This window comes from Pantoea osteomyelitidis, assembly GCF_044342975.1.
GTDB lineage: Bacteria > Pseudomonadota > Gammaproteobacteria > Enterobacterales > Enterobacteriaceae > Pantoea > Pantoea osteomyelitidis.
The window spans coordinates 1-57,481 of the sequence record NZ_JBGFSN010000012.1 but is presented as its reverse complement, the minus strand read 5'-3'; the positions used below and the strand labels follow the sequence as shown (position 1 = coordinate 57,481).

Annotated in this window: 52 protein-coding genes and 7 pseudogenes (1 of these 59 cut by a window edge); 32 read left to right on the top strand and 27 right to left on the bottom strand. The window is 51.1% G+C overall.

The genetic code is table 11. From position 1 onward, the window contains the following. The 7 genes from ABU178_RS19385 to ABU178_RS19355 all read left to right on the top strand — a co-directional run. Positions 1-254, top strand: the 3' end of a protein-coding gene (locus ABU178_RS19385; RefSeq protein ID WP_397217991.1) for an efflux RND transporter periplasmic adaptor subunit. 925 nt of this gene lie to the left of the window's left edge; the window shows 254 of its 1,179 coding nt (coding positions 926-1,179); its start codon lies off the left edge, out of view; it ends in the stop codon at positions 252-254. Next, positions 254-3,406, top strand: coding sequence for an efflux RND transporter permease subunit (locus ABU178_RS19380; RefSeq protein ID WP_397217989.1), 3,153 nt, complete (start codon positions 254-256; stop codon positions 3,404-3,406). Before ABU178_RS19385 ends, ABU178_RS19380 begins: the two co-directional genes overlap by 1 nt. A gap of 470 nt (positions 3,407-3,876) precedes the next feature. Further along, complete coding sequence (gene pptA / locus ABU178_RS19375; protein WP_397217987.1) at positions 3,877-4,107, top strand: tautomerase PptA; 231 nt, start codon at positions 3,877-3,879, stop codon at positions 4,105-4,107. 23 nt (positions 4,108-4,130) lie between these two features. Continuing rightward, positions 4,131-4,895: a glucose 1-dehydrogenase gene (locus ABU178_RS19370; RefSeq protein ID WP_397217985.1), complete on the top strand. Its 765-nt coding sequence runs from the start codon at positions 4,131-4,133 to the stop codon at positions 4,893-4,895. Between the two features lie 180 nt (positions 4,896-5,075). Next, on the top strand, positions 5,076-5,477 hold the full coding sequence (locus tag ABU178_RS19365; RefSeq protein WP_397217984.1) for a (R)-mandelonitrile lyase: 402 nt from the start codon (positions 5,076-5,078) through the stop codon (positions 5,475-5,477). Beyond that, positions 5,477-6,223 carry an SDR family oxidoreductase gene (locus tag ABU178_RS19360; protein WP_397217982.1) on the top strand — a complete coding sequence of 249 codons (747 nt, stop codon included), beginning with the start codon at positions 5,477-5,479 and terminating at the stop codon, positions 6,221-6,223. The genes ABU178_RS19365 and ABU178_RS19360 overlap by 1 nt, the downstream gene beginning before the upstream one ends. 127 nt (positions 6,224-6,350) lie before the next feature. Beyond that, positions 6,351-7,244: a LysR family transcriptional regulator gene (locus tag ABU178_RS19355; RefSeq protein WP_397217980.1), complete on the top strand. Its 894-nt coding sequence runs from the start codon at positions 6,351-6,353 to the stop codon at positions 7,242-7,244. A gap of 31 nt (positions 7,245-7,275) precedes the next feature. On the opposite strand, the gene ABU178_RS19350 is transcribed toward ABU178_RS19355, so the two are convergent. The 7 genes from ABU178_RS19350 to ABU178_RS19320 form a co-directional block, all read right to left on the bottom strand. Beyond that, the gene (locus ABU178_RS19350; protein WP_397217978.1) at positions 7,276-8,073 is read right to left on the bottom strand and encodes a carboxymuconolactone decarboxylase family protein; all 798 of its coding nucleotides are present in this window, start codon (positions 8,071-8,073) and stop codon (positions 7,276-7,278) included. 12 nt (positions 8,074-8,085) lie between these two features. Then, on the bottom strand, positions 8,086-8,571 hold the full coding sequence (locus tag ABU178_RS19345; protein WP_397217976.1) for a (R)-mandelonitrile lyase: 486 nt from the start codon (positions 8,569-8,571) through the stop codon (positions 8,086-8,088). A gap of 169 nt (positions 8,572-8,740) precedes the next feature. Next, the gene (locus ABU178_RS19340; RefSeq protein ID WP_397217975.1) at positions 8,741-9,409 is read right to left on the bottom strand and encodes an NADPH-dependent F420 reductase; all 669 of its coding nucleotides are present in this window, start codon (positions 9,407-9,409) and stop codon (positions 8,741-8,743) included. 20 nt (positions 9,410-9,429) lie between these two features. Further along, a complete protein-coding gene (locus tag ABU178_RS19335) occupies positions 9,430-9,780 on the bottom strand; it encodes a cyclophilin-like fold protein (protein ID WP_397217973.1) in 351 nt (116 codons plus the stop codon). Between the two features lie 505 nt (positions 9,781-10,285). Further along, on the bottom strand, positions 10,286-11,626 hold the full coding sequence (locus tag ABU178_RS19330) for a c-type cytochrome (protein ID WP_397217971.1): 1,341 nt from the start codon (positions 11,624-11,626) through the stop codon (positions 10,286-10,288). Positions 11,627-11,653: 27 nt separating this feature from the next. Beyond that, the gene (locus tag ABU178_RS19325) at positions 11,654-13,891 is read right to left on the bottom strand and encodes a xanthine dehydrogenase family protein molybdopterin-binding subunit (RefSeq protein WP_397217970.1); all 2,238 of its coding nucleotides are present in this window, start codon (positions 13,889-13,891) and stop codon (positions 11,654-11,656) included. Then, a complete protein-coding gene (locus ABU178_RS19320) occupies positions 13,888-14,361 on the bottom strand; it encodes a (2Fe-2S)-binding protein (RefSeq protein ID WP_397217968.1) in 474 nt (157 codons plus the stop codon). The genes ABU178_RS19325 and ABU178_RS19320 overlap by 4 nt, the downstream gene beginning before the upstream one ends. A 370-nt stretch (positions 14,362-14,731) precedes the next feature. Between ABU178_RS19320 and ABU178_RS19315 the strand changes: the two genes are divergently transcribed. Further along, the gene (locus ABU178_RS19315; RefSeq protein ID WP_397217966.1) at positions 14,732-15,619 is read left to right on the top strand and encodes a LysR family transcriptional regulator; all 888 of its coding nucleotides are present in this window, start codon (positions 14,732-14,734) and stop codon (positions 15,617-15,619) included. Between the two features lie 10 nt (positions 15,620-15,629). Here the strand turns inward: ABU178_RS19315 and ABU178_RS19310 are convergent, their stop codons facing one another. Beyond that, positions 15,630-16,571, bottom strand: coding sequence for an AraC family transcriptional regulator (locus tag ABU178_RS19310; protein ID WP_397217964.1), 942 nt, complete (start codon positions 16,569-16,571; stop codon positions 15,630-15,632). Positions 16,572-16,823: 252 nt separating this feature from the next. Here ABU178_RS19310 and ABU178_RS19305 point away from each other — a divergent pair, with 252 nt between their 5' ends. From ABU178_RS19305 to ABU178_RS19290, 4 genes are all read left to right on the top strand, one after another. Beyond that, complete coding sequence (locus tag ABU178_RS19305; RefSeq protein ID WP_397217962.1) at positions 16,824-17,591, top strand: glucose 1-dehydrogenase; 768 nt, start codon at positions 16,824-16,826, stop codon at positions 17,589-17,591. A 59-nt stretch (positions 17,592-17,650) separates the two neighbouring features. After that, positions 17,651-18,091 carry a VOC family protein gene (locus ABU178_RS19300; protein ID WP_397217960.1) on the top strand — a complete coding sequence of 147 codons (441 nt, stop codon included), beginning with the start codon at positions 17,651-17,653 and terminating at the stop codon, positions 18,089-18,091. Between the two features lie 229 nt (positions 18,092-18,320). Then, positions 18,321-19,421 (top strand): MBL fold metallo-hydrolase, encoded by a 1,101-nt coding sequence (locus tag ABU178_RS19295; RefSeq protein WP_397217958.1) that lies wholly within the window; start codon positions 18,321-18,323, stop codon positions 19,419-19,421. A gap of 334 nt (positions 19,422-19,755) precedes the next feature. Next, positions 19,756-20,499 carry an SDR family oxidoreductase gene (locus tag ABU178_RS19290; RefSeq protein WP_397217956.1) on the top strand — a complete coding sequence of 248 codons (744 nt, stop codon included), beginning with the start codon at positions 19,756-19,758 and terminating at the stop codon, positions 20,497-20,499. Positions 20,500-20,618: 119 nt separating this feature from the next. Here ABU178_RS19290 and ABU178_RS19285 read toward each other — a convergent pair whose 3' ends face one another. Further along, a complete protein-coding gene (locus ABU178_RS19285; protein WP_397217954.1) occupies positions 20,619-21,386 on the bottom strand; it encodes an SDR family NAD(P)-dependent oxidoreductase in 768 nt (255 codons plus the stop codon). Between the two features lie 642 nt (positions 21,387-22,028). Here ABU178_RS19285 and ABU178_RS19280 point away from each other — a divergent pair. The 6 genes from ABU178_RS19280 (at position 22,029) to ABU178_RS19255 (ending at position 29,232) form a co-directional block, all read left to right on the top strand. Further along, complete coding sequence (locus ABU178_RS19280; protein ID WP_397217952.1) at positions 22,029-23,231, top strand: MFS transporter; 1,203 nt, start codon at positions 22,029-22,031, stop codon at positions 23,229-23,231. Positions 23,232-23,371: 140 nt separating this feature from the next. Beyond that, complete coding sequence (locus ABU178_RS19275; protein ID WP_397218187.1) at positions 23,372-24,409, top strand: alpha/beta hydrolase; 1,038 nt, start codon at positions 23,372-23,374, stop codon at positions 24,407-24,409. Between the two features lie 60 nt (positions 24,410-24,469). After that, on the top strand, positions 24,470-25,738 hold the full coding sequence (locus ABU178_RS19270) for an NTP/NDP exchange transporter (RefSeq protein WP_397217951.1): 1,269 nt from the start codon (positions 24,470-24,472) through the stop codon (positions 25,736-25,738). A 3-nt stretch (positions 25,739-25,741) separates the two neighbouring features. Next, entirely contained in the window at positions 25,742-26,485 is a 744-nt protein-coding gene (locus ABU178_RS19265) for an NAD(P)H-binding protein (protein WP_397217949.1), read from the top strand. 180 nt (positions 26,486-26,665) lie between these two features. Next, positions 26,666-27,553 carry a LysR family transcriptional regulator gene (locus ABU178_RS19260; protein WP_397217947.1) on the top strand — a complete coding sequence of 296 codons (888 nt, stop codon included), beginning with the start codon at positions 26,666-26,668 and terminating at the stop codon, positions 27,551-27,553. Positions 27,554-28,533: 980 nt separating this feature from the next. Further along, complete coding sequence (locus ABU178_RS19255) at positions 28,534-29,232, top strand: RES family NAD+ phosphorylase (RefSeq protein WP_397217945.1); 699 nt, start codon at positions 28,534-28,536, stop codon at positions 29,230-29,232. Between the two features lie 41 nt (positions 29,233-29,273). Here ABU178_RS19255 and ABU178_RS19250 read toward each other — a convergent pair whose 3' ends face one another. Continuing rightward, the gene (locus tag ABU178_RS19250) at positions 29,274-29,903 is read right to left on the bottom strand and encodes a DNA-binding protein (RefSeq protein WP_397217943.1); all 630 of its coding nucleotides are present in this window, start codon (positions 29,901-29,903) and stop codon (positions 29,274-29,276) included. A 185-nt stretch (positions 29,904-30,088) separates the two neighbouring features. Here ABU178_RS19250 and ABU178_RS19245 point away from each other — a divergent pair, with 185 nt between their 5' ends. Further along, positions 30,089-30,667: a PIN domain-containing protein gene (locus ABU178_RS19245; protein WP_397218184.1), complete on the top strand. Its 579-nt coding sequence runs from the start codon at positions 30,089-30,091 to the stop codon at positions 30,665-30,667. A gap of 199 nt (positions 30,668-30,866) precedes the next feature. Here ABU178_RS19245 and ABU178_RS19240 read toward each other — a convergent pair. Continuing rightward, positions 30,867-31,064 (bottom strand): annotated as a pseudogene (locus ABU178_RS19240) (hypothetical protein); the annotation flags it as partial. A 7-nt stretch (positions 31,065-31,071) separates the two neighbouring features. On the opposite strand from ABU178_RS19240, the gene ABU178_RS19235 reads away from it, so the two are divergent. Beyond that, on the top strand, positions 31,072-31,344 hold the full coding sequence (locus ABU178_RS19235; RefSeq protein ID WP_397217941.1) for a Y-family DNA polymerase: 273 nt from the start codon (positions 31,072-31,074) through the stop codon (positions 31,342-31,344). Between the two features lie 314 nt (positions 31,345-31,658). Continuing rightward, positions 31,659-31,835, top strand: a pseudogene (locus ABU178_RS19230) (IS3 family transposase); the annotation flags it as partial. A gap of 34 nt (positions 31,836-31,869) precedes the next feature. Here the strand turns inward: ABU178_RS19230 and ABU178_RS19225 are convergent. From ABU178_RS19225 to ABU178_RS19215, 3 genes and pseudogenes are all read right to left on the bottom strand, one after another. Next, a pseudogene (locus tag ABU178_RS19225) lies at positions 31,870-32,010 on the bottom strand (DUF4145 domain-containing protein); the annotation flags it as partial. A gap of 464 nt (positions 32,011-32,474) precedes the next feature. Next, positions 32,475-33,356, bottom strand: coding sequence for a RepB family plasmid replication initiator protein (locus tag ABU178_RS19220; RefSeq protein ID WP_397217938.1), 882 nt, complete (start codon positions 33,354-33,356; stop codon positions 32,475-32,477). Between the two features lie 447 nt (positions 33,357-33,803). Next, complete coding sequence (locus ABU178_RS19215; protein WP_397217936.1) at positions 33,804-34,175, bottom strand: hypothetical protein; 372 nt, start codon at positions 34,173-34,175, stop codon at positions 33,804-33,806. 1,499 nt (positions 34,176-35,674) lie between these two features. On the opposite strand from ABU178_RS19215, the gene sopA reads away from it, so the two are divergent. Beyond that, positions 35,675-36,841, top strand: coding sequence for a plasmid-partitioning protein SopA (gene sopA, locus ABU178_RS19210; RefSeq protein ID WP_397217934.1), 1,167 nt, complete (start codon positions 35,675-35,677; stop codon positions 36,839-36,841). Then, positions 36,841-37,797 (top strand): ParB/RepB/Spo0J family plasmid partition protein, encoded by a 957-nt coding sequence (locus ABU178_RS19205; RefSeq protein ID WP_397217932.1) that lies wholly within the window; start codon positions 36,841-36,843, stop codon positions 37,795-37,797. Before sopA ends, ABU178_RS19205 begins: the two co-directional genes overlap by 1 nt. A gap of 520 nt (positions 37,798-38,317) precedes the next feature. On the opposite strand, the pseudogene ABU178_RS19200 reads toward ABU178_RS19205, so the two are convergent. Further along, positions 38,318-38,392: pseudogene (locus tag ABU178_RS19200) on the bottom strand (DUF4113 domain-containing protein); the annotation flags it as partial. A gap of 688 nt (positions 38,393-39,080) precedes the next feature. On the opposite strand from ABU178_RS19200, the pseudogene ABU178_RS19195 reads away from it, so the two are divergent. Both ABU178_RS19195 and ABU178_RS19190 read left to right on the top strand, forming a co-directional pair. After that, positions 39,081-39,421: pseudogene (locus ABU178_RS19195) on the top strand (conjugation system SOS inhibitor PsiB family protein). Continuing rightward, the gene (locus ABU178_RS19190) at positions 39,418-39,744 is read left to right on the top strand and encodes a hypothetical protein (protein WP_397217930.1); all 327 of its coding nucleotides are present in this window, start codon (positions 39,418-39,420) and stop codon (positions 39,742-39,744) included. The pseudogene ABU178_RS19195 and the gene ABU178_RS19190 overlap by 4 nt, the downstream one beginning before the upstream one ends. A gap of 570 nt (positions 39,745-40,314) precedes the next feature. Here ABU178_RS19190 and ABU178_RS19185 read toward each other — a convergent pair. Continuing rightward, positions 40,315-40,488 carry a hypothetical protein gene (locus ABU178_RS19185; protein WP_397217929.1) on the bottom strand — a complete coding sequence of 58 codons (174 nt, stop codon included), beginning with the start codon at positions 40,486-40,488 and terminating at the stop codon, positions 40,315-40,317. 12 nt (positions 40,489-40,500) lie between these two features. Next, on the bottom strand, positions 40,501-40,752 hold the full coding sequence (locus ABU178_RS19180) for a hypothetical protein (RefSeq protein WP_397217927.1): 252 nt from the start codon (positions 40,750-40,752) through the stop codon (positions 40,501-40,503). A 685-nt stretch (positions 40,753-41,437) separates the two neighbouring features. On the opposite strand from ABU178_RS19180, the pseudogene ABU178_RS19175 reads away from it, so the two are divergent. From ABU178_RS19175 to ABU178_RS19165, 3 genes and pseudogenes are all read left to right on the top strand, one after another. Then, positions 41,438-42,132: pseudogene (locus ABU178_RS19175) on the top strand (DUF3560 domain-containing protein); the annotation flags it as partial. Between the two features lie 2 nt (positions 42,133-42,134). Beyond that, positions 42,135-42,326: pseudogene (locus ABU178_RS19170) on the top strand (GNAT family N-acetyltransferase); the annotation flags it as partial. Between the two features lie 333 nt (positions 42,327-42,659). After that, a complete protein-coding gene (locus tag ABU178_RS19165) occupies positions 42,660-43,478 on the top strand; it encodes an AraC family transcriptional regulator (RefSeq protein ID WP_397218182.1) in 819 nt (272 codons plus the stop codon). On the opposite strand, the gene ABU178_RS19160 is transcribed toward ABU178_RS19165, so the two are convergent. The 8 genes from ABU178_RS19160 to ABU178_RS19125 all read right to left on the bottom strand — a co-directional run bounded on the left by ABU178_RS19160 (position 43,449) and on the right by ABU178_RS19125 (position 50,811). Then, positions 43,449-44,087 carry a LysE family transporter gene (locus ABU178_RS19160; RefSeq protein WP_397217925.1) on the bottom strand — a complete coding sequence of 213 codons (639 nt, stop codon included), beginning with the start codon at positions 44,085-44,087 and terminating at the stop codon, positions 43,449-43,451. The genes ABU178_RS19165 and ABU178_RS19160 overlap by 30 nt on opposite strands. Continuing rightward, positions 44,084-45,037 carry a hypothetical protein gene (locus ABU178_RS19155; protein WP_397217923.1) on the bottom strand — a complete coding sequence of 318 codons (954 nt, stop codon included), beginning with the start codon at positions 45,035-45,037 and terminating at the stop codon, positions 44,084-44,086. Before ABU178_RS19155 ends, ABU178_RS19160 begins: the two co-directional genes overlap by 4 nt. A gap of 247 nt (positions 45,038-45,284) precedes the next feature. Beyond that, positions 45,285-45,479: a hypothetical protein gene (locus ABU178_RS19150; RefSeq protein WP_397217921.1), complete on the bottom strand. Its 195-nt coding sequence runs from the start codon at positions 45,477-45,479 to the stop codon at positions 45,285-45,287. A gap of 102 nt (positions 45,480-45,581) precedes the next feature. After that, complete coding sequence (locus ABU178_RS19145; RefSeq protein WP_397217919.1) at positions 45,582-46,727, bottom strand: ABC transporter ATP-binding protein; 1,146 nt, start codon at positions 46,725-46,727, stop codon at positions 45,582-45,584. Between the two features lie 24 nt (positions 46,728-46,751). Then, the gene (locus tag ABU178_RS19140; protein WP_397217916.1) at positions 46,752-47,579 is read right to left on the bottom strand and encodes a carbohydrate ABC transporter permease; all 828 of its coding nucleotides are present in this window, start codon (positions 47,577-47,579) and stop codon (positions 46,752-46,754) included. After that, positions 47,572-48,432, bottom strand: coding sequence for a carbohydrate ABC transporter permease (locus ABU178_RS19135; RefSeq protein WP_397217914.1), 861 nt, complete (start codon positions 48,430-48,432; stop codon positions 47,572-47,574). Before ABU178_RS19135 ends, ABU178_RS19140 begins: the two co-directional genes overlap by 8 nt. 68 nt (positions 48,433-48,500) lie before the next feature. Further along, on the bottom strand, positions 48,501-49,769 hold the full coding sequence (locus ABU178_RS19130; protein WP_397217912.1) for an ABC transporter substrate-binding protein: 1,269 nt from the start codon (positions 49,767-49,769) through the stop codon (positions 48,501-48,503). Positions 49,770-49,797: 28 nt separating this feature from the next. After that, on the bottom strand, positions 49,798-50,811 hold the full coding sequence (locus ABU178_RS19125) for a Gfo/Idh/MocA family protein (RefSeq protein ID WP_397217910.1): 1,014 nt from the start codon (positions 50,809-50,811) through the stop codon (positions 49,798-49,800). 331 nt (positions 50,812-51,142) lie between these two features. Between ABU178_RS19125 and ABU178_RS19120 the strand changes: the two genes are divergently transcribed. Both ABU178_RS19120 and ABU178_RS19115 read left to right on the top strand, forming a co-directional pair. Then, positions 51,143-51,841, top strand: a complete 699-nt coding sequence (locus ABU178_RS19120) for an N-acetylmannosamine-6-phosphate 2-epimerase (protein WP_397217907.1) — start codon at positions 51,143-51,145, stop codon at positions 51,839-51,841. Then, positions 51,838-52,707: an N-acetylmannosamine kinase gene (locus tag ABU178_RS19115; protein ID WP_397217905.1), complete on the top strand. Its 870-nt coding sequence runs from the start codon at positions 51,838-51,840 to the stop codon at positions 52,705-52,707. Before ABU178_RS19120 ends, ABU178_RS19115 begins: the two co-directional genes overlap by 4 nt. 11 nt (positions 52,708-52,718) lie before the next feature. Here ABU178_RS19115 and ABU178_RS19110 read toward each other — a convergent pair whose 3' ends face one another. Then, on the bottom strand, positions 52,719-53,486 hold the full coding sequence (locus ABU178_RS19110; protein WP_397217903.1) for a GntR family transcriptional regulator: 768 nt from the start codon (positions 53,484-53,486) through the stop codon (positions 52,719-52,721). 253 nt (positions 53,487-53,739) lie between these two features. Beyond that, a complete protein-coding gene (locus ABU178_RS19105) occupies positions 53,740-54,567 on the bottom strand; it encodes a MurR/RpiR family transcriptional regulator (RefSeq protein ID WP_397217901.1) in 828 nt (275 codons plus the stop codon). 175 nt (positions 54,568-54,742) lie between these two features. On the opposite strand from ABU178_RS19105, the gene ABU178_RS19100 reads away from it, so the two are divergent. Then, positions 54,743-56,299: a PTS transporter subunit EIIC gene (locus ABU178_RS19100; protein ID WP_397217899.1), complete on the top strand. Its 1,557-nt coding sequence runs from the start codon at positions 54,743-54,745 to the stop codon at positions 56,297-56,299. Continuing rightward, positions 56,296-56,994, top strand: coding sequence for an N-acetylmannosamine-6-phosphate 2-epimerase (locus tag ABU178_RS19095; protein ID WP_397217897.1), 699 nt, complete (start codon positions 56,296-56,298; stop codon positions 56,992-56,994). The genes ABU178_RS19100 and ABU178_RS19095 overlap by 4 nt, the downstream gene beginning before the upstream one ends. Positions 56,995-57,481: the final 487 nt, after the last annotated feature.

Sequence of the window (57,481 nt, the reverse complement as noted above, 5' to 3'; positions counted from 1 at the left end):
CTCAACAAGCCGTCACCCGTACTCCTCAGGGAGATGCCACTGCGATGGTGGTTGGCAGCGACAATAAGGTGGAAGTACGCACCATCAGCGTTTCACAAACAGAAGGTGATAAATGGCGTGTCTCCGGCGGCCTGCAACCGGGAGAAAGAGTCATTGTTTCCGGTCTACAACGTGCTCAGCCGGGTACAACCGTTAAGCCTGTAGCAGCCAGTGCCCTCGCTCGCTCCTCTTCGTCAACAGGAACCGCTAACTGATGTCCAGATTTTTTATTGACCGGCCTATCTTTGCCTGGGTGCTGGCGATTATCGTCATGCTGGCCGGGGGAATTTCTATCCTAAAACTGCCGGTCGAGCAGTATCCTGACGTTGCACCCACCTCCGTTCAGATTAGCGCAACCTATCCGGGCGCGGATGCAACCACGTTACAAAACACCGTAACCCAAGTAATTGAACAGAACATGAGCGGTCTGGATGGCCTGATGTATATGTCATCCACCAGTGATTCTTCCGGTTCACTTCAGCTGACATTGTCATTTGAGAATGGTACTGACCCAGACATCGCTCAGGTTCAGGTACAGAACAAACTTCAGCTTGCCACGCCCCTTCTGCCGCAGGAAGTCCAGCAGCAGGGAATTACAGTGCGTAAAACCTCCGGTGTATTCTTCCTCGTACCCGGTTTCGTCGATGAAACCGGCAAAATGAGTATGGAAGATATTGCGGACTATGTTGCCGCCAATCTGAAAGATCCCATCAGCCGTATTAATGGCGTCGGTGATACAACACTATTTGGTTCGCAGTACGCGATGCGTATTTGGCTCGATCCCAATAAGCTTAACAATTATCAGCTGACGCCGGTCGATGTGATACACATGATCGAGACTCAAAATGCTCAGGTTGCGGCTGGTCAGTTAGGTGGTACGCCACCGGTTAAAGGCCAACAGCTGAATGCCTCGATTATTGCTCAAACCCGCCTCACCTCAGCAGAAGAATTCGGCAACATCCTGCTGAAAGTGAACAGTGATGGCTCACAGGTGCGTCTGCATGACGTGGCGCGCATTAAACGTGGCGGAGAAAACTACAACTTCGTCGTCAAAATTAACGGTAAACCTGCGTCAGCGCTTGGTATTCAGCTGGCGGCAGGCGCAAACGCGCTTGATACCGCCAATGCCATCCGAGCAGAAATTGAGGAGCTGAAGCCTTATTTCCCACAGGGTCTGAAGGTCGTCTATCCCTACGATACTACACCGTTTATTACCATCTCGATCCATGAAGTGGTAAAAACGCTGTTTGAAGCTATCGTGCTGGTGTTTCTGGTCATGTACCTGTTCCTACAGAGCTTCCGCGCCACGCTGATCCCGACCATCGCTGTACCGGTGGTACTGCTGGGGACATTCGGCATCCTTAATGCGTTCGGTTACTCGATCAACACATTGACTATGTTCGGTATGGTGTTAGCGATAGGCCTTTTAGTGGATGACGCTATAGTAGTTGTGGAAAACGTAGAGCGTGTCATGGCTGAAGAGGGACTGAAGCCAAAAGCCGCCACGCGTAAATCGATGGACCAGATACAGGGAGCATTGGTCGGTATTGCGCTGGTGCTGTCTGCCGTATTTGTACCGATGGCATTCTTTGGAGGCAGTACCGGTGTAATCTATCGTCAGTTTTCCATAACCATCGTTTCTGCCATGGCTTTGTCTGTATTGGTGGCGCTGATACTGACACCCGCCCTGTGCGTCACTATTCTGAAGCCGGTCAAACCGGGAATACACGGCCAGCAGCGCGGGCTGTTTGGCTGGTTTAACCGTACATTCGATCGGAGCGCGCATCACTACACGGGTTCTGTCGCGAGAATGCTCAACCGCAGTGGACGTTACCTGCTGATTTACGGCGTTATCGTTGTGGGTATGGCTGTTCTGTTCATGCGTCTGCCGACCTCGTTTCTGCCATCGGAAGACCAGGGTGTGTTTGCAACGCAGGCAATTCTGCCTGCCGGTGCTACGCAAGAACGCACTCAGGCCGTGCTGAATCAGATAAATGATTATTATCTCACTAATGAGAAACATAACGTTCAAAGTGTGCTGACGGTAAATGGATACGGTTTTGCCGGTCGCGGCCAGAACGTGGGCATTGCGTTCATCGGGCTGAAGGACTGGGCAGAACGTTCCGGTGCCGAAAATAAAGTCGATGACATCATCAGCCGGGCCTCGCAGACATTAAGTCGCATTATGGATGGCAACGTTGTGGCCTTTAACCTGCCGCCGATCATCGCGCTAGGTAATGCTACCGGCTTTGACTTTGAGTTAATTGATCGGGGCAATCTCGGCCATGAGAAGTTAACTGAAGCACGTAACAAGCTGTTGGCGCTGGCGCGCCAACACTCTGATACGCTGGTCGCGGTACGCCCGAACGGCATGGAGGACAGTCCTCAATATAAGATTAATATCGATCAGGAGAAAGCCACGGCACTGGGGGTGGATCTTTCCGACATTAATACCACCCTGAGCAGCGCCTGGGGCGGTAATTATGTGAATGACTTTATTGATCACGGCAGGGTAAAGAAAGTTTATATCATGAGCGATGCGCCTTACCGTATGATGCCGAAGGATCTTAACAATTGGTACGTGCGCGCCAATAATGGCAAGATGGTCCCCTTCGCCAGCTTCTCGACCGCTGAATGGGTGTACGGCTCGCCGCGCCTTGAGCGTTATAATGGGCGATCATCCGTTGAAATCCTTGGGCAACCCGCGCCAGGAAAAAGCTCGGGTGAGGCAATGGCGCTGATGGAGCAACTGGCGAAGCAGCTGCCGCCTGGCATCGGCTATGACTGGACGGGAATGTCTTATCAGGAACGGATGACCGGTGAACAAGCGCCAGCGCTTTATGCTCTTTCGCTGATTGTGGTTTTTCTTTGCCTCGCTGCGTTATATGAGAGCTGGTCAATTCCGTTCTCGGTAATGTTGGTGGTGCCACTCGGCGTGTTCGGCGCACTGGTGGCCACTTTGCTACGCGGGTTGAATAATGATGTTTATTTCGTGGTGGGACTGCTGACAACAATCGGTTTGGCAGCGAAAAACGCGATTCTCATTGTGGAATTTGCCAAGGATCAGATTGAGAAAGAAGGTAAAGGCTTGGTCGAAGCCACACTGGAAGCTGCCCGAATGCGTTTACGTCCCATTTTGATGACATCTCTTGCCTTTATTCTTGGCGTTCTGCCGCTGGCGATCAGTTCTGGTGCCGGTTCCGGTGCGCAAAATGCAGTAGGTACTGGTGTGATCGGCGGTATGGTAGCGGCCACGCTCTTGGCAATTTATTTTGTGCCGGTATTCTTTGTAGTGGTACGCAACCGCTTTGGTGGTAAACCTCACGATGAGGATGACGAGGTCGATGAAGGAAAAATAGTAAGTTAAATAATCCTATATTCCTTAAAATTAAATGAAGTTCATGGCCAGCTTTGGCACTAAAGCTGGCCTTTTATTAAGCAAGCCTACTGTTGCACAAAATAAATTCTTAAAACCTTACCCTATCCTGAGAGTTGTCTTTTGCCTTTATTTATAATGAAGATGAGTATTATTTAGGTCCCGACAATATTTTTTCGAAACCATTTACTCTCAACTTGGGTAGCCCTGTTACTGGCTATTTAAAAGGCTTGAGCGCACCACCATAAGGACTAAAATTATTTAAAAAAGAATATTATCAGTAAGCCTTATAATCTTTTGATTTTCAGTTATTCAGATTTACTGGCAAGCACTCATTCTTCTGGAGATATGAATTAAACTCATAACTGCATGCGGATTCATGCTGTTTTCATTTGGATAGACTCAGTGCAAGATTATATGACCGTTAAAATTTTTCTTCTGAATAAATGACTGGAGGAAATGTGCCGCATTTAGATTTGCATTTTAATCCACGAGATTTAAGCGAAAACGATATTGCTGCAATGGCAGATGATCTTCGCAACGTACTCAAACGTCACCTTGGCACCAACGATGACGCTATCTCAATGGCTTTTACTCAAGTTTCACAAGAAAACTGGAAAGCCCAAGTATACGATCCGATTATTTCCCCTGTGCTTGATCAGCTATACAAAACCCCGGGTTATAAACTCTGAATTACTCAGTGAGGTAAACCAGCATGGTCAAATATGATTTTCAGGATAAAGTAGCCCTTATTACTGGTGCCGCTTCCGGAATGGGATTCGCTACTGCCCAGGCATTCTGTGAGGCCGGCGCTTCTGTTGTAATGGCAGATGCCAGAAAAGAGCCGCTTAGCAAGGCTGCAGACAAGCTTCGTGAATCTGGTTTCAATGTGCTTGATATTGTCTGTGACGTTACTGACGAAAATCAGGTTCGCCAGATGATTGAGAAGACGATTGGGACATTTGGTCGTCTGGACGCTGCCTACAATAATGCAGGCATCCAAAGCCCGGTTGCTGAGACGGCAGATGCGGATGGTGACGAATTTGACCGCGTGATGGATATTAATCTGCGTGGCATCTGGAACTGTATGAAATATGAGCTCCAGCACATGCGCACCCAGGGTAGAGGAGCCATTGTTAACTGCTCATCACTTGGCGGTCTCGTCGGGATAGCTGGCCGGGGCGTTTATCATGCGTCGAAGCATGGTGTTCTGGGTTTAACCAAAAGCGCTTCGCTTGAATATGCAGCTCGAGGTATCCGGATTAACGCTATTTGCCCCGGCATTATCAGCACCCCTATGGTTGACGCTATGCTTGAAAAAGAGCCAGATGCCATGGATCAACTGATGAAACTGCAGCCTATCGGACGCCTGGGGGAAGCCCGGGAAATCGCTGCTGCTGTGTTATGGCTTTGCAGTCCCGACTCCGCTTTTGTAATTGGGCATGCCCTCGCAATTGACGGAGGCTATACAGTGCAGTAATGCAAAGTTTAGCCACACATACACTCATGAATGAAATTCATTTCTGCATCCCTTTTTCCATACTTAATTGATGAAATAGGATGCCCTACACTTCTTACATCACCTTCTACTGGCTGGCCTGCAGAATGCAGGCGCAAAAATAAATAACCAGCCGGTCCTTACTAACTTAAGGAAAACATCATGACTGACATCTATAAGATTGGTTCACAAGCATCTATCGTAGGTCCTGAAGACTGGTTCACTGGCACCGTCCGTATCGATCCGTTGTTTCCCGTCAATGAGCCAGCTCGCGCGAGCGGCGGAAGTGTAACCTTCGAACCAGGTGCCCGCACTGCCTGGCATACGCATCCTCTCGGTCAGACTTTGATCGTAACCGCAGGTTTTGGCTATGTTCAAACCTGGGGACAAGAAGCACGAGAAATTCGCCCCGGTGATGTTGTCTGGATCCCGCCGTTTGAAAAACACTGGCACGGTGCAAGCGCCACAACAGCGTTGACTCATATTGCTATTCAGGAAGCGCAGGATGGCAAGGCGGTTGAATGGCTGGAAAAAGTAACTGATGAGCAGTATGGAGATAAGTGATGAGCGCAGCTGTCAGAGGGAAAGTTGTCGTTATCACTGGGGCCAGCAGCGGGCTTGGTGAGCGCACCGCCCGTCATCTCAGCGCGTTAGGTGCCATCCTTGTTCTGGGTGCACGTCGTGTTGATCGTCTTCAGTCCCTCGTTTCTGATCTGGAAAAACAGGGCGGAAAAGCCGTTGCGGTCGAAACCGATGTCACCCGCAAAGAGCAGGTTGAAGCTTTAATCAAAACGGCTGTAGAAAAATTTGGCCGCGTGGACGTCTTGTTGAACAATGCAGGCCTGATGCAGCAATCCCGTCTCGATAGTTTGAAAACAGACGAGTGGGACAATATGATAGACGTGAACCTGAAAGGCACGCTCTACGGTATTGCAGCAGCGCTGCCATATATGCAGGCCCAGAAAAGTGGTCATATCATTAATGTATCCTCCGTTGCGGGCCATAAGGTTACACCAACCGGATCTGTTTATTGTGCGACCAAACATGCTGTACGTGCCATTAGCGAAGGGCTGCGTTCAGAAGTGAAAGAGTGGAATTTACGTACAACTATTATTTCACCCGGCGCGGTAGCTACTGAGTTAACCGATCACATTACGGATAAAGAGATTGGTCAGGGAATGCGTGATTTTTATAAGCAGCACGCCGTTGGCCCCGACTCTTTTGCCCGTATCGTTGAGTTTGCCATCAGCCAGCCAGCTGAAGTTGATATCAACGAGATTTTGTACCGTCCTACCAGCCAGGTAGTCTGATTCTGATACACTATTCAGAAGCCTGACAGAAGGCGTGTTCCATACTGTGGGACACGCCTTTTTTATATCCACAGCTGCGTTTACTGCTTACTGCAAAGTTGTTCACTTGTTATATGAGATAATACAGATGGCCCGGGAAAACCTTAATGATCTGGTCGCTTTTGTTACTGTAGCCCGCGAGCAAAGTTTTACCCGCGCAGCTGCCCAGCTGGGAGTATCACAGTCTGCACTCAGCCACAGCATCCGGGGCCTTGAATCAAGGCTGGGTGTTCGCTTACTGACGCGTACTACGCGAAGCGTTTCTCCGACCGTCGCCGGACAGCGTTTGCAGGATTCTCTTGCGCCTCGTCTTGAAGAAATATGGAATGAGCTCTCAGCAATAGGCGACATGCGGGACAAACCGACAGGAACAGTACGTATTACCGCAACCGACTATGCCATCAAATATATTCTCTGGCCTAAGCTGATGCCGCTTCTGAAAGAATATCCGGACATCAAAATTGAGCTGGCGAACGAATATGCCCTCACCGACATTGCAGCGAACCGCTATGACGCTGGCGTTCGTTTGGGAGAGCAGATAACTAACGGCATGATTTCCGTCCGGATAGGACCTGATATCCGCTTTGCAGTAGTGGCATCCCCTGACTATTTCCGCTCACATGCAGTACCCCTTACGCCTGAAGATTTGGTTAATCACCGCTGTATTAACCTGCGGTTATCTACCCACGGCGGCATTTACGCCTGGGAATTCGAAAGAGACGGGCATGAAGTAAAAGTGCGTGTCGACGGGCAGGTAATATTTAACGACATTTTTCAGGTTGTAGATGCTGCTGTGGATGGGTTCGGACTGGCTCATGTTCCCGAAGAGATGGTCGAACACTATCTTCAGACAGGAAAGCTGGTACGTGTATTGCCTGAATTTTGCCCGGCATGGGAAGGACACCACCTTTTTTATCCCAGCCGCCAGTCATCGCGGGCCCTGATAATGGTAGTAGATGCATTAAGACACCGGCAGCGCTGAAAGCGCGCCGCCGGTCCGCATTTAATAACAACTACTCAGCGCTGCGGGACGCAAAAACTTCTTTGAATACGGGCATCGCTGAGAAAATATTCGGCCAGCCTGCCACGAATGCAAGCTGCGTCAGCATTTCAGATGCCTGTGTGCGCGTAAGGCCGTTATCCATTGCACGATTGAGGTGGAACGGAACCTGCGCAACCTGACCCGCCGTCACCAGCGCGGCCACGGTGATAAGGCTGCGATCCCGCGGGGCCAGCCCCGGACGTAACCAAAGATCCTGAAATACCGCTTCTGTTGTATATTTAACCACGCCGGGCGCGACCTGGCCAAAGTTGTCATCAACTATTTTTAACCGTTTTGCTTCCCCTTCTTTATCAATTGGCAGACTTTCTACTTCCGCGCCAGGAAGTTTAGTCGTGTCAATGTGCCTGGCGGCGTATACGCGGCTTGTAACAAGTGCCGCAGCGGAAGCGTTTGGCCAGCCTGAATAAAAGGCTAAATGCGTAATCGTTTCCGATATCTCGGTTGCAGTTACGCCGCTGTCCAGTGCAAGGTTAATATAATGAGGGAGCTCAGTTGTGTCATTCCGGCTGATGAGCGCGGCAATGGTGACAAGACTACGATCGCGACGGGATAACTCTGTGCGGTTCCACAAATCTTTTTTAATAAAACGGTCTGAATAAGCGGCCATAGCTGGTGCCGCATTCATTACCGATTGGTTCACATCTACAGTTTCTGACATGCCTGAGCGGCTCCTTTCCTTATCGTTCATCTGATGACAACCTGAAAGCAGTAGCGCTGAAAAGAGAAGTAAGAAAGTGTTCTTTAACATCGATTTACCTCACTATTCATATTGCGTGTCGCTGACTTTTTCCAGCCAATTAACGTTTTTTCCTTCCGGCGTGAGTTCCTGAATTGCCAGGTGGACCATGCCGGATTTATCCGTCGCGCCATGCCAGTGCTTAACGCCCGGTGGAAAATTAATCACATCGCCGCTATGTACGGTGATTTTTTCTTTGTTCCACTCCTGTACCCAGCCGGTGCCTGAAACCACAACCAGCGTTTGTCCCAGTGGATGTGTATGCCATGCAGTCCGGGAACCCGGTTCAAAAGTTACAAATGAGCCGGTCGTTCGTTGTGGTGACTGAGGTTTCAGGAAAAGAGGATCGATCCATGCACGACCGGTAAAATTGTCAGCAGGAGCCCGGATATACGTCCGCGCTATGCCTTCTGTTACGGTGACCGACCCGTTGGCGGGAACATCCACCGCATGGGCTACCGTGCCTGTGATAAGAAACAGAGAAATACCCAGAGAGAATTGACGAAACATTAAAATCTCCTTTTCAGATTAAAAAGCAGAACGGTAAAACTATTTTTTCAACATCAATGATATAACGGAGGCGGATAATGCCGTTAATTATTCTCTTCCACGCTGTATGTATTTCAGTATTTTAATATCACTGATAATTTTAATATCACGCGCGGCGCAGTCTTATTTATTAATCAATATCCTGAACAGCCTGATCATTGAGTCTGAATTGATAAGTCAGCATAGGGCCGTCATTTCTGAAATAGGCCAACTGTACCGTAAGCATCGCGAAAGGCTCTGTATAGCGGGCACTCTTAAGAGAACCCGCATTGACCGGATTAAATCCTATATCATTAATGAGCTTTGCGGCGACACGGCTGGCTTCTGGCTCGTTGCTACAAAAAAGTACGCTGGGTTTAAGAGAAGTATCTCTGATGCGTCCGCGAAATACAGATTCCAGTATTTCACTCGGCGTTGTCTGAAAGGCAGCTACCAGCTGACAGTCCGGCAGCAATTTGGCAATTTGTTCAGTACCTGAATCGTCGTGTCCGATAACCAATTGGCTATTGTTATCATCCAGCGGGACAACGCAGCTGATTACAGTACGGCCTGCGAGAGGGCCTGCAAGCGACAAAACATCATGTACCTGGCTCCAGTGTACGGCGAGCAGGACGACGTCAGCGTTTGCGACAGCATCGGCTGGCATTGCCCAGCTTGCTTTTTTACCTGCGCGTTCTGATAGCTGCTGAAGCTTTTCCTGATGACGTGAATAGCTGAATGTCACCTGATGCCCCGCTTTTGTGAACAAAAGCCCCAGCCTGCTCCCCATGAGTCCGGAGCCCAGAATCGCTATATTCATGGCGTATCTCCCGTCAGGTTTTAGTCCGCCTTCTCAAAAATAGCGGACATCGCTTTCTCATTGAAGGGAAAAGTTTCAGGCGCATCCAGATGACCTAGTTTGACGAGCCCGGGAGCATAACTTTGCTTTTTATAAAATATGGCCAGATTTCCCCACGGAGCATATAAACAAAGATCCCCTTTACTTGCGCTGCTGCCATTCGGTGAACCCGATGTTGAGAGACGAGCCGGAAGATCGCTGATTTTCTCCGCCCCGGCGTAGTCTTTTAATTGAAGAGTCAATGGCATCATGGAAGCGAAATCCCGGCTTGCTTCACTGTCATTTAGCGTGGCTAGCAACGTCTTTCCATCAACATGAATTTTGATACGCATGATATTTTCCTGTGCTGAGGCAAGGTTAAATTTAAAAGGCAGAAGTTGTCCTGTTAAAAAAATGAATATAAAAACACGTCTGACCATAAAAAATTAACACCTCGCACCGCTATTTTTTAAATGCTTCCTTTATTAATAGCAAAGTGACGCAGAATGATTAATAGCTTATTCATGAATAGAATAATGAGAAGAACTCATAAATCCGGCCCGACAATGGTACATTCCGTTAAATATTTAATGCAATTATGATACGGCGATCTTTCGCTGACAGGGCCAGCGGTGCAAATCGCAGCATATTATCAACAGATAGCCGTGCGTGGCCAGTAGCGGCCTGGCTCCAGGCACTATGATCTCATTTCATAAGTGATTTCTTTGGAAACGCGGGTTTAATCCCATAACCTGAATAAGCCGCCCCGCCAGCGCATCAAACGGTAATTGCGATAAAACAGGATGGGATTGTTAATTTCATTCAACAATCCCATCCTATAACCTACGGGAAACTTCGTTATCGCATCTGCAATATGATGACGTTGCTGCTGGCCGGATCGGTTTTTTTACGCAGTTCGCTTACTGCTTTGGCATCCGTTTTCTCGCCCTGATTGCCCCATGAGGAACGAATAAAATTCAGCACGTCCGCAGCCTGTTGATCGGTGAGCTGTTTACGGTAAGGCGGCATCCGGTACGCATCCGGTACGCCATCGGTGACGACACGGGCCGATCCGTTGAGTACCACATTCATGGCCGACGCCGCATCCACCTGCATGGAGGTCGCGCCTGCCAGCGGCGGGATCCATGGCGCCTGACCGCGACCTTCCGGGCCATGACAGCTGCTGCAACGCGCCATGTAAGTCTGGCTGCCTGGCGATGTATGTTGCAACGCCTTCGCGTCGTTCGCCTGATATTGCCAGCGATTTCCCACATTATTGCTGCCGGGCGGTAACGATTTCAGGTAATGAGCGATAGCATTCAGATCCTCATCGCTCATGAACTGCGTCGAGTTATTGAACGCATCGGCCATTGAGCCAAACACCACCGCATGCTGGTTACGGCCGTTTTTCAGGAACGCCACAACATCTTTCTCACTCCAGCGACTGATCCCGGTATTGGCATCATTGCGCAGGCTTGGCGCATACCAGCCATCCAGCAGCGCCCCGGCCAGATAATCCGGGCTGCTGGCATCGAGCGCTTTCTCATTGAATGCCAGACCGCGCGGCGTATGGCAGCTTCCGCAGTGGCCGGGGCCTTCCACCAGATAAGCACCCCGGTTCCAGGCGGCGTCCTGATGCTCTGCTGGCTGATAAGGCGCGCCTCCCGCAAAGGCCGCGCTCCAGAATGCCAGCGGCCAGCGCATATTCAGCGGCCAGGGAATTTCTGAAGCGATATTCTGGCGAGACGCCGGCTTCACGCCGTGCATCATAAACGCATAGAGCGCTTGAATATCCTCATCTGTCAGTTTCTGATAAGAAGGAAACGGCATGGCAGGATAGAGTCGGTGACCATCACGCGCAACGCCATGGCGTACTGCATTGTCAAACTCTTCCAGCGTGTAGTGACCAATACCCGTGTCGTTATCCGGGGTGATGTTGGTGGTATAAATCTTTCCAACCGGTGTGGCCATCGCCAGGCCACCGCTGAATGGCGCGCTGCCTGGTGTACTGTGACAAGCCACGCAGTCACCCAGTCGGGCAACATATTCGCCACGCTTGATGAGATCGGCCGAAACCGGCTCTTTTATGGCGGCGGACGTCTCAAATACCGATACCGGCGTGCGCAGCGCCCATATTGCTGCTGCTCCCGCCAAACACACCACGGCAAGAAGGATCAGACTAACTCTTTTACGTGTCATTGTTTATTCCCTAAAACCTGCGTTGACTCAGCTAAACTTGAGGCGTGAAAGCGGCATTGAACGGACACGTTCCCCGGTCAGCCGGGAAACCGCATTGGCCACTGCAGGTGGAACAGCAGGCAACGGCGGTTCTCCGATACCCCCCATTTTTGCTCCGCTCTCTACAATGCGCACATGTACCTGCGCCATACGTGACGGCGGCAGAATGGGATACATATCGTAATTGCGGGCAACCGGTTGTCCTTTCTCATAGAGACTTTCCTCAAGCAGTACCTGTGAAAGTCCGAGCGCAACCGCGCCATTGACCTGCGCCTCGACGATGGCAGGATTAACGATGCTGCCTGGATCGATCGCTTCCCATACCTGGTGCACCCTCACCTCGCCGTTTTCAATTGAGACCTCAGCAATTGCTGCCGCCTCGGTACCAAACGGTGACGCCATCGCAACACCGCGCGCGCGGCGGCTGCCATCTGCGGCTGTGTAAGGACCGGCCTGCCAGCCGCCCGACAGCTCAGCGACGGCATTCAGCAGCGTGGTCAGCCGCTCGTTACCCTGTAACAAGCGCAGCCTTAACGCGAAGGGATCGATCTTGCCCGCATCGGCTATTTCATCCAGGAAACACTCATAAAGAAAATCATTCATTGAGTTGCCCACAGAGCGCCAGTAACCCAGCCGGACCGGGCCTTTTTTATAAAGCTGCGCGATGCGCACATTGGGAATGGAATAGGATTTACCGGCCAGCCCTTCAACCGCCGTGGGATCCAGCTTTTCACCCTGTTTACCCGCGATTCCTTCCGTCGGTCCTTCACAAATACTTATCGCCTCCAGCGCTACCGGATAGCCATCTGCATCCAGCCCGGCGCGGAAACGCACTGCCGCCATTGGACGGTGTGTATCGCGCAGGAATTCCTCTTCCCGGCTCCAGATAAGCTTGACGGGTCGACCAACAGCTTTAGCGAGTGCTATTGCCTGCGGCCAGGCCATCGCAGAGTCATAGGTAAAGTGGCGCCCAAAGAAGCCGCCCAGCAGCGGCGAATGGATAATAATTTTTTCAGGCGCCAGTCCTGTGCGCTTTGCGACGTCTGCCTGAAACATTTCCGGTGCCTGGTTGGGGATCCAGAGTTCCAGCGTACCGTCGCTGTTAAAGCGTGCCAGTGCCGAAGGCGGCTCCAGCTGGGCGTGATTAAGGTACTGGCTGTGATAAGTCGCGTTCAGCGTGGTTTTCGCGTTCGCCATTCCCTGAGCAATATCGCCCTTGACCTCAGCATCTTTCCCGTCACCCGGCTCATTGGCCAGGGTTTCAGCAAAAGTCGCGGACGAAAAATCGGCGGGCATGTAGAAATCGTCAGGCGTCTGCGGCTCCAGCCACTCAACCTGTAGCGCTTCGGCGGCGCGTTTAGCCTGCCACCAGCGAACAGCGACTACCGCGACGGCACCGGGCAGGATGTGAACCGAATGCACGCCTTTCATCGACTTTACCTGGTCAGCGTTATGCAGCGTCCCGGCACTTAATCCAAACCGTGGTGCGTGCTGCACGGCGGCGTGCAGCATGTCGTCAACGCGACAGTCAATGGTATAGATTGCCTGACCTGTAGACTTTTCATGCATATCAAGGCGCTGAACGGGCTTGCCGATCCAGCGGAACTGAGCTGGATCTTTTAAGGTAACGGAATCCAGCGGCGGTACCGGTAAGTCGAGCGCGCGTGTAGCGAGTTCACCATAGCTGAGTGAACGTCCTGAAGCCGCGTGGATCACCTTTCCCGGCTCTGTATGTAAGCTTTCAAGCGACACAGACCACTGTTCTGCGGAGGCCTGTAGCAGCATCATACGCGCCAGCGCGCCGAGGCGGCGCATCGTCATATAGCTGGTTCGCACTGACTGACTACCGCCTGTGATGCGCATCCCGCTGTCCATTACCTGATATTGCGTATCTGCCGGGGCGTTCTCGACAACAAATGTCGCGGGATCGGCATCCAGCTCTTCCCCAACAATTTGCGCCATCGCGGTAAAAATCCCCTGTCCTCCTTCAATGAATGGAGAGAGGAATTTCACCGAGCTGTCCGGGCGAATTTCCAGGAAAGCCGGAACGCGCGTACCGGGAGGTAAGGGGGCGGCGGTGGATTGCGCACGGCTCTGACTGACAGGCAGGCCAATGCCTAATACAAGCGCACCGGCAACGCTGCCGCTGGCCAAAAGGAAACGGCGGCGAGACAGGTTAGTCGGTTGATCGCTTGATGTGTCGAACGTTTCATTACGTCGGATCATGCTTTCTCTCCCGAACCGGCAACCTCATGAATCGCAGCGCTGATCGCGTTATAGGTTCCGCAGCGACATAAATTCACCATGGCAGCCGCAATTTCGTCATCAGAGGGATGCGCTTTATTTTTCAACAAGGCAGTAGCGGCCATGACCTGGCCTGACTGACAATAACCACACTGCGGCACCTGATGTTTAACCCAAGCCTCGACAACACGTTTACCCACCTCATCGTTTTCAATTGCTTCGATGGTGGTAATTTTTTTGCCGACAACCTGATCCAGCGGCGTCACGCAGGAGCGAACCACTTGTCCGTCGATCATGACCGAGCAGGCGCCACACTGCGCCAAACCGCAGCCATATTTCGTTCCGGTCATCTCCAGATCATCGCGGATAACCCACAACAGCGGTGTATCGGCATCCGCGTCTGTCTGATAAATTTTGTTATTGATAAGCAGTTCCACAGCTTCCGCTCCCATTGGTTATTCATTGCTTAAAAAAAAGTCATCGGCAGGCAGCCGGTTTACAAAGCGATTTGTTACTGCACGATGTGTGTTGGCTGCATGCAGCAGAAGAAAAGAGTGGTAAAAATGGTTAATAGCGTCTTAATCCTTACAAAGAATTAAGAGATGAGTAAGACGCGATCATTCAATGGCGCTGTGAATAAAATTCATTAATTCATTCCAGGGCCTTTTGGCAAATAGCTTCACCTCTGATAGTGAGCCTGCCGGGCCGGTTTACGCATATGTGCTTTTTTCCCGGAGTGATAATAAACGCATTGGAATAAAGTGATTAGATAGGGTAATTTTCATCTACTTGTGAAAATCCGTCACAAATAAAGGAGGGTTAATGAATGATATCCAGGCGTTTATCGCCGTCGCGAGGGAGAAAAGTTTTACCAAGGCGGCGGCGGGTTTGGGAGTCAGTCCTTCTGCACTGAGCCATACCATACGTAATCTGGAAGAGCGTATTGGAGTACGGCTTTTAGCGCGTACAACGCGTAATGTCGCGCCGACAGAAGCAGGCGAGCACCTGTTACTCTCCGTTGCGCCGCTTTTTGAACAGATAAACAACGAGATAGAACGCATCGCTGAACTGCGCGACAAGCCCGCAGGCACCATTCGGATTACCTGCTCAGACGATGCCGCTGAAGGATTATTACGTCCGATACTCCCTGATTTTTTAGAAAAATATCCGGATATCAGCGTCGAAATTCATATTGATTATGGTTTCACCAACATTGTCACCGAGCGCTTTGACGCCGGGATCAGATTAGGCGAATCGATCAGCAAAGATATGATTGCCGTGCGTATGGGGCCGGACTGGCGGCTAAGCGTAGTGGGCACGCCGGAATATTTCCGGGCGCATCCTGTACCGGTTATCCCGCAAGATTTGTCACATCATCGCTGCATTAATATTCGCCACTCTCCGGCAGGAAGTGTTTATGCGTGGGAATTTGAGAAAGATACCCGGAAAATGAACATTCGCGTCAGTGGCCCGCTTTTATCCAACAGTATTATCCATGTGATGAATGGTGCGCTTGATGGTATTGGTCTGGCCTATGTGCCGGAAGCACTCGCCAGGCCCTACATCGACAGTGGTCGCCTGATTGAAGTGTTGGCGGACTGGAGTCCGGTTTTTACTGGCTTTCATCTTTATTATCCCAACCGGCGCAACACCTCACCTGCCTTTGCTGCTTTTGTTGATGCCGTCAGGTACAGAGACTCCCCCAAATAAACTGAAAATTTTACTTCCGTAGCGGTACCCGTGATGCAGCGGCTGAAGAATCGGTCTCACGCAGCGCCGCGATATCTTTTTTAGGCGGCAACCCGAAATAACGACTGTATTCCCTGCTGAACTGCGACGGACTCTCATAACCGACTTTGTAGCAGGCTGAGGAGGCATCAAGATACTCATTCATCATCAGGCGGCGGGCTTCGTTCAGACGAAGCCACTTTTGATACTGAAGCGGGCTCATGGCAGTCAACTGTCGAAAATGCTGATGGAATGTAGGAACGCTCATCTGTACGCGGGCGGCAAGATCTTCAACGCGCAGAGGCGCTGAATAATTCTTCTTCAGCCAGTCTATAGCACGTGCAACCCTGTGCCCCTGGCTATCTATGGATGCGATCTGCCGCAGCCTGGATGCCTGGTCGCTCATCAGCAGCCGGAAATGGATTTCACGCTGAATCAATGGCGCCAGGACGGGAATGGCATCCGGTTCATCCAGCAAGTCCAGCAGGCGGCCGAAAGGACGCAGAACTTCAGCTGTCGCAGTCCCTATTCCCACACCAGACGTTATGCCGCGCGAACGACGCGGAGGCAGTCCGCCCTGCGCAATCAGTTCGGCGGTAGCGCGCAGGTCAAGCTTCAGGCTCAGCCCGATACACGGCTCGTCATGGCTTGCCGTCAGCACTTCTGAGTCAGCAGGCAGATCCAGAGACGTTAACAAGAAGTCAGATGTGTCATAGCGGTAAGCCTTTCCCCCTACCCACATCTGCTTTGCTCCGCGTACAACCAGCACGATGCTGGGTTCAATCATGCACATCACGGGATTCGTCGGCGCTTCCCTGCGAAAAAATGTCAGCCCCTCAACGGGCGTATCAAAATCACCGGTTCCGTGCGTTCTGATAGTTATAACCCGGGCGAGACCAGCCAGCAGAGACTCATTTTCACTGTTCATAAACATTGTCACTGTTAAAGAAGGAAATTTTATTTTCGCTACTCTACCTCTGTTTTTTACCAAAACCACGAAATGTCATTTCTCTCATCGGATTGGGCAAGAAAACCAGCGGATCATGATAACTCCTTTGCAGATAAGCCCGCAGAATTGACGTTGAGGATAAAATGACCGCTTCATCTTATTGAGGTCTGTAGCAGGCTACCGCCAGTCTTAAGGTGCCAGAGCGGTGTTTTTCAAGAATAACCAAGGAGAGATATCATGAATCCCGTTTACGATTTTCGCGGCCAGACCGCACTGGTTGTTGGCGCCAGCACAGGCATTGGCGCCGCTACCGCTCGAGCCTTTGCTCAGGCCGGTGCCAACGTGATGCTCGCCGATGTGGATGGTAAAGCGGTGTCTGACATCGCAGCACGGCTGACCGCAGAAGGTTATATCGCTACAGGCATCGCCTGCGATGTCACTGATGAAGCACAGGTCGCGGCAGCTGTGGCAAAGACAGTGGAGCTCTTTGGCCAACTTGATTTTGCCTATAACAATGCCGGCGTTCAGGCGCCTTCGAGTGATTTTGCGGATCTGCCTGCTGAAGAGTTTGATCGTGTCACCGCCATTAATCAGCGCGGCATCTGGGCATGTATGAAGCATGAGCTGAAACAGATGCGTTCGCAGGGAAGTGGCGCTATTGTCAACTGCGCGTCGGTAGGCGGCCTGGTCGGTAATCCTTGTCTTGCGCCCTATAATGGAGCCAAACATGCCGTGCTTGGCCTGACCAAGGGCGCTGCTCTTGAGTATGCTGCACGCGGTATCCGTATTAATGCCGTGTGCCCGGGCACGATTAATACCCCGATGGTAGCTTCCATGATGGAAACCCAGAAAGAAGCGATGGACGATATTATGATCCGTCAGGTTATAAACCGTCTTGGTGAACCTGAAGAAATTGCCGCTGCTGTTCTCTGGCTCTGTAGCCCGGGCGCCAGCTTTGTAGTCGGTATCGGATTACCCGTTGATGGCGGCTTTACTGCAAACTGATGCTGATTCTCTTATAAAGGATATTGCCAGCTTGCCGGGCGATATCGCGAGAATATTCAATGATTCAAGATTTTTTTCATCTGAGTATTACTACCCGCAATCTTGTCGCGAGCATCCGTTTCTACGAAACGCTGGGCATGGTTGTGACCCGGCGTTTTGATGAGGTGAAAGAAAAGGGGATCGCTACGGCTTTTCGTCTGCCAGAGAGTCATCTGAAGGTAGTCTATCTTGCACCGCCTGCCGGGAAATCGGGCCTGTTCATCGATCTGGTTGAATGGGTTGCGCCAGTTTCGCCTGGCGTTTCTTATCCTGTAGCCAACCATATCGGCCTTAACCGTTTTGCGCTGCGCGTCTCTGATCTGGATGAAACCGTGCGCGCGCTTCAGGAAAAGGGTTTAACTTTCCTGACGGATAAACCTGAGCAGTTCGGCGGCGGCATACGGTGTATTGTTGTTACCGATCCTGACGGAATTTTTGTTCAGCTTGTTGAAATTCCTTAGCATATCTTACGTAGCCTTATCTGCATGAGTTGCGGTTACAATTATTATTTCAGGGTATGGACGCTGACAGTCCATGAGTGCAAATTCGGGCACAACGCTGAACGGTTACGAGCTCCAAATGAGCAGGCCAGCTCTTACCGAGCTAATCCCTGTTCCTGAACGGCTATCCCTTAACCATTACGGCCCGTCTGACGGGAAAGCTACTATTATGAGTAAGCGGAACAGGTATATGCTAATTGCTGCTTTGTCCCTTGCAGTCGCTGTTGTTGGTATTTATGTCTGGCTTAGTCGACCTGACTTTGGAGCCTCTCCCTCCGGCCTGTACAAACAGGCTATTGAACGTTCTCCGCATTACCGGGACGGGGAGTTTCGTAACCTGATAGAAACAAAGGTTGATACAGGAAACAGCAGTTTTATATCTAACCTGCTCTCTTTCATCCTGGACCGCAATCCCCGCCTGAAGCCCGATACGCCGATACCCACTGTCCGCACCGATCTGAAGTCCCTTCCCCGGCAGCAGGACGTGGTTATCTGGCTCGGGCATTCCTCATTTTACCTTCAGCTGAACGGCACGCGAATCCTGATAGACCCCGTATTCAGCATGAATGCCAGTCCTCTGCCCCGGACCAACGTTGCTTTCGATGGCAGTTCTTTGTATAGCGCAAAAGATATGCCAGCTATCGATTTGCTACTGCTAAGCCATGACCATTGGGATCACCTTGATTATGCCAGCGTAACGGCACTCAGGGACAAAGTGAGCAAGGTGGTCACCGGGCTGGGGGTTGGCGCCCATCTGGCCCGCTGGGGTTATCAGGAAGAACGGATTCATGAAGCTGACTGGAACGAAGAGCTTAATCTTATTTCGGGCCTCAGCATATATGTGATGCCTGCCCGACATTTTTCGGGACGCTGGCTGAAGCGCAATCAGACGTTGTGGGTTTCCTTTGTGCTGGAAACACCTGATCACCGGCTTTATTTCAGCGGCGACAGCGGCTATGGACCCCATTTTCGCGACATCGGGCAGCGTTTTAACGGATTTGATATGGTTGCCCTGGATATGGGCCAGTACGACAGCCGGTGGGCCAACATCCATATGTTTCCGGAAGAAGCCGCACAGGCAGCGGACGATTTGCAGGCCCATGCGCTGTTACCCGCTCACGTTGGACGCTTTAGCATTGCCGCTCACGACTGGGATGAACCCTTTAATCGTATCGAGCAATCGAGCCGGAACCATGCGTGGCGACTGCTGACCCCTGAAGCTGGTGAAGTTGTCAGCTTTAATGCACAGGAACAAAGGTTCAGAAAATGGTGGTCAACAACAGAGCAATGAAGACACACAGCGGCAGCCTCTCAAAAAAACAGGCAGATTTTTTGCGAATCTCATTGGATCAGGCAAGAAATCCAGCGTATCTGATTAACTATCCGGGTTCGGATGCGTCAGAATAATCCCTCAGATTAATAAAATCTTTTGGTCGTGGAGCGCCTGTTTATGCTGTTTTTGTGTTTTGCCACTGCTCATAAAACACGACCTTTTTTCTGTTCTTTTCAGTCGGTCTGACAGGCCCGTATGCTCCAGCCTGGATAAACCGATTGCGCCTGGCGTCTGGCCAGATTCGGTTGTCAATCTTCCGACTGAGTACGCTCTGCCTCATCAAGGAGTTTTCATGATTAAAGATAAAGTAGTACTGATCACCGGCGCGTCATCTGGTATTGGTGAAGAGACCGCCAAATTGCTGGCCAGCAAAGGTGCACGTGTGGTTCTTGGCGCACGCCGCGAAGACAAGCTGAAGCAGCTGGCCGATGAAATCGTGTCAAATGGCGGTCAGGCTGTTTACCAGGTTCTGGATGTAACAAAATCATCTGATTACGAGAGCATTGTGCATCTGGCAAAAGAGACTTTTGGTGGTATTGACGTTATTTTTCTTAATGCCGGTATCATGCCAAATTCACCGCTTTCTGCCCTGAAAACGGATGACTGGCACAGCATGGTCGATATCAATATCAAAGGCGTGCTGAACGGCGTAGCTGCCGTGCTGCCGACTTTCATCGGCCAGAAACGCGGTCAGGTCATTGCGACCTCATCCGTGGCTGGCCTCAAGGCTTATCCGGGCGGTGCTGTATACGGCGGAACAAAATGGTTTGTACGTGATTTCATGGAAGTTCTGCGCATGGAATCAGCGATGGAAGGAACCAATATCCGCACTTCAACAATCTATCCGGCCGCCATCAATACGGAACTGTTACAGACCATAAGCGATAAAGACACTGCACAGGCAATGACAGGGATCTATAAGCAATATGGCATCACGCCTGACCGCATTGCGGCTGTTGTTGCCGTCGCTATCGATCAGCCGGAGGATACCGTTATTAACGAATTTACCGTAGGACCTGCAAATCAGCCATGGTAAAGAATGCTTGTCGGCCCTTTTCATGACGCTTTCATGCTGACGTCAGCAGGCGGGCAACAATCCTTCACCAGGCATTGCCCGCCTTGCACCAAAGGCGTCTTTACTGTTTGAGTCACAGATCAAGCTACAGTCTGCCCACCATCAATCACTAATGCATGACCGACCATAAAAGATGCGCTTTCTGAGCATAGCCACACCACAGCTGCGGCAATCTCTTCAGGTATGCCCAGACGGCCAATAGGTTCCTGCGCACTCATTTTTTCATAACCTTCAGCGGTACCGCCGCTGGCCCGTTCAATCATTGGCGTGTCAATGATACCCGGACAAATAGCATTAATACGGATCCCCGATTTAATGTAATCAAGGGCTGCTGACTTGGTCAGGCCAACCACGCCATGTTTCGCTGCAGCATAAGCTGCCTGCCCCTGAAAGCCAGCAACCCCTGCGCCCGAAGAAGCGTTAACGATAATGCCTTTGCCTGTTTCAAGCATATACAGGATTTGCTGCTTCATGCAGAAAAAGACCCCGTTCAGATTATTGGTCATCTGCTCATTCCAGTCTTCACAGGACAGTTCAGCTGCGGGTTTAAAAGGTTGTTCCCGTCCGGCATTATTGAAAGCGTAATCCATCCCACCGAGTTCAGTGATGCACTGCTTTACAGCACGTATTACGTCCTCTTCACAACTGACGTCTGCGGTAATAACGATACATTTTCCTGCTTCAGACTCAATAAGGCGTGCAGTTTCGTTATTTTCAGCTTCCTCAATGTCAACAAGCGCGACCCGGCAGCCCTCTTTTGCAAAAGCAACCGCTGTTGCCCGCCCGATACCGCTGGCTGAACCCGTTATGAATGCTGTTTTCCCCATAAAACATTTATTATTTTCCATGACATTCCTCTAAAAAAGTCGTCTCGTAGAATTTTAGTGAACAGTGAAATTAAATAGCCAGAATAAAAAAGCTGTTTTAAGCGTGGATGCTCTCCATGTTTTATGCCACCTGACAATGGCTTATTAATTTTATAACCCGTGCTTATAAATGAAATTAAAATCAACAATTAAAATAAATCAAGCGCCAGCTTACATTTCAGTAAATACATAGCCTTTCGACCTCAATCCAGTAATGATAAACACTTAAATCAGGCACCATTAAAGTCAAAAAGTCATCAATAATAAGGACAGATAAATTTGAATAGCGAAATTTTTATTGCTACCCTCGCGGCCTGCCAGCTGAGATTGTATCCGGAAAAAATTTACGCATTTCCTTTCACAACCGTTTCAGTAAAAAAGATTTGACTGATGCCGAAAATAAGTTATCTTAGCAATCAATAAGCATTTATAAGCACAACTTATAAAGGCTTTAACTTTTCCGCTATAGTCTGCTTCTTTTAAACATGTAATTATTCCCGGGCGTATTAGTGCGCCATCATAAAAAAATATTCCCGCGATACCACAAAGGCTTTTTTAATAAGAGTTTTTGTGACGTCTGGTGAAATTCAAATCGTCGTTTATACAGGCATGAGGTAAGGATGTATGTCAGCTCATCTGCATGAGGGGAATCAACCGTCCGTAAAAGCGGATGCGCACTGGGGTGGCGTTATAGCGATGACGCTATGTGTGTTTGCTCTGGTAGCGGCAGAGTTTATGCCGGTCAGTCTGTTGACCCCTGTTTCCCATGCTCTGGGCGTCAGCGAAGGTATGGCCGGACAGGGGATCACCGTTTCAGGTGCGCTTGCCGTGCTGACGAGCCTGTTCATTTTAACCGTGGCGGGAAGCCTTAATCGCAAATATGTTCTGCTGGGCATGACCAGCCTGATGGCCCTTTCCGGCCTGATTATCGGCCTGGCGCCCAACTACACAACCTATATGCTCGGACGCGCCCTGATTGGCATCGCCATTGGCGGATTCTGGTCCCTGTCAGCCGCGACCGCTATCAGACTGGTGCCGGAGCGTCACGTTGCGCGCGCACTGGCCATTTTCAATGGAGGAAACGCGCTGGCAACCGTGGTAGCTCCTCCGCTCGGAAGCTACCTCGGCTCGTTGATAGGCTGGCGAGGCGCATTTCTGAGCCTCGTCCCTGTGGCGATAGTGGCATTCATCTGGCAGAGCCTGAGCCTGCCCTCCATGCAGGAAAAGAGGTCTCCCACGCAGTCAGGCAACGTTCTGTACCTGCTCAAGCGTCCGCTGGTGGCAACAGGGATTGCCGGTTGTGGCCTGTTTTTTATGGGTCAGTTCACACTGTTTACCTACGTACGCCCCTTCCTTGAAACCGTGACCCAAGTAGAAATATCAACGCTCTCTCTGATCCTGCTGGGAATAGGCATTGCCGGATTTGTAGGCACGCTGATCATCGGTTTTTTCCTTAAAAGAGGCTTTTATCAGACGCTTTTTCTGATACCGCTTTTTATGGCCGCTGTCGCGGGTACGCTGATGCTGTTTGGGCATATCACACCTGTCGTCGCACTTTTGTTGGCCTCATGGGGGCTGGTTGCAACGGCGGCGCCGGTGGGATGGTGGACCTGGGTAGCCAGAACGATGCCGGATGATGCCGAAGCTGGCGGCGGACTTATGGTCGCGGTGGTCCAGATGTGTATTGCACTCGGCTCGGTCACTGGCGGGCTGGCGTTTGACCACAGTGGATATCGTACAACCTTCACTATCAGCGCGCTTCTGTTAATTGCTTCCGCACTGTTTACTTTTTTCACATCAAAGTTCAGACCACAAAATATCAGTTAGCACGACTTTGTTATTCATCTGGGTGTTATTCCGAGGAGTCATCAATGAAAAGTTCCCGCAGAACATTTATTCAGGGTGCCGTAGCTGCAGGCGCAGCAACAGTTATCGGATCACAGTCGGTTCTGGCGAAAACTGCCGGGATGGCAGGCAATGCGTCGGATAAAGCGAATCAGCTTTCTCAGGTCTGGGATAAGACATTTCCACTGAGCAGCAAAGTTGATCACCAGAAGGTGTCTTACAGAAATCGTTACGGCATCGTTCTGTCAGCCGATCTTTATCAGCCTAAAGACCGTGGTTCCAGAAAGCTGCCCGCTTTGGTCGTCAGCGGGCCTTTTGGTGCGGTTAAGGAACAGAGTGCCGGTCTGTATGCTCAGCACTTTGCCGAAAAAGGTTTCGTGACGCTGGCTTTTGATCCCTCCTTTACAGGAGAAAGCGGCGGAGCCGTTCATAACACTGCTTCTCCTGACATTTTTACCGAAGATTTTAGCGCCGGCGTCGATTATATCGGTCTGCTGCCCTCTGTTGATCGCAATCGTATTGGCCTGATGGCTATCTGCGGTATGAGCGGTATGGCGCTTACGGCGGCCTCAAGCGACTCCCGCATCAAAGCCGTTGCTACGGCCTCCATGTATGACATGTCGCGCAGCATGAGTCGTGGCTATAAGGACAGTTATACGCTGGAACAGCGCCACAAGGTCATTGATTACCTCAGTCAGCAGCGCTGGATCGATGCTGAGAACGGTAATTTTGCGCCTGGCTATCATGAGGTGCCGTTCGATGCGGCTGGTAATATCGTGAAGGGCACGCGCGTTCTGCCTGAGACGCTGCCTGCCGATGCAGATCCGGTAACAAAAATTTTCTTCGACTATTACCGTACCAAACGCGGATTTCATCCTCGCTCGGTAAACTCAGCCGCCGCATGGAATGCAACCACACCTATGACGTTTTTCGCATTCCCTTTAATGGAGAATATTAAAATGATTTCTCCACGCCCGATTATGCTGGTTGCCGGAGACAAAGCGCATTCAAGATATTACTCTGAAGATGTCTATAAGGCAGCAGATAACCCGAAAGAGCTGGTTATTGTCCCGAATGCAGATCATGTAGATCTCTATGATCAGTTTGATAAAATTCCTTTCGATCGACTTGTTGATTTCTTCAACGTAAATCTCAAGTAATATCATCTGGCAGTCCTGGAGATTCAGGCTGCCAGATTTTTTGCACTGGACAGCCCGTCAATGAAAAAGCTTTTAAAAAGCCTTGCCGAAGTTAAGTCCGAAGAAATCGCTGCCGTAACATGGGCATTACTTTATATCGTTTCTCTTTTTTTATCTTATTATGTTTTACGGCCTATTCGGGATGAATCAGGCGTAGCGAATGGTATCGATAAACTGCCATGGCTTTTTACAGGCACACTTGTTGTCATGCTGATAGTAAGTCCGGCTTTTGCTTATCTGGTAAGAAAATTTCACAGAAATAAACTCATCATTCTGTCTTATCGGTTTCTGGCACTGAATCTGGTTATTTTTTCTGTGCTTTTTATCCTTGCAACGCCCCCGGTGAGTGTTTGGGTCAGCCGGGCATTTTTTATCTGGGTCTCTGTTTTTAACCTGTTCGCCATTTCAGTTTTCTGGTCTTTTGTTGTGGATATATTCAACGGTGATCAGGGGAAGCGGTTATTTGGGCTGTTGTCAGCCGGTGCGACTCTTGGAGGGCTACTGGGTGCCACTCTGACTTCAATTCTTGTTGAACACATCGGGCATGCGGGCTTATTAATTTTATCCGCAGTGTTTATTGAGCTTGCCGTCTTCTCCTCAAAAAAGCTGTCAGCAGAAAGTCATAATCTGCATCCTGTAGAAGATAAAAACAGGCAGGCAGCTGCTGGCGGAAGCATTTTCTCAGGTATGGTACATACTTTTCAGTCGCCTTATTTACTGGGACTGGCATTTTTTATTCTTCTCTATTCGCTTACTTCTACTTTTCTTTACTATCAGCAGGCCAGCATTGCTGAACACTATTTCACCAACAGGGCCGAAAGGACCGCTTTTTTTGCAAACATGGATATTATCGTAAACAGCTTGACGTTACTTATTCAGGTTTTTATCACCGGTCGCGTCATGCACAAATTTGGCGTCATGATTACCCTTTGCGCGTTGCCTTTGATCAGCATTCTTGGGTTCAGCATGCTGGCAGTCTATCCCGCCTTATCCGTTCTGGTCGCTGCTCAGGTTGCGCGGCGGGTCAGTAATTTTGCCTTTGCCAGGCCAACACGAGAAGTTCTGTTTACCTCCAGTTCTCGCGAGGACAGATACAAGGCGAAAAATTTTATCGACACGGTGATCTACCGCGGGGGAGATCAGGCTGCTGGCTGGGGATACGCTTCACTCACCGGACTGGGTCTAAGCATTTCGCAGCTCGCCGTGATTGCTATTCCCCTTTCACTGGTCTGGTTCTTTATAAGTGTCTGGCTTGGAAGAAGATTTAACAGCCTTACTTCAGAGGTATAATCAATGAATATCAAAACTTCAGCATGCGTATGTTTACTGGCAGCATCATTGTCCATACCCAGTCACGCGCAAAACACAGGCAGCAGCCCTGCATCACCTAACCAGCAAACGGGGCCGGATGCAGGCGGCATGAAGCATGTCATTATCATCGGTGCAAACGGGCGAACATCTGCCGAAATCATTCCAAGACTGCTGGAAATAAAAGATGTAAAGCTAAGGCTTTTTTTGCGTCAGGCGGAAAGGCTTGAAAAGCTGAAAAGTGACAGAGTTGAACTCTTCGAAGGGGATGCAACGCGCGCTGAGGATCTCAGACAGGCCATTCAGGGTCAGGATATCGTTATCAGCACCATGGGCGGGCTGGATCTGGATACCAAAACGGCCAATATTGTCAAAGCCATGGATGAAGTTAAATCCCACCGCCTCATTGTCATCAGCGCTGGAGGGATATGGAACGAACTGCCCGAGCCATTTAATACATGGGACAAAGCGATGGTGGGTTCCTACCGACCAGTGAATCTGAGAACAGCACAGGTTGTGGAGGACTCCGATCTTGATTACACCGTTCTTCGCCCAGTGTGGCTAAACGATAAGCCTGCGGAAAAATTTACACTGACTTTTAAAGGGGAAAAATACAAAGGCAGGCAGACATCCCGTGCCAGCGTAGCGCGTTTTATCGCTGATATTGTCAAAGATCCGGCCCGCTACTCTCGTCAGGATGTTGGGATCAGCCAGACAGGCTCTGATTAAGCTCCCTTAGGATCAGACTTCTGATCTGTTACAGATGATGGGTGGGCTTCAGCCATTAGCCGGATATGTACTCTTCCGGCTGAAAATTATTGTTAAGTCATCCGTTTGTGAGTGTAATTTCAACGTCTCGTTCAGAGTATCGATATGATCTCTTTGAAAGGAAGAATTCCGGAGCAGTTAATGAAAAGAAACCTTAATGACCTGTTGTCATTTGTTATCGTCGCGCGGGAGGGTAGCTTTACGCGGGCTGCAGCGCAGATGGGGGTAACGCAGCCCGCACTGAGCCAGGCGATTACCGGGCTTGAATCCCGGATGCAGATAAGGTTACTCACGCGCACTACCCGCAGCGTCTCGCTGACCGCAGCTGGTGAGCGGCTGCTCAAAGCCATTGGTCATCGATTCGATGAAATTGAAGCCGAGCTGGATTTACTGACCGAACTCAGAGATAAGCCCGCAGGCACTGTCCGTATTACCTGTGGTCCCCATGTGCTGCATACCCTTCTGCTGCCCAAACTCTCTCCGCTGCTGCATACCTATCCTGATTTAAAAATTGAGTTTGATGCCAATCACGGCTTTCGTAATATCGTAAACGATAAATACGATGCCGGCGTCAGACTGGGAGACACGATTGATAAAGACATGATAGCCATGCCGATTAGCCCTCCACTGCGTATGGCAGCAGTCGCATCGCCTGCTTATTTTTCAGAAATGGGGATCCCTGAATCGCCAAAAGAACTGGTCAGTCACCGCTGCATCAATATGCGAATGGCCACATCCGGGGGCATATACGTCTGGGAGTTTGAAAAAGAGCAAAAGGCGCTTAACGTCCGCGTTGATGGTCAGCTTATATTTAATACCTCGGCTCCTATGCTGGATGCCGCGCTCGCAGGCCATGGGATTGCCTTTCTTCCAGAAGAAGAGTTTGGAAACAGCATTGAGGAAGGAAAACTGGTACGCGTACTGGATGAATGGTGCCCGCCATTTCCGGGTTACTATCTGTACTATCCAAGCCGTAAACAACCCTCCCCTGTTTTCTCTCTGGTTGTCGAAGCGCTTCGCATGACATAATCAGTCAGGCCGTATCATTTCCAAAGCGCCTATGTAAACGCATATTTTATCATCTCTGCGACTTGGGAGGACTCTCCAGCAATATATCCTTCAGGGTATCGTGCTTGTCGGTGTGATCTTACGTATTTTTTACCCTCTCTTGAAAATAAACATTATCAGCTTCGCCGCAATATTGGCCATATATAATCTGACACTCCAGGTTATTACCTGTTATTATTTAAAAGAGGGTAGGGACGAACAAAACTCAATAAAATCACATTCATTTCTTTTATACGCGAGTTTCTTCCTCAGTTCCTGAAAGTGCGCGGCATGAATTACATAATAAAAAGCCTCTTTTTTTACTGTGTCAGTATTGCCCAAAAAATATCTAAATTGATTCTGTTTTTATTCGTGATGTGAGGAGTCCTGAAACAGAAATTATCCTGTTCGCAGAACATTCATTACTGACACCTCCGTCAGCCTGAGCATGCGTTCCACGTGAAAATGTCCGCTTCGGTTAAGCAGTGCGTCTCTTGCATCAATGAGCTGTGCAAGCCTGATGCTCATTACTGAAATCTCTTCATTCAGCGTCTGGAGTTCACGATATTGGCATGGCTGTAGTGTAAGCAGAAGAATTTCTGTTTTCCGTCATCATCGTTTCTCTGTTGATTTGATACCGACGATTATCTGCTGTACTGATCATTCTGTCGGTATCTCAGAAAAGAATCCACATCTCCTGAGAGATACCTGCTGGCAGTAGGTAACAGATCCTCGCCTGTACCTCCTCACGAAAAAAGCCCAGGACCAGATATTATATAAAAATAATAATCATACTTTATGCATATCAATCGGTTGTCGACCTAACTGTCTGTATTTACTATGTCTGTACCGGATAACGGGTAAGTGGAAAGCGGGCAAGCACGCGGTCCATCCCATCCTCCCTATCCCAGTAATGGTGAAATTATGGTTATTACAATGGTTTTGAAAGAAAGAGGTTTTAAGTGGCTAACAAGAAGAAAGAAAATGGAGATCCCATTGATGATCAGCTGAACCGGCTTGAAAAGCAGGGACGTATTCCTTTTATCATGCGCGCGGCAAAGACTCCTCAGCGCCGATGGCAGAAACGGACGTATCCGTCAGGCGTAAACTATGCTCGACCGGTAAAGCCTGAAGAGATGGGGCGCTACAATGACCCCACGGGCCGGACGGGGATCTGCTATACAGCAGATTTTGCCGTCGCTGCTATAGCGGAATCCCTGGGGCGAATTTACCAGCGTAAACCGGAAGCTTTTTTTCTGGGACTGGAAGATCTACAGACAGCGCATATTTACTCGCTTGAAACGACACGTGCTACGAAAATCATCGACATGGTCAGACTGCAGGCTTTGCTTCACCTGACGGCAAATCAGATTATGGGTGAGGATTACAGTATTACTCAGGCCATTACCAGCTGGGCAGTAAATACCCCCGGGCTGGATTATGACGGCATCGCCTACCTTTCACGTCATCTGGGGACGGGAACCTGTACCGCCTACTGGATACGCGACGGGAGATCTGACCCGCTTGCTGACGTCGTGAACAGCCCTGCAGATGAATATATCGATACGGCTGTAGAAAATTTTCCTCAGAACTGGACGGAAGATGACATCAGCGGCTTCGAGATCGTGACGGAAACGCTGAACTACCGTGTGAGTGGATAAACATGATGTTAAGCAAAAGCCCCGCAATGTGGGGCTTTTTATCAGTGCGCAACCTGATGGCCAAACAGCTTAGCCTGTCGACGGATCTCATCCATATGTTTGCCTGAACTGCCGTACTGCTTCAGGGCATCAATGACGCTAAGCGCCGGTTCGTTATCAAAAAAGTACATTGCAGTCAGAAATGACGTTTTGGTCACCGGGCTGATGTCGCCCAGCAGATCCAGAACTTCCTCAATACCATCTACCAGTTTGTTTCCGTCAAACTGGAACAGCGGAAACCTTGACTCTCCGCCGGTTTTTACCGCGAGCAGCCTGTTAGCCTTCAGCCGGTTATTGATGGTCTGCCTTTTTACGCCCAGAATCTCGGCTGCCCTGCTGGCCCGGCAGGTACCCCCCAGCGCGTTCAGGCGTTCAGCAAACCTGATCGCGCTATCGTTCAGGTGCGCTATTCTGCGCTTTTCACGCGGAGACATTTCAGAAACGCGATCGAGCTGGGTTTCAAACATCAGCCTGACCAGCTCACTGTCCGTCATGCTGAGCGCCCGGGACAGATTTTTGTTCTCCGTCAGGGACACGACCAGTTCTGCCGACAGCATGTTCATGCGTTCAATAATGGCAGCCTGTTCTGCAGAGAACGTGTTGTTCAGTTCATTACGGGTAGTTGTGTTCATGTGCATCTCCCTTTGACTATTAATTTATTATCTTTTAGGTAAAGTGTCAAATTCATGGTTATATAGCGCTCAGAAGATTCACAAGCACATTCTGCGCCGGTTAGAAGCAGAGCAGTTCTCGATTGCATGAGTTTTTTATGGGCCTGAGAAGTATTATCTAAAAAAATCATCCACAAAGGCCATGTATAGAGCTAGAAACGCGGCTCATATTCATCGATACCTCAGCCTATGAGAAGAAAAAGCTCCAGTTTGGGCTTTTTGCTTTAGCCAGGTTGGAAAGACTGGTTACTGAAGGAAAACCTCAACTTCTGATCACTGACGTCGTGCGATCTGAAATTGAGACCCATCTTAAAAAGTTTGCGCATGATGCTGTCACAGAGCATAGAAAATTCCGTACATCGGGCAGTTTTTTGTGCATAGCCGATGAGGTAACCGGCGGCGGTCTCTTTACAAACTTCACTGCTGAGGCCGTGTTCAGTGAAGCCATACGGAAATTCCGGGCTCTGGTAGATAACGGCTATACCAAAAACGTCTCGGTTGAGAGGGTGGATCCGCGGCAAGTGTTTGCCGCCTATTTTACCGGCGATCCCCCCTTCCACAGAGAATCGAAAAAATCAGAGTTTCCGGAAGCGTTTTCACTGGCTGCCATTGATGCTCTGGCAAGGGCACGAATACATAAGGTCTATGTGGTCAGTGGTGACGGAGACATGGCGGCAGTAGCGGATGCGAACGATAATTTCTTTTACCTGCATTTTCGACCTTGACCTGGACGAGACCCAGTATGTAGAAACTGAAGGAGGCGTTGATGATGTCCCTCAGGAACCCGATCCGTTCTGATGTGAACTCAACTCAACCCAGTCCACATTGAGGTTGCGCAACATTTCTATAATTTTCGGTATGCCCGGCGGGTTAGACAGTACCGGGCATCCATGCCTGCTCAGTTGTCAGAATGATGCTGACGCATCACAGCATTCCATACTTCTGTTCGCGCGCCTCAAATGCGTGACGCCCGCCTTCCAGAACGTCACAGATAGCCTTGCGCATGCTGTTGTCCTGCCCGTGCTCGGCGTATTCCAGTGCACCGCTGCGGTAGCTGAACACCTCATCCTCATTGCTGGCCACGATCACCTGCTCTGCGTCACAGTTTACCACCAGGTTAGCGGCTTATATGCCTCTTGAGACCTTCGGGCAACAGATGCGCGATCGAATTAAGAAGGAGATCGGGCTGACTATTGGCGTGGGTTTCGGCCCTTCCAAAACGCTGGCCAAGCTGGCCAACAGTGCTGCCAAAAAATGGACCCGCACAAATGACATCGTGGATCTATCCAGCCAGGAATGTCAGCGAAAGCTGCTGGCGCTGGTAAGCGTGGATGATGTTTTAGGGATAGTTGGCAGGCTTAGTAAACGGCTACATACAATGGGCATCAGCACGTCTCTGTAGCTTGATGACAATAATATCAGCATATTACGCTAAGGTTTTGACGTGATCGTGAAGCGAACGGTTCGCGAACTCAATGGCGAATCCTGTATGGCGCTGGAAGACGCGCCGCCTCCAAAGCAGCAGATTGTGGTGAGCCGGAGCTTCGGCTAGCGCGTTACCAGCATTGAAGAGTTACAGCAGGCTGTTGTCACGTATGCAACGCGGGCAAGTGAAAAACTTGAATAAACCGGGTTTCGTAGACACTTTTTTGCCTCATAATGGAGGCCTGATAAGAGTGTTTATGTCTGTCAAAACGTTCACTAAAGAATTCAAAATCGAAGCATTACCTGTGGCTAAAGCGGCCTAAATCTTTGCGTGCCAGGCAGGATGAATGCCAGCCAGGCCTGATCAAACAACTGTAGCTTGAAAGCGGTACGGTTTACGGTTATCGAAAAATTTGGCTCGATATGAAAGAGCTGAGTGAACGAGCCTGGCGTAACAGGATCGCGCGCACGTATATCTGCTTCAGGAACAACTCCGCAATATTCAGTGAAAGCCTGAGCAGCCCTTGGCGGGCCTGTACGATTCATGGGCGGAACGGTTATACAATTCCCGTAAGCTGTGAAGCATACTCTTACTCTCCCCGCCGATTTTGCCTGCCGCAAAGAAATTCTCAATTTTGGCATGGGGGTTTCTTCCTTCACTTCTTCCTCACTACAGAGCGTTTCGATCAGCCCGCGAAGCCGATGCCAGCAATGATGTGACGCGAGCTCTTGGGGCAAGCTGAGCCCACGAGTACAGAATCATTACATCGCTTTCCAGGTCAGCATCAGGCTTCACTGGCCTGAATCTTAAACATGTGTCACAGCATGCGTGCTCGTCAAAGATGTGCCACAGCATGCAGACAGGATCAAAACGTGTGTCGGAACATGCTGTCTGATCCAAAACATGTGTCATAGCATGCTAAAAAAGATCCCCTGCATGCTGTGACACATGTTATGCATGTTGCGACCCATGCTTTTGGGCACCCGCTCTACACCGCGCATGCTGTGACCCATATTTTCCCCGACGCAACTCCGCTACGCATGCTGTAACCCATGCGCAGCCAGTTGTAATCCACGCTTTGCATGCTGTGACACATAGTTTGCATGTTACGACACATCATTCTCGTATAACTCTTTGAGTTTCTTATTTCTTTTGTTGATGAACAGGAAGGATTCCCTGCCCTTCTTAATGATGCTGTACTCGATATAGCCGATCTTTTCCATGGCCATCAATGCATTCTTTATCAGACGGTTCTGCTCAGGAACTGGCGACGTCAGCAGCAGACGTTCACGAATACGTGAGAAGGAAATGGGGGCAGGATTATCAGGCAGGCTTGCAATATAGGTATAAAGGGTCTGTGCAACTTCTTTACCCTTCAGATAGTTATACGGTCTTTTGCGCAGCAGGATCGTATAGTCGATCTCATAAAGCTCCCAGAGACGCTCGTCTGCCTCAAGAGTCACCGTGTCCTTGTCCCGATCGAGCAGCGCGGTTTTGAGCAGCTGTGTGAAGAACATTTTGCCGTTACCGTCTTTACGCTTGAACTGTACGACCTTGGTTCCGAGCTTGGCCAAGGAATCGAAGATCTGATCGCGCAGGCGGTGGTTGATTTGGCGGGAGTCATACTGGCAAAGCTGGGCAAACTCTTTGAACGGCAGCGTGATATTATTGCTGTCGCGCCCGTACTTGCTGAAGGCACCTATAACGCCCATCCAGACGCTAAAATCTGACGTAATATTAAGGCGTTCGCCGCGTATCTGGATATCGTTATAGCCTTCCTTTCGGGCGAATTCAAGCGATGAAAAAGGCTCGGAAACGTCAATAATGTGCTCCGATCCTTTTTTCAGGGCACGGGAGTTAGGGACGAATACCCCCAGCCTCAGCAGGATTGCAGGCTGTACCGAAGAGGTACTGGTGACTGTGAGTACTTTCTGCTCATCTTCCGCTGAAGCCAGTAAAGAATCATGGAAAAAGTTTTTTTCAGCCAATCAGTTACCCTCTTTGTACACAGCGTCCGCGTTATGGTGCATAACATTCGTATTTTACATGATGCGACACATGTTACTGCATGTTATGACACATGTTGATCATGGTGTCACACATGTTTTGCATATCATGACACATGTTTTGCATGCTGTGACACATGCAATTCCTCTGAAAGCTGCGCCAGCACTGGGTTGCGGGCCACGGGGATCTGTTTGGATCTAAATGGGATCTGATTAGGATAATTATTTGGATCTGGGCTGTGGATATGTGGAAAACCGATCCTAAGCACGTTCTGCTGAGCCTGACGGGATTATCCACGCCACGCCTGGCGTGTTCGGTGCTCACTTTGCTGCGCTTCGCCTCATTCCAGACACGTCAGCGGAGCAGTTAAACAGACTGCCCGGGATTGGGATCCTTAACCAATCGCATACAGTGCTCGCTGATGCTCATCACAGACCTGAGTCTGGATCGGATTTACCAGAAGATCGTCTCGCAGGGAATGGCGGGATCTTCTCTGCCGCTCTGGGCTGGAATGCATCCCAGCTCCACCAGAACCCCCCGCCGTATTCTTCCTGATAATGCGCCACCTTCAACACCTTACAGGCCAGATATTCCGGCGTTGTCATCCCGAATACCTCCAGCGGGACCGCTGCCTGTCCGGTAACGTCCCTGGGCAGAAAGTCAGGAAACACCTCTGCTTCACTGTCGTAACACCGCGGCTTGGTGAACCGGCGGCGTTCACGCCAGAACTTGTCTTCAATGATCCGCTCCCAAACCGAATCCACCAGAATTAATCGCAGGCTTACGGTCATCAGCACCACGTCTATTGCCTCACAGCTGCTGGAGGATACCGGATTGCCGTTGCGCTGCCGGAACGTATTTTCTGGCGGATCGGTTTCATCCTCTGCTCACGCCACCAGTCGGCCAACTCAGGCGCAAAGCTGCGTCTGAGACGCGCCAGCAGGTCCGCCAGCACCACCACCTCGGGAAATCCGGTTTATACGGCTACAGGAAGCGCTGTGACGAGCTCAGCCTCAGTTTCTGTGCTCCAGTCAGCCAGACAGTTTAAAAGTATCAGGCGCTTACCTACAGCTTCTGCTGCGTCCGTCGTAGCCCAGTTACGCCCCGGGTGTGCCAGCCCGGGCCATGATCACCAGCACGTCGCTGAGCCGTATGCAACCCACGCGGCTCTTCTCCGCAACCTGACGCAGGCGCCATGCGCACCACGACTGATCCCGGCCGCTGCGGTCGAAATTAGGGTGTCAGTGATTGATTTCCGCCTGCTCCCCATGAAGTGAAGCAGCCGCATCGCGGGCTGCCTCCATTTGCCCCCAGCTCGCCGCGCTACCAGGACTCGGGGTTCTGCGCTCGCCTTCATCCTCGCTGCTACACTGGCATTGAATGAGCAACGTGCTTTTGTTATCACGCGCGTGGCGGATATAGCATCTGAACGTCACCGCGTTATCCTGCTGAAACGCTGCGTCACACTCCACACTGCCAACCTGCCCGGTGAAGGGTGCAGGATATGTCTGTTTCGCTGCTATCGTTCCCTTCCTTTCAAATGATGCTGTCACCCCGATGCGATACCTACCGTTTTACCCCGTCTGCTACGGCGTCACAACGCACAGTTGAGCCTTCGACAGGCTCATCGTCCAGAGTGATGCTAAAAGTGAGCACTCCCTTACCCTGAAAGGCTGACAGTGACTGCATATAGTTCATTATGCAACACGGATCCTGCCATTACGCTGTGCAGCCAGAATGACATTTACGGGATCCGCCAGAAAAGGCAGCCCGCCACAATACCACCTGAAATCAGAGGAAATTTAAGTGTGAGGTTGTCACAATTTAGGTGATGCGGGCGGGCTGCCGGACACATGCGCGCCCGGCACTATGATCAGACGGGGTTACTGCGTCACCTGCTCCGCGCGTTCTGGTGAATTCTGCAGGGGAATGATGCTGTTCGTGGGGTATTTTTCACGTAGCGTTGTCTGAACATTTATGCAGCTATTTTCCTGCAGCGGGACGGCAGGAGCCAGATCAATAAATCGCACACAATCGATCCTGAGTTTCGTTTCACCGGCAGGCCGCGTGGCGCAAGGCCTCAGCCCCCGATCCATGCGTTTGGTATAAATAATGGGGCATGCCAAATGCGAGCGTTAAGTTACACACATAGAAAGATGTCATTATTTCGACGCTTTTTTGGGCTGCGTAATTTGTACTTAACTTTGCAATAATTAACGCTATTTGCAATATTGGTGTTGCTTTGCATCAAATATCAAGATTTAATGCGTGGGCGCAAAGTTCATAAAGGAGAAGGTTTGTGGGATTGATGAGTACGCTTGATCAGTGTATCGCCGCTGGACATGAGATGACCAAAGCTATTGCGGTGGCTCAGTTTAATGACGACAGCCCGGAGGCGCGAAAAATTACCCGCAGATGGCGGGTTGGCGAGGCTGCCGACCTTATAGGCGTTACGCCGCAGGCTATTCGGGATGCTGAAAAGGCCGGACGACTACCCTACCCCGATTTAGAGATGCGCGGTCGTGTCGAGCAGCGCGTTGGCTATACCATTGAACAGATTAATCACATGAGGGATGTTTTTGGGACTCGCCTGCGCAGGCCCGATGAAAGTATCCCTCCAGTGATTGGCGTGGCAGCGCACAAAGGCGGCGTCTATAAAACGTCTGTTTCGGTACACCTGGCGCAGGATCTCGCGCTTAAAGGCCTGAGGGTGCTGTTGGTTGAAGGAAACGATCCGCAGGGTACGGCTTCTATGTATCACGGGTGGGTACCCGACCTGCATATTCATGCTGATGATACGCTGTTGCCCTTCTACCTGGGGGAACGTGATGACGCGTTCTACGCCATCAGACCAACCTGCTGGCCCGGCCTCGATATCATACCTTCCTGCCTGGCCCTGCATCGTATTGAAACCGAACTTATGGGACGCTATGACGAGGGCAAGCTGCCAACAGAGCCTCATATGATGCTCAGGCTTGCCATTGAATCCGTAGCACAGGATTACGACGTAGTTGTCATCGATAGTGCTCCAAATTTGGGTATCGGAACTATTAACGTTGTTTGTGCTGCGGACGTGTTAATCGTACCAACGCCAGCTGAACTCTTTGACTATACCTCTGCCCTACAGTTCTTTGACATGCTCCGTGACCTCCTTAAGAACGTCGATCTTCAGGGTTTTGAGCCGGATGTTAGGATTCTGCTCACCAAGTACAGCAATAATAACGGCTCGCAGTCTCCCTGGATGGAGGAGCAGATCCGTGATGCATGGGGCGGTATGGTTCTCAAAAATGTAGTTCGCGAAACGGATGAAGTGGGTAAAGGCCAGATAAGGATGCGAACAGTATTTGAGCAGGCTATCGACCAACGCTCATCAACGGGTGCATGGCGTAATGCGCTTGCCATATGGGAACCCGTCTGCAACGAAATTTTTGACCGCCTGATCAAGCCTCGCTGGGAGATCCGATAATGAAACGAGCCCCGATTATTTCGAAATTCTCGAACTCTTCTTCTGCCTCCACTCCTTCTGCCGCGCCTGCCGCGCCTATGGTGGATTCTTTAATTGCGCGTGTAGGTACCCTGGCTAAAGGGAACACAATCGTTATACCGGTGTGCGGCCGAGAGGTGAAATTTATTCTTGAAACCGTGCCTTCGGAGCGAGTAGAAAAAACTACCCGCGTCTGGACAGGCAATGAGCGCGTTCAGGAGTTTCTGACAGAAGATGCCTTAGATGATTTGATTCCCTCTTTTCTTCTGAATGGACAGCAGAACCCTGCCTTTGGCCGGAAGGTAGAGGATAATATAGAGATCGCTGATGGCAGCCGCCGTCGCATGGCGGCTATCTTTACTTCATCTGATTATCGCGTACTGGTAGGCGAACTCGACGATGAACAAATGGATGCGTTGTGTAAGCTCGGTAATGATTACCGGCCTACCAGTGCTTACGAACGTGGCAAACGCTATGCGCTGAGACTCAAAAATGAGTTCGCTAATAATATTTCTGCCTTGTCAGACGCGGAAGGGATATCGCGTAAAGTCATTATGCGCTGCGTCAATACATCCATGCTTCCTCACGACGTTATTTCGCTCTTTTCACATCCGGGTGAACTCTCGGCCAGAGCGGGCGAGCAGCTTTATAAAGCTTTTGCGGGTAAAGAACATCTGCTGGCTGAAAAAATATTGTTTCTCGCCGCAAAGCGGAAAAACGGCCTGTTATATGAACCGGAAGAGATCATTCAGGAGCTGAATGCTGCGTTAGCTAAATCAAAAACTCTTAGCAGAGAAACTACCCTGAAAAAGGATTTCGGACCGGGCGCAACCGCGCAATATAAGGGAAATAAAGTTGTGTTCAGTCTGGACAGAACCAAAGTTCAAGAGTCTCTTATCGAGCAGTTTGAAGAACTTCTGGCTAAGCATCAAGCTTAGCTTTTATAACTGGGACCGTGGTCCCAGCTTGATCGATACCACCGCTCTATTCATCGAGACCGCGGTCCCAGCTCCTTAGTAAAATTCACTTTTTCGTTTATCACGAAACTTTTGGTTCTAATTCTTAGCTGGGACCATGGTCCCAACCCAGCTATACACCTTTTTTATTAACACGAAGCTTGGTGTTCAAGCTCTCAGTTGGGACCATGGTCCCATCCTCTTCAGTACCACGAGTATCACGTTGTGGGCATGAGTTTAAAGGTCCCGGCTAACAGCAAACTAATTGTTTTGTTGATGATGTAACCTTTAATGAGGGTCTCCTTTTGGTAAGGTGTTGCTGACATGCGCAGTGAAAAATATATCTGGCAGAGCTGAGTTTGTAGAGCTCTCCAATAACATGCTACGCGTTTCATGGCCTTCCGTGGCCTATGCATGGAATGTACTGCACTGACCTTCCTAAAATATTCGTTTAGAATTTTATAAGACTTTTTTTGGTAACGAGATTAAAACAAACGAGTGCCTAGCAGACTTCCGTAACTGGAATTTCTTTCCAATACGTCATCCATGCCTTGCTGAGCATTTCCCGCTTCATTCTCCAGTGAGGCTAGATTTCTCTTCCGGCGAACCCAATTTTATATCTCCCTGAACAGTTCAATGAACAAATGTCACTACAACGGATATGTAGATAAACATTGGTTTAGTTATGCCTGAAGTAATGCCGTCCTCAGAACTCTGCATATCAACCATGGGCAATACTCTTCAGATCATGATGACCTCCTCTGGCTCCCCTGAACGGGTCGTAAGCCCACTCAGCTAACCGGCAGATCCGGTTAGCTCATACGGACTGCACGGCGCGTTTCGGGCCTGTCGGCTGGGGTCTGAAAGCAAAGCGTGATGGCGCTCGTCTGAAAAGGCCGCAGCAGGATTTTTAAGCGAGGCCCAGTGTGTATGATTACTGTGTGATTTCAGGGAGCTTTCGCATAAGGACGATGTTTGAAATTCATTCACCTCCGCAGTGATCCCGTTATACCCGTCCTTTGCCGGCACCCATGCTGGCGTTAAAACCGCCTGACGGCCGTGCAACGGCCTAACAGCCTAAATACAACGGCAGGGCCACAGACGGACCTGCAGCCAGCCTGTGGGCTAGAGTGAACCGCGACGGCCTGAATACGCCGTCGTTCTGAGGCGCAACGCCGTTTCGCTGCCGCTAAGCCGCCGTTGCGAGTGCATCGTGCTGTGATTTTCCGCCGGGCTTCACCGGTTTAAGTCCTCTCGCCGGGACTGTGTGGTGCCGTGCTGAATGTCTTACCGCTCAGCAAAGCCTGGCTCACCGGCTACGAGTGCCGAGGAGAGTAGGGCGGGTGTTCCCGGTTCACCTGCGCCTGACACACCGCAAAAACCGCCACGTCACGCTCGATATCCTGAGCCCGGGCAGCGAATCACCGTTCTGGTACGGCTTATCTGGATAAATCCCAATCACCCCGGCCTGTACGTTCTGAATACCGAACAGTTTGAGCCGGAGGCCATTGGCCGACTGCTGACGCGCGTTGAGGAAATGGTCTCTACAGGCATTACGCCGGCGGAAATTGTGGCCATCCTGGGCAGAAAGGGAGGGCGCACATGAACGCGGGACTAATAATTTCAGACATGGCGCCACGGGTTTACCTGCAGCCGCAGAACCTTTCCGGATTAGCTGACGTAACCCGCTGTCCTGCACGCACCGCGGTGGCGAAGGCGGCAGCCGGGAAAGCTGTCGCCACGGAAATCAGAAACCCCGTTCCGGTGCTCTCGGCGTTACGGCAGACTGATATCTTCCTTGAGGCCGGGACTGTATTGCAGGCGCGTTCTGAGGTGGTCATGCAGCGCCAGGCAGAAGCGCAGGACGTGCTTATCTACGCGGCAGAGGTGGCGCTGGTCAGCCAGGCTGTCCGCCCGTACTGGCGATGATACTCTTGCTGGCGCAGCCGGAGCGTACGGGTTAACGATTTACTGGATATGACATGGGCTTGGCGCCAGCGCACCCGAACTGGCTGAAGGCGTTTTATATTGCATCGCTGCCGTGGTACAGGATGCGGAGTCGCTGGAGCTTTACTGGTTGCAGCGAGGTGTATAAAAAAAACCGCCGCAGCGGGTTTTAAACGGACTATAGCCCCGGGGAATGGGGCGAGTGAGATAAGGATGAGGTCTCCTTGGGAGGGCCTGAAACATCTTAACGAAGTTAAACGGCTGAAGCTGCTCAGTATTAATCTGATGGTGTGCATTATTACTTTCAGGCTGCGTTAAACAGGATGAGTCTGAGTGAAGCCCCGTGCACTGGCAGATTGACGCATTCGTCAAATTTGAGTAATATTACTTTTGAGCGAGAAGCCAACTGCATCAGGGTGCTACAGTTGGTGGAAGGACCCCATAGAATCCCTGAATTCTGTGCCAGGGTGAAACCTCGCACCTCCCGCCTGAAGGTGTAAAATAAACAGGCTTCAGATTTCAGAGGCCGCCATTGAAAAATGGCGGCTTTTTTTAATGCCTTTTGTACAGCAAAGTCCCTTGCCGGTGTTTGTTCAGGCTTTTGGCATCTGTGTGCATAAAGTTCCAGAGCACTTTCCCGGCCCACGGCGCTACAACTACCAGCATCTGCTGTTTCTGCCTGTACGCACCGATAAAAAGATAACGTACCTGTCCGTCGTCATACATGGTTTCCCAGATTTAATAAGGGTTTTCCAGCGTATCGAGAGCAAGAAGGACGTAGCGTTCGCGGGCATCGAGACGCTTTTCAACGATATGCTCAAGCTTATCCCGAAGAATATTAAGCGTGCCTATTATGGTTTCTTTCGGTACAGCAACCATATCCGGCTCCAGAAAGCCCATACGCAGTTCCAGCAAGGCAACTGCGGCTTCAAGACAGCTGCCTGCTTCTATTTCTGGTGTGGGATCTAACCTGAATTCACTGTCCAGCACACGAAGGTCAGGTAACCCCTCCTCTCTGAAAGTGAGCAATCCTTTTATCGCGCGCGGCACCTTGCTCTTGTCCTGTTTAAAGCCTCATATGTTGGTGCCGATTTTACCACCTGCGTATGATTGGCCGCAGGAAAACCCTGCAGGCCCTCTTCAATTGTCAGGCATGGTTGGATCGTCGGACCTACTACACGGCCCGGCAGAGCCTGTAAGCTCAGCCGGATCGCACGGGCGCGTTCCGGGTCTGCCGGCTGGGGTCTGATGGCAAAGGCCGGGTCACCCCCTACAGCCGGCTGGCGCCGGCGTGTTCACTGGCCACAAAAAGACGTGGCCGCTGAGGACCGGCCCGGCACCGTGGTTTGCCGTTCCGGGGCTGTGCCCTGTTCACCCTTCCACGCTGTGTTTTGTTCCCTGAGCCCCTTCGCCGTGCAGAAACCTGGCACCCGGGCGTCTTCACGCAAGGGCCGCGAGCTAAACGGCTGCACCCGGTCCCTGCGGGCTGCGGCTTTGCCGCTTCCCCCTGCGTTCAGCCTGATGCCCGCGCGCCCGTTCTGCCCTCACGGCGAGGAACTCAGAGAAACATCACTTAAACCAGAACGGGAGAAACAACCTGTCACAGCAGAACGTCAACACCACGGCTTCAGAATCTAAAGAATCATCTCTTTTTAACTGCGAAAACTACTGCGCGATGTATTCGCCGGAGGTTAACAAGCTGCGCCTGTATTCGGAGTTGCGTCTCGATGAGGAAACGTATAAGCGTGTGAAGGATGCGGGCTTTAAGTATGCGCCGCGTCAGGGACGCTTTGTCGCACCGATGTGGACACCTGATTGCGAAGACCTGCTGATCGAGCTGGCTGGCGAAATTGAGGATGAAGATCAGTCGCTGTTTGACCGCCAGGAGGAGCGCGCGGAGCGCTTCGAAGAGTACAGCGAAAAGCACGCCGCCGAATCAGGACAGGTGCTGGCAGCCGTGGACAGCCTGGCTTCGGCCATTCCCTTCGGTCAGCCGATTCTGGTTCGACACCACAGCGAGCGCCACGCCCGTAAGCACGCGCAGAAAATTGAAAACGGCATGCGCCGCGCGGTCAATCTGTTTGAAACGTCTGAATTCTGGGAGCGCCGCGCAGAGGCGTCACTGCGTCACGCGGCTTACAAGGAGCGCCCGGACGTGCGCTGGCGCCGGATCAAGAAGATGAGGCCGATTTGAGTAAGGCTGAGGGTCGGCTCCAGGACGTGCAAAAATTTATCAAACTTTGGTCGTCCGAGAACCTTAACCGGGCAATGGCCCTTGTTATTGCAGGCGTCGATCACCTTCATTGCTGCTTTACCCTGGAGAAGTACCTGCGCCCGCCGGAGAAAAGCCAGTATGAAGGCAGCCGCAGCACGGGCTGGGAAGATGGCTTATGGAATGTACTCACCACCACCCGGTTTTTGAAAAGTTTCGCAGGATTATGTTGTTTACAACAACTGCGCCCTGGTTGCATGAAAAGTTTGGCTATGAACCTGTTAATAAGGAAAATTATGCGTGGACCATTACCCGACCTGATATTTACACTCATAGACAAAAGCAGGGCTAACAACAATCATATTGGCCGGTTTTAGGTATTTCCCTTGTTCGTTACGTTCGCTTCTGGCACATAGCGGACACAAGGAACAACACCCTTCTGCTCCTTCCACTTATCTGCATTGCCAGGCCGTTAGTCCTTGTGAGCTAACCAACAAGGCCGGCAAGCTCCACCAGGCCGCGCGGGCGCGGCTGGACAGACAGGAACATTTCCGTTTACTGGAAACTGCGCCCGGATTGATATTTGTTAGCTGGGGCACTAAAACCAGTAGTTGAAAAAGCATTCAGCAAATGGTTTTATAATTCATTAATAATTATTCACTATTGTTCCATAAGGTCAGATACGTTGTCACTACAGTCTGCAGAGTGGTTTAGCCGGAATGGCATGGAGTGTTCCCGGGTCAGAGCCCGTAATTCAGGCTTTCCGAAACATCTTCACGATGAATATGTCATCAGCGCAAACCTGACGGGGGTGGAGGAAATCTGGCTGGCAGGGAAAACCGCGTATGTTAAAAGTGGTGAGGTTACCTTATATAATCCGGGTACCATTCAGGCGTCGCGTTTTGACAGTCAATTCGTGGAATTCATCAGCGTGCACATACCCCAGTCAGTGATAAAAATGCTTGCAGATGAGGACAATCTCAATAGCGATCACGAAGCACCTGTTCTGCGAGAAGGCATAATCAACAATGCGCGCCTGTTTGACGCGCTGTACCGTTTTGCAACATCAGCCCGGCTGGAGCAGGGCATGAATGAGGAGCAGGAACTGATTTTACTCTGTGGTGAGCTGCTTGAGACGCCAGCTGTACTTCAGAGAGGCGATGAACAGAAAATTAACGTTGTCACTGAATACTTACGGGATCACCTCAGCGTAAAACCACAGCTGGAGATGCTCGCGCAGCTGGCGGGGATGAGCAAATATCATCTTGTCCGCTTCTTCACCCGGCATACGGGTATGCCGCCTCTTCAGTATCATATGCAGCTTCGCCTGCACCATGCCCGCGACTTGCTTCGCAGAAACGTGCATCCGCTCGATGCAGCGATAATGCTGGGATTTTACGATCAGAGTCATTTCATCAATGCGTTTCGCAAAGTGATGGGAATAACACCCCATCACTATGCTTCGCAAGTCAGATCAGGTCACCATAAATTCCCGGTACCCTGACACAATCACGTAAAGCGCAAAATAGCTGAATAGGAGCGCTGAGGCTATGTAGGAATATTTAAGCAGACGGTGACCAAGCAGTTTGCCACCAAAACTTCCAACCAGGCACAGTACACAGGTCCAGAACATTCCCGCAATGAAAAAGCCACTCAGAAACCAGGACGTTGCTGTGACGCTGTGCTGGCCCATCCGGGATATCAGCGCACCTCCTACTGTCGCAAACCACAGAATGGCCGTAGGGGAGGACATGGCAAGCACCACGCCCCGCCCAAATTCACGCAGCATCGGGCGATGCTGATGGGTTTCGCTCACGTTAAGCTCTGCAGCCTTCCTGAAAGCGGCCACCAGCATTTTGCCGGCGAACCATAAAAGCATCGCGCCACCGCCAATCCACAGCAACCAGCGTACTGCTTCGTACTGAAGCAGTACGGCCATTCCCGCCAGCGCCAGTAATGCATATGCCAGGTCACCCACACAAGTCCCAATTCCCAGCCAGAAACCATGAAAATACCCGCGTTGCATGGCAAGGGTAATCATGGCGATATTGGCAATCCCGATATCAAGACACAGTGAAAGGCTCAGTAAGAAACCATTTGAAAACTCGATCATAACGTAAAACCTTTAATCTTCTGGTCGTACTCGATCATGTCGACAGTTTTACCCAGCCGGTTCAGCAGCAGACCAGCCTCTTCGCGCTGATGATGAGGTGAATAGCATTGCAGGAACATCATCTTTTCAAGGACAACGGAATGCCCCAGATCATGACCGCGAAACCAGGCAATCAGGTGGCGGGCACAGAGAGCGCTTTCAGGGATAGCTTCATGCTGCCAGCCAGGCAGGGGAGCCTGGGACCGGGCAAAGCGTTCAAACAGGTTCAGATAGGTATTCGCAAACACACTGGTGCGCTTCTGGGGTGAATATTTCACGCCTTCAGCTTCAGGAAAGAAATAGGCGAAATGCTTTGGATAGCTGTTAGCTTCGCCAGCAATGGCAAACAGGTCGACAATTTTGTAGCGGCATCCAGGCAGCGCAACCTGCCGCTGGTCGATATGATTTTGCAGCCAGCACAGGTTGTCAGGAAAGAGGTCATCCACCAAGTCCGAAACTTCCTGCAGCCCGCGATCGGGTAACCCAAACCAGGCGGAGTAATGCTGCCTGCGAGACTTACCCACCCATGTCGACATGTAACCTATTCCCTGCACCAGCTCCTGTTCATCCAGTCCTGCTATCTGCGGGAGAAGTTCTTTTGCTGTGCTGGCGTCAGAGAGGATTTCTGCGCGTAACTGCAACGCTTTGCAGGTATCCGGATCGTCAAATTCCTGAGCAAGCTTGAAACAGATAATGCTGAGCTTTTCTTCAACAGACTGAAGCAGCGTGCTCCCGGTCCGTGTAGAAACCGGGTGAATATGACTGGCCGCCTCTGCAAGACGCGTAGCCTGGTGGATAAGGTCCAGCGCAGCGGGCGAAAGTGAGTCCGGCAGAGGAATATCCATCATGTGGATATGGTATGAGTCAGCTGCAGGCCAGAACGGTGTCGTAAACATGAAATTCCCTTCCATTATGAATATCGAGTCGCTTACTTAACCATTGCATGCGTTATCGGTATTGGAAGGAATTGCGCAGCAATGTCGAAAGCGCGGTGTGCTGCAGAGCGCATGCGATTCTCTGCTACCTGTTTACCTGCCGAGGTCACCAGTGCGACGCGTCCGGAAGGTAATGCAGAAAGAAGTCCAGCTGCTCCTTTGATGGCGAAAATACTCTCAAGTGCATTCAGTTCACTTCCTTCAATTGCTGCGACAGCACGTCTTAATACTTCGCCTTCACCAAGGAAATGGCGCAGCGTATCTGAAACCTGGCGACCATGACCCGGGCGATCATTTCCTGCACATTAAGCCCATTCTGAGCGCAGCAGTTAATCCATATATTTTCTCCTACCGCTGTTGAATCAACCAGCGTTCCATCCATATCAAACAGGAATCCTTTTGCGTACAGAGTAGTCATATACCCTCCGGTTCAAATACAAAAAAGGGCATCCGCTCTGCTCCCATTTAGTAAAAAACCGGGCAGGTGCCCGGTTTTGTTTAAGCAGATAACGGCTGAGGTTTAGGCCGCTGCAAACTGTTTCTGTACGGCCAGGGCTGTGCGACGGAAAGCCACGCCGTTTTCATCAAACAGATGGGCATGCTGGGACGGGATCATTAGTCCGACGTCGTCGCCCAGGTTAAGCTCCAGCTCTTCTGCATGTTTCACCAGTATTGGTTCAAAGCCCACTGCAGAAATGTAGAAGTAGGCAGCTTCACCTAAATGTTCGATGTGTTGAATCTGCCCGATGATGTGTGCCTCTGATTTTTCACACAGGCGCAGGTGCTCAGGACGAATGCCCACCTTTACCCGCTCGCCAGTCCGCGCAGCTGCGGTATTCACCTGAACCTCGATTTCCTCACCGGCATTACCCAGGCGAACTCTGGCGTTTTGTGCAGTTCCTTTTACTAACTCAGCTGGAAGGAAATTCATTTTTGGTGAGCCAATGAAACCAGCGACGAATTCATTAACCGGATGGTGATACAGTTCCAGCGGGTGACCTACCTGGGCAATGGAACCTTCATTGAGCATCGCCGCGCCGCTGTTCAGCAGCACAATTTTGTCGGCCAGCGTCATGGCTTCAACCTGGTCGTGCGTCACGTAAATCATCGTGTTGCCCAGCTTATGGTGCAGCTTGGCGATTTCAACGCGAGTTGCTACGCGCAGCGATGCATCGAGATTCGACAGAGGTTCGTCGAACAGGAACACCTCCGGGTTACGCACGATCGCACGTCCGATTGCCACGCGCTGGCGCTGGCCACCGGAGAGCGCTTTAGGCAGGCGTTGCAGCAACGGCTCCAGTTGCAGGATTTTGGCTGCATTCAGTACACGACGCTCAATCTCCGAAGCTTCCGTTTTCGCCAGCTTCAGGTTGAACGCCATGTTGTCGTAAATAGTCATGTGCGGGTAAAGCGCATAGCTCTGGAATACCATCGCCACGCCGCGATCGGCGGGCGCCAGTTTATTGACGACTTTGTCGCCGATACGAATTTCTCCGGAAGAGATAGTCTCCAGTCCGGCGATCATACGCAGCAGCGTGGATTTACCGCAACCTGACGGCCCGATAAACACGCAGAACTCACCGTGTTTGATTTCGAGATCGACCTGATTAATAACCTGTGTTTCATGAAAGCGCTTAAAGACATTGCTCAGACGTATACCTGACATAGTTCAATACTCCTCTATTCTGAGCTACTTAACGCCGCCCATAGTTAAACCGCGCACCAGATGTTTTTGTACCAGCAGACCGAGCACAAGCATCGGCAGCATCACCAGGGTTCCTGCCGCTGTCAGCGGCCCCCACTCTGTACCCTGGAAGGTCAGGAATGAGGTGATCGCGACCGGCAGCGTCTGAGTAGAATCACCAGAGAGCGTCAGGACAATCTGGAATTCATTCCAGATAAAGAACAGCGTCAGCACACCGGAAGCCGCAAGACCGGTTCGTGCCAGCGGCAGCATGACACTGCGGAACACGCGCCATTCACTTGCGCCATCCACACGGGCGGCTTCGCGGATTTCCGGTGGGATGTCTTCAAAAAAGGTGGTGATCATCAGAATGGTGAACGGTACGTTCGCCACGGTGTAAACCAGAATCAGCACCAGATAGTTATCTGTCATGCCAAGCTTGGTGATGAGGTAATACACCGGGATAACCAGCATGATGACCGGCGCGTAGCGCAGGCTCATGATGAACTGCTTTGCCTGACCTTTACGCTCAATAAAGAACACCAGACCGTAGGCAAAGAGTGAACCGAATACCAGGCACAGGAACGTTGAGACAAGCGATACCAGCAGGCTGTTGCCAAAGGCGCGGATGAAATCTCCATTGCTCAGCACCTGGCGATAGTTATCCAGGATGGGCGTAAACCAGAGCTTAGGCGGCATGGCAAAGGCATCTAAGTATGTCTTGAATGACATCGTTACAAGCCAGTAAATCGGCAGCAGGAAGAACGCCAGGATGATGATCAGCACAAGGTAGAAGCCGGTTCTCCGGCAGATAAATTTCAGCGAATCACTCATCTTTCATTACCTTCTTACTGGCGAATGACAGTACCGCGATAACCAGAAGCGTATTGATGATGGCAATCACCACCGCCGCGCTGATGCGGAAATCCTGAAACCCGGTGAGGTAGGCGTACATGTTGGTGGTTTCCGTCGCGAGTGCCGGACCGCCACGGGTCATCACGTATATCAAATCGAATGATTTAAACGCATCAATCATGCGCAGGAAAAGCGCCATGAGAATGATTGGTTTCATCATGGGCAGCTTGATGAACGCCAGCAGACGCCAGCCACGTGCACCGTCAAGTTCCGCCGCTTCAAGTGGTTCATTAGGTAACGCGTCAAGACCGGCTGAAACCAGCAGGATAATGAACGGCGTCCACTGCCAGATATCGGCCAGAATCAGCGAGGCCATTGCAGTGCTCGGATTGCCCAGCCAGTCGATCGGCGCGATGCCAAACATGCCCGCTATCCAGTTGAACAGCCCGGCACTGGGATCGTAGAAGATGCGCCAGATGAGACCTGCCACGATGGGCGTCAAAATCATGGGTAACAGTAACAGCGCTCGTACCAGCTTGCGGCCATAAAAGTCGCGGCTGATGAACAGCGCAATTGCGCTGCCAAGTACCAGCTCTGCCACCGTGGAGCCCGCTACATAAACCAGCGTATGCCACAGAGAGAGCCACATGCGTGGTTCTTTCAGCACTTCAATGAAGTTTGCCATGCCGATAAAATCAAACGGCGGGGGCGACATCAGATCGATGTCATACACGGATAAATAGATGGCGTAACCCAGCGTATAGAACGAAACCAGCAGCAATACAATCAGTAACGGCAGAGTAAACGCCTGCTGCGTGAGTTTTGCTTTCATAGTTTTACCTGGACCTGCGTAAGAAATTCACTTCCCTCAGCGCGCCTGAGCGCACCGAGGGAGAAGGATTAACGGGACAACGCTTTATCGTTTCGGGTATTCGCTGCTTTCAGGGCACTTTCAACAGACTGGGTTCCCGCCAGCGCTTCAGACAGGGCAATACCGGTGATATTGATGATCTGCGTAGACTGCGGAACGGTAGGCAAATACTTTGCGTTACCGTTCTTCAGGGCGGCAAGCATGCCGTCCTTGAAAGCTCCATAGCGCTGAGCGAATGCATCACTGTTGATGGCGCTGAGTGAGCTCACTCCGGCGTTCGGATTCAGCTCAACCGATTTCATCTGCGTTTGTTTTGCTGTTGCCCAGCTGATAAATTTCCATGCGGCATCCTGTTTCTTACTGTCATTGTTGATGAACAGACCGTGAACCTGAAGCGCGCCACTGTTACCCGGATGATCGCCCGGCTGTGCAGGAACCGGGGCATAACCTACTTTCCCGACGACTGAAGACTGCTTCGGATCTTCGTTGAAGCCACCATTCACGGTCGAGTCAATGGTCATGGCCGCTTTGCCCTGCTGGAATACCAGACGGTTTTCCTGCCAGCCGAAGTTAGCTGCGCCAATCGGACCGTAATTCTTCAGCACATTGACGAAGGATGTTGTCGCTTCAATAGCCTGAGGTGATGAAATGGCAGACTTGCCATTACTGTCGATCCACTGGCCGCCGTAGCCCCACAGGAATGCAGCCCACGCAAAGGTGTTCTGAATACCCTGAGCCCCGCGCAGCGTGATGCCCGCAACCTGACCGTTAGTTTTCTCTTTGATGGTCTTCGCCGCAGCGGTCAGCTCATCAAAAGTCTTTGGCACTGCGATGCCGTATTGCTCAAACAGGTCTTTGCGGTACATCAGGAAGGTACTCTCCCCGTATACCGGCAGGCCGTAATAGCCGTCTTTATAACGCAGCGTATCCGCATAGCTCGGGACAAGATCCGCTTTGTCATAAAACTTGATATCACTCTTCATCCACTTATCAACGGGCGTGATGTAACCTGCCGAGGCGTAGCCTACGGCGTGCACCCAGTCATCCATGACAACGTCGTAACGTCCGCTGTGCGAGGAGAAGGCCAGCAGGGCTTTAGAGGTCAGATCGTTATAAGGAACAATCTCAGCCTGGACCTTAATACCGGTTTCCTTTTCAAATTCCGGTAACAGTGCTTTTATGGAATCACTGGTGCTGTGCCCTTCGAGCAGCACACGAATGGTTTCCTCTGCGCTGGCGTTGCCCGCCAGTAAAAGCGTGCTAATAACACCTGCGATACCAATTTTTTTTATGCTCATCTCATCACCTGGTTATTCAGTCAGAATGTCAGACCCGGATAATTTCGCCGGTACGGGCGGAGTCCATAATGGCAAGCGTAATACGCAGCGCCTCGTTACCTTCCTCACCGGTCGCGACAGTGGTCGTGCCGTTGCGGACATCACTGAGAAATGACATCAGCTCTTCACGCAGGTCGCCTTTGATTTCACCCTGGCTCAGCGGCCAGTGCTGGGTGTCGATATAACGGTTAGCCGTTTCCGATGCGTGATAAAGCCCGGACTCACCGCATTCAATTTCAATCAGGCCTTTCGTGGAAAGGATGGTCATTTTGGCATCGAGCAGTGTGCGCGAACCGGCAGGCAGCGCCCATGAACTCTCCAGATTCACCACAGTGCCGTCCGCAAAACGGATAATGGCGAACACAGAGTCTTCAGTTCCGAGGTGGCCCAGCAGCTTATTGGTGGTCTGTGCATAGACACTGGCCGGTTGGGTGTGTTTCAGCAGCCACAGGATCATGTCCACGTCGTGTACCGTAACGTGCAGTGGCAACGGCAGGCTGCCGCCGTAACGGGCCGGACCTTCGATCGCCGGGCTGTTACGGCGTGCGGTAATGTGGCTGACTTCGCCTGCGCTGCCGGTTGCCAGAATTTCCTGAGCGCGCGAATAGCGCGGATCGAAACGCAGCAGGAAGCCGATACCCAGCTTCACGTTTGCGTCGCGTGCGGCACGGATAATGGCTTCACTATCTGCCATTGTTGCGGCGATCGGCTTTTCCAGAAAGATGTGCGCGCCCACTTTGGCGGCTGCGAGCGCAGGCGCCAGATGAAAGTCATCTTTGGTACAGATGCTGACGATGTCTGGCTTTTCCTGCTCCAGCATCAGGTTGAAATCTTCATAGCAGTTCAGTTGCGGGATCCACTCTTTCAGCGATTCACTACGGGACAGATCTGGATCTGCCACGCCAACCACTTCCACACCGTACATCTGCTGCCAGATGCGAGCATGCATCGCACCCATGAAGCCTGCGCCGATGACGCACACTTTGATAACGCTGTCTGTCATTTCACTTTCCTCAGTACCTGGTTTGAAAACTGCGTAACGTTTCTCGTGGCATATCAGGTAATTCAAATAACATGCCAGAATAAGTCCAGATTAATACCAAAACAAAAACTGATATATATCAACGTGCTTCCAATCTATCCCACTATTTTTGCAACATATTTAACCAGTTATAACGCCTGGCTTTTACTGAGTCCAGCCCGATCATGGTGCTTTTGATCAAACTTAGAGCACTATCACGGTGCGAGAAGTATTATGTAAAAATACCAATTTACACATCTGGTATTGTTATGGTTAGCTGATTGGTAATTGCAAAACTGACAGGAACAGGAAGATGAAGATCGATATAAATAAATTGAAAAATCAGCTGGTTGTGTCGTGCCAGCCAGTAACGGATGGGCCGATGGACCGCGTTGACATTGTGGTGGCGATGGCGCGTAGCGCGGAACTTGCGGGTGCGGGTGCGGTGCGCATTGAAGGCGTGGAGAACGTGCGGCAGGTTTCTCAATCGCTGGAGATCCCGGTAATTGGTATTGTGAAGCGCGACCTGGATGATTCGCCGGTGCGCATTACTCCCTTCCTGCAGGATATTGCAGATCTGATTGCTGCCGGCGCCGGTGTTATTGCTGTTGATGCTACCGATCGCCAGCGTCCGGTTCCCGTTGCAGATCTCTATAAGCTCGGCCGCCAGTCAAATGTGTTACTGATGGCCGACTGCTCTTCACTGGCAGATGGCATGGCCGCCGCTGAGATGGGATTTGATTTTATTGGCACAACCCTCTCAGGTTATACCGATGAAACCGCTCACCAGCCGATGGATCGACCAGACTTTGAACTCATCTCAGCGCTGGCAGCTCGCGGTTATCGCGTGATGGCAGAAGGTCGTACCCGTACGCCTGCTCATGCAGCTGCTGCGCTGAAAGCTGGCGCTTTTGCTGTGACCGTAGGTTCTGCAATCACCCGCGTTGAGCACATTACTGAGTGGTACAACGCTGCGCTGGCTGAGGTCATCAACGGGAGAGCACCGGCATGATTCTGGCGCTGGACATTGGTGGAACGAAACTTTCTGCCGCATGGATTCAAGATCAGGAATGCATCGCCCGCAAACAGGTGCCGATGCAGCATGACGAAGCAGGATTTCTTGCTGCGTTACGCGAAGTCACTCAGTCTGACTACGGTATTGATCGCGTTGCGGTTGCGGCTACAGGCTATCTGCGTGAGGGGCGCGTATGGTCAGTCAACCTCAATACGATTCCATTCTGGAAAGGGTTTCCGCTTGGTCAGGTGCTGGAACAGCAGTTTAACTGTCCGGTGATCATGCTTAATGACGCGCAGGCCGCTGCATGGGGGGAATATCTTCCGCGCCGTGAACAGTGCTCTGATTTACTGTTTATCACCCTGTCCACCGGTGTCGGCGGCGGACTGATTTGCGACGGCAAACTGCGTATTGGTCCGCAAGGTCTGGCGGGCCATATCGGTCACGCTACGGTAAGCGTTGCGCCACTGGACCCGAATGCAGGTAAATGTGGCTGTGGTCGCACCGGCTGCCTGGAACATATTGCTTCCGGCACCGCGCTGGCCCGGCAGGCCACGGCTATGTTTAATCGTCGTGTTGACAGCCGTGAGCTGTTTGCTCTGGCCGCAGGCGATCCGCAGGCAAATGCGATCCTCGACAACGCAGCCGCAGCTGTTGCTCAGGCCATTGCCGATACATTGATGGTTGTGGACATTCAGGAAGTTGTGCTTGGCGGAAGCGTGGGTCTTGCGGAAGGTATGATTGAAAGGGTGGGCAGGGCACTGCAGGCATTTCCGGCGCTGTTCAGTCTGCCCGTGACCGCTGCTCTTGGCGGGGGAGATGCGGGGTTACTGGGCGCAGCCGACTGGGCCCGGCACCATTAATTCGCGCAGGCTTACTGGCCGGGCGAAATATCCCGCTGAAGCTCGACCAGAAAATCGTAACTGTCGCCTCGATACCAGGTATGGGTGTATTCAATCGGGCGACCGTCCTCCAGATAGCAGTGACGTTCAACATGTAATGCCGGACTGTGCGCTGGCATATCGAGCAGGTCACTGTGATCACGGCTTAAAGGCTCCGCGCGGATGCGCTGAAGCGCCCGGACAGGCATGAAGCCATGCGACTGAAAAACGGCATACAGAGAATCTTTCAGCTCATCCATTTCAGGTATAAACGTCTGCGGCACCACCGCAATTTCCACTGCCATTGGGCGATCGTCTACTGTACGCAGGCGTTTCAGACGCCATACCAGCGCTCCGGGAGACAGGTTAAGTGCAATAATTTCTGAAGGGGAAGCGTGCGTCAGTTCTTTCTCCAGCCACTGGGCACCTGGCTGGTAACCGCGTGAAATCATATCCTCACTGAAGCTGGTCAGCGATGACAGCGGCTTTTCAACTCTACCAGCTACCGTGCTGCGCGCACCGCGACGCTGAATAATGACCTGCGCATTCGCCAGTTCACTCAATGCCCGGCGTACCGTCACGCGGGACAGGTTCAGCTGTTCTGACAGTTCACGTTCGCTGGGAATGGCGTAACCGGCTTTCAAATCTCCACGAGTGATCATTTCGCGAAAACCTTTTTCCAGGCGCAGATACAGCGGGCCGACGGCACGGTTTGTATCGTCACAGTAAGTTTTCAGTGTCTTGATGAATTTAGTATCCATGCTCAGCCGCCCATTCCTCATGTCTGTTCAAAGATACCTGATGTTCACCCGCTGGCATAGCGATGAAACTCCTGTTTTTGTAAAACTGGTATCCTCTGGTATGGTTCTTCTTATTTTTTTCAGAATGCAGTAATGATAAGGCACCGGGAGAAGATCCCGGCATCTTTAAAGGAAAAAGAATGGCTGAAAAACTACCAGTTTGCGCCTGACGGATTCAGGTCAGACATTTCAGCTTAATAAAGTGACTGATGACTCAAAACAGCATAGGCAGCGTCGCACTGGCCGTCTGCTGGCTTGCCGTTGAATACTGGTTCCCCAGTGCCGTAAGCTCCCGGATAAGCACTTCAACCAGAAGCATGGCACCCACTTTAGCACTTAGCGAGCCTGCTGTGAGTGGACCTTCCGGCCTTGCAGCAACCAGCAGCATATCGGCGAGCTTGCCTATCGGGCTGCTGAGCGTATTACTCAGCATCAGAACCCGGGCCTTCTGCTTTTTGGCAAGTTTAACCACATGCATCAGGTCTTTGGTTGAGCCAGAACTGGAGATAGCAATCACCAGGTCACCCTCTTTGACGGTAGAAGCATTCATCGCGGCGCGGTGCATGTCGTTAAACAGCATCGCCGACTTACCCAGCCTGAGCAGTCTGTAATGCAGGTAATCACCCGTGATCGCACTGGCCGCAACCCCATAAATCTGAATGGTGCGCGCTTCATGTACTGCCAGACCAGCCTGCTGCATGACTTCCCGGTTGATGAACTTCCCCGTATCCCGCAATGCCTGAACCGACTCTTCAACCAGTTCATCAATACCATCCCCGCCGGCAGGTGTGTCAGGCTGGCTTTGCTGGACATCCATCGCCAGCGCCATTTTGAACTCCGTGTATCCCTTACATCTCAGATGACGGCACAGGCGAGTAACGCTGGCCTCACTCGTGGCGGTCTCTTTTGCCAGCTCAGTGATGGTCAAATACAGCACTTTCTGCGGCTCATTAAGGATGAAATCTCCGAGCTTTTGCAGTGCTGGACTAAAGCTCGGCAAGCTTTGTCGCAGGTGAAGCAGGATATTCTCATTTTCCGTCATCGGGCTTATCCCTATTCGTATTACGCGTTGCGCATAGTTTGCGTAAAGCCTCTAGTTTGTGCCAGCAGATTTAAGACATAAGAGAACCGTATCACAGTAATGATGGAAATTTTCATCCTGAGGTGTCTATTGTGGTAATAATTTTTACTGTAATTCATTTTAGGGGAAAAAATTTATGTCACTCTATAGCGGAGCTTCTTCGGGAGGCTGGTTTGAAAAAGCGCAGCATTTCGGAAAATCATTCATGCTGCCGATCGCAGTTTTGCCAGCCGCAGGCCTTCTGCTTGGTATCGGTGGCGCGCTCTCTAACCCTAACACCATCAGGGCATATCCGTTCCTGGATGTGGCCTGGTTGCAGGGGCTGTTTACCATCATGGCAAGCGCGGGTTCAGTAGTATTCGCCAACCTTGCCGTGCTGTTCGCGGTAGGTGTGGCAGTGGGTCTGGCTAGAGGTGACAAAGGGACCGCAGGCCTGGCATCGCTACTGGCTTATCTGGTCATGAACGCCACTATCAATGCGCTACTGAAACTGACCGGCGTGCTGGCTGCAAGCAGTCTCAGTTCCGTAGGGCAGGGGATGGCGCTGGGCATTCAGACGCTTGAAACCGGCGTGTTTGGTGGCGTGGTAATTGGCCTTGTGACTTCAATTCTTCACAACCGTTACAACAAAATTGCGTTGCCACAGTTCCTGGGCTTCTTTGGTGGCTCTCGCTTCGTGCCAATTATCAGCTCGCTGGTTGCCATTCTGGTTGGCGCGGTGATGACGGTGGTATGGCCGCACTTCCAGAAGCTGATTTTCGGCCTGGGTGGGCTGGTTGACGCAACGGGTTATTTCGGCACCTTCCTTTACGGCTTTATCCTGCGCATGCTAGGCCCGTTTGGCCTGCATCATATTTTTTATCTGCCGTTCTGGACAACCGCGCTCGGCGGCAGCGAAGTCATTAATGGCCAGCTGGTTGAAGGTACGCAGCGTATTTTCTTCGCACAGCTTGCCGATCCGAACGTTCAGCAGTTCTATGCCGGCACCTCACGCTTCATGTCCGGTCGTTTCATTACCATGATGTTCGGCCTGATTGGCGCCTGTCTTGCCATGTATCACACGGCTAAACCCGAAAACCGCAAGCGCGTGGCGGGTCTGCTGCTTTCGGCTGCGCTGACGTCGTTCCTGACCGGTATCACCGAACCCATTGAATTTTCTTTCCTGTTTATTGCGCCGGCGCTGTATGTAGTTCACGCCTTCTTTGATGGCCTGGCGTTCATGATCGCGCACATCCTGCATATCACTATCGGGCAGACATTCTCGGGAGGCCTGATCGACTTCATGCTGTTCGGTATGCTTCAGGGTGAAGCCAAGACCCACTGGCTGTACGTACCAATGGTCGGTATTCCGTGGTTCTTCCTCTATTACTTCACTTTTCGCGTGATGATTACGCGTTTCAATTTCAAAACGCCGGGACGTGAGGATGTGACGGTTGAAAGTGCCGTAGTAGAAGCCGGAGAACGTCCTGAGCAGATCATTACTGCTCTGGGTGGAAGAGAAAATATTGCTGAACTGGACTGTTGCGCCACACGCCTGCGTATCACGCTGGTTGACGGTAACAGGTTAGATGAAGCCTCTCTGAAGGCGACTGGCGCACGCGCCGTTGTGAAACACGGTAACGGCGTACAGGTGATCTACGGCCCCCACGTCACCATTATCAAAAACGAAGTTGAGGAGTTGCTTGCGCTATGAAAGTACCCACGCTGCTTCAGATTAAAGGGAAGCTGATCGTTTCCTGCCAGGCGCTGGAAAACGAGCCGCTGCACAGTCCCTATATCATGTCGCGCATGGCCGTGGCCGCTGTTGAAGGTGGCGCAGCAGCAATCCGGGCTAACAGCCTGATTGATGTTCAAAAAATTATGGATACCGTTGACCTGCCGGTCATTGCCATCTTCAAGCGTGACTACGCGGGTAGTGATGTGTTCATCACGGCAACGCTTCAGGAAGTTGATGAACTGATGGTAGCCAGCCCTCAAATGATTGCCCTGGACGCCACCATGCATACCCGACCGGGCGATCTGCAGTTGCCAGAGCTTGTCGCAGCAATTCGTGAACGTTATCCCGATCTACTGCTGATGGCGGATATCGCCACCGTAGAAGAGGCTCGCCACGCGGCGCTGCTGGGCTTTGACTGCGTGGGCACCACGTTGCATGGATATACCTGCGAGACAAAAGGCAGAAACTTGGCTGATGAGGATTTCAGAATCCTTCAAGAAGTGATTGAGGCCGTAAAAATTCCTGTGATTGCGGAAGGAAATGTTGCGACACCAGAGATGGCGGCGCGTTGCCTGGCATTAGGCTCTCATGCGGTAGTGGTTGGCGGGGCGATAACCCGTCCGCAGCAAATCACACGCCGCTTCGTAAACGCCATGGATACCCCTGCGTAGTCATGACGGTGACTGGCCCCCTCCCTCCCCCTGGTGAAGCCAGTCATACAACGATGACAGCCAGCCCCATAGCTGAATCCGACTATTGTCGATTCCTCATGTTGCGTGGTGAGCTGTTCGTCATGTTCCATTGTGATGTGGTTGGAATAGTTCATACCATCGCTGATTGGCGAGGCCGACCACTGGTTGGCTTTTTTTAATTTTATGCATATCGCTCATCCAGTTACAGAAAACTGATTTTGACAAAGTAAGATTTGACTTCCGCTTCTGGCACAAAGCTGCCAGTAGGGAAGTCATCCGGCAGCAGTGAGCCATTAGCAGGTCTGGTGCGTTAATTCATAGTGGTGATGTCAACCGATATAGTTTTCAAAGAACAATTTAATCCGGTGACATAAAATGCCATTTGAGAAATCACACAAGGTTTCCCTTTGATTTCCTCACGTCTGCCCTGGGCCAGTAAATTACAGCTTTTTGAGCATACATATGC

Excerpts from the sequence above, each read along its gene's own strand:
- ABU178_RS19380 (WP_397217989.1), top strand. The coding sequence starts at position 254 with ATGTCCAGATTTTTTATTGACCGGCCTATCTTTGCCTGGGTGCTGGCG.
- ABU178_RS19370 (WP_397217985.1), top strand. The coding sequence starts at position 4,131 with ATGGTCAAATATGATTTTCAGGATAAAGTAGCCCTTATTACTGGTGCC.
- ABU178_RS19365 (WP_397217984.1), top strand. The coding sequence starts at position 5,076 with ATGACTGACATCTATAAGATTGGTTCACAAGCATCTATCGTAGGTCCT.
- ABU178_RS19360 (WP_397217982.1), top strand. The coding sequence starts at position 5,477 with ATGAGCGCAGCTGTCAGAGGGAAAGTTGTCGTTATCACTGGGGCCAGC.
- ABU178_RS19355 (WP_397217980.1), top strand. The coding sequence starts at position 6,351 with ATGGCCCGGGAAAACCTTAATGATCTGGTCGCTTTTGTTACTGTAGCC.
- ABU178_RS19350 (WP_397217978.1), bottom strand. The coding sequence starts at position 8,073 with ATGTTAAAGAACACTTTCTTACTTCTCTTTTCAGCGCTACTGCTTTCA.
- ABU178_RS19345 (WP_397217976.1), bottom strand. The coding sequence starts at position 8,571 with ATGTTTCGTCAATTCTCTCTGGGTATTTCTCTGTTTCTTATCACAGGC.
- ABU178_RS19340 (WP_397217975.1), bottom strand. The coding sequence starts at position 9,409 with ATGAATATAGCGATTCTGGGCTCCGGACTCATGGGGAGCAGGCTGGGG.
- ABU178_RS19335 (WP_397217973.1), bottom strand. The coding sequence starts at position 9,780 with ATGCGTATCAAAATTCATGTTGATGGAAAGACGTTGCTAGCCACGCTA.
- ABU178_RS19330 (WP_397217971.1), bottom strand. The coding sequence starts at position 11,626 with ATGACACGTAAAAGAGTTAGTCTGATCCTTCTTGCCGTGGTGTGTTTG.
- ABU178_RS19325 (WP_397217970.1), bottom strand. The coding sequence starts at position 13,891 with ATGATCCGACGTAATGAAACGTTCGACACATCAAGCGATCAACCGACT.
- ABU178_RS19320 (WP_397217968.1), bottom strand. The coding sequence starts at position 14,361 with ATGGGAGCGGAAGCTGTGGAACTGCTTATCAATAACAAAATTTATCAG.
- ABU178_RS19315 (WP_397217966.1), top strand. The coding sequence starts at position 14,732 with ATGAATGATATCCAGGCGTTTATCGCCGTCGCGAGGGAGAAAAGTTTT.
- ABU178_RS19310 (WP_397217964.1), bottom strand. The coding sequence starts at position 16,571 with ATGTTTATGAACAGTGAAAATGAGTCTCTGCTGGCTGGTCTCGCCCGG.
- ABU178_RS19305 (WP_397217962.1), top strand. The coding sequence starts at position 16,824 with ATGAATCCCGTTTACGATTTTCGCGGCCAGACCGCACTGGTTGTTGGC.
- ABU178_RS19300 (WP_397217960.1), top strand. The coding sequence starts at position 17,651 with ATGATTCAAGATTTTTTTCATCTGAGTATTACTACCCGCAATCTTGTC.
- ABU178_RS19295 (WP_397217958.1), top strand. The coding sequence starts at position 18,321 with ATGCTAATTGCTGCTTTGTCCCTTGCAGTCGCTGTTGTTGGTATTTAT.
- ABU178_RS19290 (WP_397217956.1), top strand. The coding sequence starts at position 19,756 with ATGATTAAAGATAAAGTAGTACTGATCACCGGCGCGTCATCTGGTATT.
- ABU178_RS19285 (WP_397217954.1), bottom strand. The coding sequence starts at position 21,386 with ATGGAAAATAATAAATGTTTTATGGGGAAAACAGCATTCATAACGGGT.
- ABU178_RS19280 (WP_397217952.1), top strand. The coding sequence starts at position 22,029 with ATGTCAGCTCATCTGCATGAGGGGAATCAACCGTCCGTAAAAGCGGAT.
- ABU178_RS19275 (WP_397218187.1), top strand. The coding sequence starts at position 23,372 with ATGGCAGGCAATGCGTCGGATAAAGCGAATCAGCTTTCTCAGGTCTGG.
- ABU178_RS19270 (WP_397217951.1), top strand. The coding sequence starts at position 24,470 with ATGAAAAAGCTTTTAAAAAGCCTTGCCGAAGTTAAGTCCGAAGAAATC.
- ABU178_RS19265 (WP_397217949.1), top strand. The coding sequence starts at position 25,742 with ATGAATATCAAAACTTCAGCATGCGTATGTTTACTGGCAGCATCATTG.
- ABU178_RS19260 (WP_397217947.1), top strand. The coding sequence starts at position 26,666 with ATGAAAAGAAACCTTAATGACCTGTTGTCATTTGTTATCGTCGCGCGG.
- ABU178_RS19250 (WP_397217943.1), bottom strand. The coding sequence starts at position 29,903 with ATGAACACAACTACCCGTAATGAACTGAACAACACGTTCTCTGCAGAA.
- ABU178_RS19235 (WP_397217941.1), top strand. The coding sequence starts at position 31,072 with ATGCCTCTTGAGACCTTCGGGCAACAGATGCGCGATCGAATTAAGAAG.
- ABU178_RS19205 (WP_397217932.1), top strand. The coding sequence starts at position 36,841 with ATGAAACGAGCCCCGATTATTTCGAAATTCTCGAACTCTTCTTCTGCC.
- ABU178_RS19190 (WP_397217930.1), top strand. The coding sequence starts at position 39,418 with ATGAACGCGGGACTAATAATTTCAGACATGGCGCCACGGGTTTACCTG.
- ABU178_RS19185 (WP_397217929.1), bottom strand. The coding sequence starts at position 40,488 with ATGTATGACGACGGACAGGTACGTTATCTTTTTATCGGTGCGTACAGG.
- ABU178_RS19160 (WP_397217925.1), bottom strand. The coding sequence starts at position 44,087 with ATGATCGAGTTTTCAAATGGTTTCTTACTGAGCCTTTCACTGTGTCTT.
- ABU178_RS19155 (WP_397217923.1), bottom strand. The coding sequence starts at position 45,037 with ATGGAAGGGAATTTCATGTTTACGACACCGTTCTGGCCTGCAGCTGAC.
- ABU178_RS19150 (WP_397217921.1), bottom strand. The coding sequence starts at position 45,479 with ATGACTACTCTGTACGCAAAAGGATTCCTGTTTGATATGGATGGAACG.
- ABU178_RS19145 (WP_397217919.1), bottom strand. The coding sequence starts at position 46,727 with ATGTCAGGTATACGTCTGAGCAATGTCTTTAAGCGCTTTCATGAAACA.
- ABU178_RS19140 (WP_397217916.1), bottom strand. The coding sequence starts at position 47,579 with ATGAGTGATTCGCTGAAATTTATCTGCCGGAGAACCGGCTTCTACCTT.
- ABU178_RS19135 (WP_397217914.1), bottom strand. The coding sequence starts at position 48,432 with ATGAAAGCAAAACTCACGCAGCAGGCGTTTACTCTGCCGTTACTGATT.
- ABU178_RS19130 (WP_397217912.1), bottom strand. The coding sequence starts at position 49,769 with ATGAGCATAAAAAAAATTGGTATCGCAGGTGTTATTAGCACGCTTTTA.
- ABU178_RS19125 (WP_397217910.1), bottom strand. The coding sequence starts at position 50,811 with ATGACAGACAGCGTTATCAAAGTGTGCGTCATCGGCGCAGGCTTCATG.
- ABU178_RS19120 (WP_397217907.1), top strand. The coding sequence starts at position 51,143 with ATGAAGATCGATATAAATAAATTGAAAAATCAGCTGGTTGTGTCGTGC.
- ABU178_RS19115 (WP_397217905.1), top strand. The coding sequence starts at position 51,838 with ATGATTCTGGCGCTGGACATTGGTGGAACGAAACTTTCTGCCGCATGG.
- ABU178_RS19110 (WP_397217903.1), bottom strand. The coding sequence starts at position 53,486 with ATGGATACTAAATTCATCAAGACACTGAAAACTTACTGTGACGATACA.
- ABU178_RS19105 (WP_397217901.1), bottom strand. The coding sequence starts at position 54,567 with ATGACGGAAAATGAGAATATCCTGCTTCACCTGCGACAAAGCTTGCCG.
- ABU178_RS19100 (WP_397217899.1), top strand. The coding sequence starts at position 54,743 with ATGTCACTCTATAGCGGAGCTTCTTCGGGAGGCTGGTTTGAAAAAGCG.
- ABU178_RS19095 (WP_397217897.1), top strand. The coding sequence starts at position 56,296 with ATGAAAGTACCCACGCTGCTTCAGATTAAAGGGAAGCTGATCGTTTCC.